The sequence below is a fragment of the Micromonospora sp. CB01531 genome (genome assembly GCF_001905095.1).
In the GTDB taxonomy this organism is placed as follows: Bacteria; Actinomycetota; Actinomycetes; order Mycobacteriales; family Micromonosporaceae; genus Micromonospora.
The window spans coordinates 1-56,691 of the sequence record NZ_LWLS01000069.1 but is presented as its reverse complement, the minus strand read 5'-3'; the positions used below and the strand labels follow the sequence as shown (position 1 = coordinate 56,691).

Here is a 56,691-nt window from a genome sequence, read left to right as displayed (position 1 = left end):
CGCAAGCCGCAGTCCGCCGCATGTCGGCCGGTGGACGGATCATCAACATCGGCAGCAACATGGCCGAGCGGGCGGTCTTCCCGGGCTTTTCGCTGTACGCGATGAGTAAGACCGCGCTGATCGGCCTGACCAAGGCGCTCGGACGTGAACTCGGCGGCAGGGCGATCACCGTGAATCTCGTGAACCCTGGGGCCACGAATACCGAATTGAATCCGGCCGACGGCCCTAACGCCGACACGATCAACGGATTCACCGCCCTCGGCCACTACGCGGCACCAGCCGACGTGGCCGCCGCGGTGGCGTTCCTCGCCGGTCCGGAGGGGCGTTACATCACCGGCGCGACGGTCAACGTCGACGGCGGCTTCACCATCTGATCATCGGCTCACCGCCGTTTGCCCACCCTTGCGCACGGCTGCGGCCCGTCCCTACCAGTATCGGGGACGGGCCGCAGGTCCTTTCCAGTCGCGTGAGCCGGGAGACCTCGGCCGGCGTGTTACTCCGGATGGTTGAGGCTGAGCCAGTGTCGCGGTAAGGAGTCAACGTCAATCAAGTATTTACATCTGTTTAATGATCGACTACGGTGATCAGAACTCGAGTATCCAAAGGGTGGCCACCCCCTTACCCAGCGCGACTGCCGTGCCTGTTGGGCACGAGAGCGCGCTGACGTGACATTGGGAGATTGCCTTGGGTTCCGACGCCTCACATAACTCATCCGGTCGGCGGGAAGCCTCCTCGCACGACACACCGATCCAGCACACACCAAAGCCGCGCTTCCTGCAGCGCATCCGCCCGGTCTCCGTACTGGCGCCCCTGGCTGCGGGCGCCCTGATCCTCGGCATCACGCAGCTGTGGGGGCCAGCCGCCGCGCAGGGGCTTGACGACGCGGCCATGTCCGCGGCCCCCGCCTACGCCGTCGGCCTGCAGCCGCCGCAGGATCCAGGCCCGTTCCCCGGCAGCGTGACGCCCACCTCCGCCACCATCACCATCGCCGGCCAGCGGGACGGAGAGAGCACGTTCAAGGTCGTCAAGTACGACCAGGTGAAGCCGAAAACCCCGGGCCAGATGGACTTCGAGCACTTCCACACCGGCATCGAAATCCAGTGGTGGCTGAAGAAGTGGGCCCACGAGCGCCCAGACATCGTCGACCTGCACATCGTCGGCGAGAGCTACAGCGGGCAGCCGATCTACCAGGTGACCATCACCGACAAGTCCACCGGCGCCGACACCGACAAGCCAGCGGCCTACTTCGAGGGGAACCGCCACTCGGGCGAGGTGTCGTCCGCCGAGAGTTCGCTCTGGCTGGCGCACCACCTCATCACCCAGGCGGGCAAGGACGCGAAGGTCGACAAGCTGCTCGACGAGAAGACGGTGTACATCCGACCGGTCAACAACCCCGACGGCCACGACATGTACCTGTACACCGCCCAGACGAACCGGTCGACGGTGCGGCCGGACGACAGCGACGGGGACGGCAAGCGCGACGAGGACCCGGGCGAGGACCTCAACGACGACGGATACCTGAGCCAGATGCGCCAGTACGTCGGCGCGGGCAAGGGAACCCACGTCGTCGACGAGCGGGACCCGGCCGGGAACGCCATGCTCAGTGTCGGCGCGGGCAAGGGCGACTACCTGATGTTCTCCGAGGGCGTCGACAACGACGGCGACGGCCGCTACAACGAGGACGGCATCGGCGGCCTCGACCTGCACCGCAACTACCCGTACAACTGGCATGTCATGCCGACGGACGACGCGACCGGTCGGAACCTGACTCAGGGCGGGGCCGGCGAGTATCCGTTGTCGGAGCCGGAAACCCGGCATGTGTACACCTGGTTGATGTCGCACACGAACATCGCCGCGGTGAACAGCATGGACACCCGCGTGCCCATGCATCTGCGGGGACCGTCGACCTGCGATCCCGTCGAGTGCATGTATGCGAGCGACCGCAAGCTCTACGAGCACTTCGACAAGGCGGGTGCCTCGTTCACCGGCTACCGGAACACGGGAAGCGTCTACATCGACTACGCCACGCGCAACGGTGGCCAGCCGACTCCCCTGTTCGGGCACGGTCCGGACTTCGGCTACTTCCAGTACGGGGCGGTCTGGTACGGCGACGAGATCTGGAACGGCGGTGACTACATCGACTACGACAAGGACGGCCGGTACGCCGACTGGGAGCGGTCGCGGTGGTGCGCCGAGAACGGCCGCACGAACTGCTTCCTGCCGTGGACCGAGGTGCAACACCCCAAGCTGGGGAAGGTCGAGATCGGCGGGATCAACCCGAAGTTCTGGTCGCAGAACCCGTCGGCTGATCTGATCGGTGAGTGGGCTGCCAACCAGGCTCGGTTCAACCTGTATCTGATCGATTCACTGCCGCAGGTCGGCCTGAGCGAGGTCACCGCCAAGAAGCTCACGGGTACGCAGAGCGACGGCGCGACGCACGAGATCACGGCGACGGTCAACAACACCGGCCGCATTCCGACGGCGCTCGAGCAGGCGAAGGAAGTCAAGATCGTCGCTCCGGACACCGTCAAGGTCGAAGGTGCCCGCACGGTCGGCGCCGCGCCGCAGTTCTACCTGGACGGTGCCGACAAGCAGAAGGTCCGCCTTCGGGTGATCAAGACCGGCAGCGACACCGTCGCGGTGAAGGCCGTGAGCGTTCGCGGCGGTCTCGATACCGCATCCGTACGCCTGAACTGATCCGCTCGGGCGGTCCCCACCCCGTTCAGCGGGGTGGGGACCGCCGGCATTCGGACCCGGGCCGGCCGGAAGCGGCGGTCCAGAACCAAGATCGGCGATGTGCTCGGAGAGTGCCCGGAGTTCAGCCATCCGCAGCTGTGGTGGCGTCGCCGAGCAGGCGCCGTGCTTCGGCGATGACCTTCGCGTCGACATCCTCGGCCACAGTGCTCGCGTACGGCCGCCCTTCCGAGAGGGCGTCAAGGTAGTCGTACGTGTTCTCAAGGTCAATCAGATCCCCTGCCAGGGGCGTTCCGTCGTAGGTGATGAACCCGGACGCCCAGGACGTGAGGTCGCGAGGTGTGATGCTCTTGGCGAGCAGCCGTCGGGCCATGACCCGGAGGCCTTCCTCTTCCCCTTCTCGGCTTCCTGGTCGGTAGTACGCAAGGGAAAGCTCCGCCAGCGCGTCTCGCAGCCAGGGGCACAGCTCGTCACTCTCGCTGCCCTTGACAGGCGAGACGCCGGCAAGGATCCGAAGGGTCGGAGTATCTGCGCCTGCTACCAGGCAGGCGCAGGCGGCATCGATCACGTCAGTTGCGGGGGCGGAACCCACGCTCCACAGGATGGCGGCATCCTGGAGGCTGGCGAGAGCCGCTCCACTGGTCATCGACACATGATCTACCTCCAGGGTGGCAATGTCCCGGAGTTTTCTGGGCAGAGTGGGCCGCTTCGCGGGCGTGGGCAGAGGTGTGGATTAGGAGGGCTATGGGCTCTTCGCTATCCCTTAATGACGGGTCCGAGGTCGTCAGGACTTATCGTCCTCGCCACCTCGCTCAGGTCATTGTCCAGCTGGTGATCGCGCCCGGGCAGCCGGTGCAGCTGCGCCTGGGGGATGGCGCGGGCGTACAGGTCAGCATGCGACGGTGGGGCAGTATCGTCCTGAAGTCCGTGGAACACATGCACCGGCACGCCTTGCGGCAGCCTCGCGCCGAGGTCGTGCGGCAGCTCGAACTCGTCGCCGGGCCAGCCGCCCGCACCGACGAACGGAGCGGCGATCAGCACGATCGCCCCGAGCTTCTCCGGCTCCGGTGGCCGCTCGGCGAGCGCGTTGATGAGGATCGTCCCGCCCACCGAATGGCCGACGACGACCACGCCGTCGTCCAAGGCCGCCATCTCACGCCGGATGGCCGCGCTCCACCTGACGTAGCTCGGGTCGTCCTCGTCGGGCATTCGCGGGTAACGGACCTCGTACCCGTCCCCGAGCTCCCACCTCAAGCTGTCGAACAGCTTGTCGTCCCACTCGTCGTGCGCGCCCGCGCCGCCGCCCTGGATGAACAAGATCTGCCGGATCCCTGCCATGACGATCCTCCTGCGCGCTCGTGACGATCCGGTCCTGGCACCGCCGCTGGCATCGGGAGATCTGGCGCGGCGAGGGTCCGGTGCGAGCTTGGGTCCCTCATGCCGCAAGCGTAGGTGTATGGGCGGCCCAGGACGACGCGCCCCAACCGCACCCACATGCCTTCGAACCAAGGTTCGAGGCCGGCACCGGGGAGCATTAGGATTTGGTGGCTCGGCAACGCCTGTTGCCTTCCTCACCGGACGTCCGGCACCTGCTCGTGGCGAGTAGCAGCTGGGGACGGCTGACCCGGCGTACGGACAGCAGCGCCCGCGAAGTCTGGGCCAATGTGTTCGTGACCCGTCCCAGTCCCGACATGCGTGGCTTGGCGCTCAATTGGGTGTGAGGCTTAGGAAAATCCCAAGCGTGCCCGTTCCGTCCGGGGACTACAGGTGAGGGTAAGGCTGGACGGGCGAACGATCTTGAACCCTTGTTGTGCCCCGTAATGCCGAGTCGCGGGACGGGAAGAAAGACCGGGGTGACAGGGACCGGCCGCTGTGAGGCGGCGGGCCGCGGTCCCGCTCGGGCCGTGGTGAACACCGCTGTCCCTCGGGTAAAGGGGCCTATGGCTCGGACGCCACCGAGCAGTGATGCGTTCGACCGGATCCTGGACGTGGACGCGCTGCGGGGATTCGCGTTGTTCGGCATCCTGCTGGTCAACATCTGGTACTTCGCCTCGGGCTACGCGTTCCACCGCATCCCTGACCCGGCGTACCCCTCCTGGCTTGACCATCGGATCCACGACAGTGTGGCGCTGCTGTTCGAGATGAAGTTCTACCTGCTCTTCTCATTTCTGTTCGGTTACAGCTTCACGCTCCAACTCGACGCGGCGCGGCGCCGGGACACCGCCTTCCGGCCGCGATTCCTGCGCCGGCTGGCCGGCCTGTTCGTGCTTGGCGGACTGCACGCTGTGCTGCTCTTCCACGGCGACATCCTCACCACCTACGCCGTACTCGGGCTGGTTTTGCTCGCCGTGCACCGGATCCGGCCGCGCACGGCGGTGATCCTGACCGGCCTGCTCGTGGGGGTCGTCGTACTCTCCTTCGGCTCGATGGCCCTGGCGGAGGCGCCGTCGGTCGAGCAGTCGGCCGCCCTCAGGGCCGGGGAAAGCGTCACAGCGGCGCTGGCCGGCGGGCCGGCCTCCGTCATCGCCCAGAACGTCCGTTCGATACCGCATATGATCGTCGGGACGGCGAGGCTGCAGGGACCGGTCGCCCTGGCCATGTTCCTTTTGGGGCTCGCCGCCGGCCGTCGCCGGATGCTGGCCGACGTGTCGCCACACGCTCGCGCTCTGCGCCTGATCCAGTGCGTTGGATACCCGGTTGGTCTCGCCGGCGCGTTTGCCGTCGTGGCGCTGGGCGGCCGCACCACGGTCGAGGGCCTTGCCTTGGCCACCCTCACCGGTACGGCGCTGGCGGCCGCGTACGCCGCCACGATGCTGCGGCTGTTCCAGACACGGATGGGGCGTCACATATCGGTCGCACTCGCACCGGCCGGCCGCATGGCGTTGACCAACTACCTGAGCCAGTCCCTGATCTGTGCTCTGATCTTCACGGGGCTCGGTCTCGGGCTGATCGGCCAGGTACCGCCGGCTGGCGTACTGGCGATCGCACTTGGCATCTTCGCCGCACAGGTTGTACTGAGCGCTCGCTGGATGAGGACCCACCGGTACGGCCCGGTCGAGTGGATCCTCCGGGCGGTGACCAACGCCGAGCGGCCGGCGTGGCGCCGATAAGTCCTACGCGGAAGCCACCGTAGTCGAGCCGAACGACGGCTGGCAGCCGATGCGGACCCCTGGTCATGCAGACCGCCAAGATCCTGGCGTTCGGCGCCGTCTCAGGCACCACCGCGGTCGTCATCACCTCCGTACTGGAGACGGCACTTCCCCGCTTCGGCGGGCTTTTGTCCGTTATCGTCATGGAGTGTCCCGCCGACAGTTGCTGGCTGCCGTCCCGGTCCTGATCCTGTCGGCCGGGCTGCTGGCCTGCACCGACCGGGCCCCCAGGGAGACGCTGACCAGCCCGTCCGCCGGCACCTCGGCGGGCGGGTCGTTCGGGCCGCTGGTGCCGGGCATGCCGACCTACCCGACGGCCGGGAACGTCTACGCCGCGGCCGGTCCCGACCAGCTCACCGCGCCGGTGCGCGGGGACCGGCCGCTGGTCTACGTGCCGAACACGAAGAGCAACGACGTGTGGGTGATCGACCCGGCGACCTTCAAGGTGGTGGAGAAGTTCCCCGGCGGGCCGGAGCCGCAGCACGTGGTGCCCTCCTACGACCTGCGCACGCTCTACGTCGCGTCCAGCCAGATCCCCAACGGTGGCCTGGTCCCGATCGACGCGCGCACCGGCGATCCGGGACAGTTCCGGAAGCTCGAAGACGTCTACAACCTCTACTTCACCCCCGACGGCAAGCAGGCGATCGTGGTCGCCGAGGCGTACCAGCGGCTGGACTTCTACGACGTGAAGACCTGGCAGCGGGCGCGGTCGGTCCGGTTCCCCGAGTGCGGCGGCATCAACCACATGGACTACACCGCCGACGGCAAGACCATGCTGTTCAGCTGCGAGTTCGCCAACCGGATGCTGGTCCTGGACACCACCAGCCTCCGCAAGCTACGTGACTTCCGGCTCACCGAGACCTCCGACGGCATGCCCCAGGACACCCGACTCACCCCCGACGGGCAGCACTTCCTGGTCGCCGACATGCGCGCCCACGGCGTGTACGTCTTCGACGGCCAGGCCACCCGCCAGACCGGGTTCATCCGCACCGGCCGGGGCGCCCACGGCATCTACTTCAGCCGCGACGCCAAGCTCGCCTATGTCACCAACCGCGACGAGGGCAGCATCACCGTCCTCGACCTGGCCACCCTGAAACCCACCACCACCTGGCGAATCCCCGGCGGCGGCAGCCCCGACATGGGCGGCCTCTCCGCCGACGGCAAACAACTCTGGCTCTCCGGCCGCTACCACGACGAGGTATACGTGCTGAGCACGGAGACCGGCAAGCTGCTGGCCCGGATCCCGGTCGGCCGGGGCCCGCACGGCCTCACAGTCTGGCCGCAGCCCGGCCGCTACTCCCTCGGCCACACTGGGAACATCCGGTAGGGAGGCCTGCCCCGCGACCGCCGCATGGGCGGCCAGACCGGCCCGCCCGTGTCCGCTGACCAGCGAATATCACTCTGAGTAAACCTGCTGGCCACCTCGGAGCCCTAACCTTCTCCAGCGGCGCGCCATCGTGGGCGAGCTGCCCGAACCATTTCCGAGGAGAACCCCATGAGCCAGGTCCTCGTGGCCGTCGCGGTCAACGTCGTCAGCGCCGCCTTGATCGCGATCATCACCGCCGCCGTCCGCCGGTTCCTCGCCCCGTCCGCTGCCGCCGCCTGACCGGACCGCGCCGAAGACCCGGTCCGTCCGCCCCGGCGGTCCGTCAGCTTCCGGCTGCGGCGGGCGAGGGTCACGTCGGCCGGTACTCGAACTCTGGGCGGCCGGGGGTGCCGTAACGCGGAGCGCGCACGGCGCGATCACTGGTCACCAGGTATTCCAGGTAGCGCCGGGCGGTGACCCGGGAGATCCCGGTCTCCCGGCCGACCTCGGCCGCGGACCGCCCGGTGCCCTCGCCGAGTACGGAGAGCACCCGGTGCAAGGTCTGCTCGTCCAGCCCCTTGGGCAGGGTGTGCCGGGCGGCACCGCGCAGGGTGGCGAACATCTGATCCACCTCGTGCTGGGCGGCCACCTCGCCCTCCGCGAGGGCCTGCCGCCGGTAGTCCGCGTACCGCTCCAGCTTGTCGCGGAAGGCGGCGAAGGTGAACGGCTTGAGCAGGTAGTGGGTCACTCCCAGGGAGACCGCGGTGCGCACCACCGCCAGGTCCCGCGCCGAGGTCACCGCCAGCACGTCGACGCTGCTGCCCGCCGCCCGCAGGGCCCGGCACACGTCCAGGCCGTGCAGGTCGGGCAGGCGGAAGTCGAGCAGCACCAGGTCGATGCCCGCACCGCCCCGCTGCCGCAGCGCCGCCATCGCCTCCCGCGCGGTGTGCGCCACCCCGACCACCACGAAGCCGGGCACCCGCTCGGTGTACGCCTTGTGCGCCTCGGCCAGCAGCGGCTCGTCCTCCACCACCAGCACCCGGATGTCGCTCATGCGTCCGCCTCGCTCCGCTCGCTCATCGGGCCTCCCGCGGGATCGGCAGGCGGACGGTGAACAGGGTGCCGCCGTCGTCGGCTCGGGTCACCTCGGTCCGGCCGCCGTGCCGGTGGACCACCTGCCCGACCAGCGCCAGGCCGAGCCCCCGGCCGGCGCTCTTGGTGGACCAGCCGCGCCGGAACGCGTCCGCCACCCGGTCCGGGTCCAGGCCGGGACCGCTGTCACCGACCCGGACCACGATCTCGTCGTCGGTGGTGCCCACGAACACCCGCACCCGGCGCGGCGGGGGCGTACCGGTCACCGCCTCGAGGGCGTTGTCGACCAGATTCCCGACCACGGTGAGCAGGTCGGTGGGGGGTAGCGGGCTGTCGTCGAGCCGGCAGTCGGGCTCGATCAGCAGGTCCACGCCGCGCTCGCCGGCCCGGGCCGACTTGCCGAGCAGCAGGGCGGCCAGCGCCGGCTCGGTCACCGCCCCGACGACCCGGTCGGTGAGCTGCTGGGCCAGCGCCAGGTCGCGGGTGGCGAGTTGGACCGCCTCGTCGGTGCGGCCCAGCTCCACCAGGGTCAGCACGGTGTGCAGCCGGTTGGCCGACTCGTGGGTCTGGGCCTGCAACGCCTCGGTGAGCGCACGTACCGAGTCCAGCTCGCTGGCCAGGTTGCGCAGCTCGGTCTGGTCGCGCAGGGTCAGCACGGTGCCGAGCACGGTTCCTTCGAAGCGGGTGGTCCGCTGGTTGGCCACCAGCACCCGGTCACCGGCGAGCACCGGCTCGTCGTGCGCGTCCCGCCCGGAGTCGAGCAGTTCGGCCACCGCGGGCGGCAGGGCGATGCCGGCCACCGGCCGGTCGGTCACCGCCGCGTCCTCGGCCAGCCCGAGCAGGCGGCGCCCCTCGTCGTTGACCAGCGCCACCCGACCGTCCCGGGTCAGCACCACCAGCCCCTCGCGTACGGAGTGCAGGACGGCGTCGTAGTACTCGTACATCCGGGTCATCTGGGTCGGGCCGAGGCCGTGGGTCTGCCGGCGCAGCCGCCGGCTGAGCAGCCAGGCGCCGGTGGCCGCGAGGGCCAGCGCCGGGACGGCGGCGCCCAGCAGCACCGGGATCTGGCCGAGCAGCTTCCGGTTGATCGCCTGGGTGGTGATGCCGACCGAGACCAGCCCGACGATCCGCTGGTCGTCGCCGTACACCGGAACGACCGCGCGCACCGACTCGCCGAGGGTGCCGACGTTGGTGGTGGTGAACGGCTCGCCGGCCAGGGCGGGGCCGATGTCGCCGATGAACGGCTGCCCGATGAGGTCCGGGTTGGGGTGGGAGTACCGGGTCCGGTCCGGGGCCATCACGACCACGAAGTCCGTTCCGGTGGCCACCCGGGTGGCTTCGGCGTACGGCTGGAGGGTGGCCGCCGGGTCGGCGGCGGTGAGCGCCGCGCGGACGTCGGGGGACCGGGCGACGGTCTGCGCCACCGCCAGAACCTCGTCCTCCGCCGCCTGGTGGGAGTCGCTGCGGGCCAGCCAGACGGCGCCCCCGGCGCCGGCGAGCACCAGCAGGGTCACCACCAGCGCCTGGAGGGCGAACAACTGCCCTGCGATGCTCCACTGCCGTCGGGCCACGTCCCCCTCCTTCCGCCGCGCGCCGTCCGCAAGTGTGGCGCACCGGTCAGCGGCCCGTTTCGGCCGCGAGTCACAGGGGTGAACAGAATGAACGCAAGGATGCCCTGTGCTGAGACACGCTTCACATTGTGGGAATGGACACCACCTCACCCACCCCCACGGCCGCCCGGCCCGCCCGCAGGGACCGGACCCGCTACCTCTACCTCGCGGTCATCGTGGCCGTGCTGGCCGGCGTCGCGGTCGGTCTCGCCGCCCCCGAGGTCGGCAAGGAGTTGAAGCCGCTCGGCACCGGCTTCGTGAACCTGATCAAGATGATGATCAGCCCGGTCATCTTCTGCACGATCGTGCTCGGCGTCGGATCCGTCCGCCAGGCGGCCAAGGTCGGCAAGGTCGGCGGTCTGGCCCTCGGCTACTTCCTGGTCATGTCGACCGTGGCGCTGGCGATCGGCCTGGTGGTCGGCAACATCATCCACCCCGGTGCCGGCCTGAACCTCGGCCCGGAGGTGGCCGAGGCGGGCAAGGCCGCCGCCGGTGGCGAGAGCGGCGGCACGGTCGACTTCCTGCTCGGCATCATCCCGACCTCGCTGCTCTCCGCGCTGACCGAGGGCGAGGTGCTCCAGACGCTGCTGGTCGCGCTGCTGGTCGGCTTCGGCGTGCAGGCCCTCGGTACGCGGGGCGAGCCGATCCTGCGGGCCGTGGGCGTGATCCAGCGCCTCGTCTTCAAGGTGCTGGCGATGATCATGTGGGTGGCGCCGATCGGCGCGTTCGGCGCGATGGCCGCGGTCGTCGGCGCGACCGGCGTGGACGCGCTGACCAGCCTGGCGCAGATCATGCTCGGGTTCTACGTCACCTGCGTGATCTTCGTGTTCGTGGTGCTGGGTGCGCTGCTGTGGTTCGTCGCCCGGATCTCGATCTTCAAGCTGCTCGGCTACCTGGGCCGGGAGTTCCTGCTGATCCTGTCGACCTCGTCGTCGGAGTCGGCGCTGCCCCGCCTGATCGCGAAGATGGAGCACGTCGGGGTGAGCCGGCCGGTCGTCGGGATCACCGTGCCGACCGGCTACTCGTTCAACCTCGACGGCACGGCGATCTACCTGACCATGGCGTCGCTGTTCGTCGCCGACGCGCTCGGCAAGCCGCTGTCGCTGGGCGAGCAGGTGTCGCTGCTGGTGTTCATGGTCATCGCGTCCAAGGGTGCGGCCGGGGTGACCGGCGCGGGCCTGGCGACCCTGGCCGGCGGGCTGCAGTCGCACCGGCCGGACCTGGTCGACGGCGTCGGGTTGATCGTCGGCATCGACCGGTTCATGTCCGAGGCCCGGGCGCTGACCAACTTCGCCGGCAACGCGGTCGCCACCGTGCTGGTCGGCACCTGGACCAGCCAGTTCGACCGGGAGCAGGCCCAGGCCGTGCTCGGCGGGGAGCGCCCGTTCGACGAGGCGACCATGCTCGACGAGGACGACGCGCACGGGGTGCCGGACGAACCCGCCCCGGCGCGCCGCCCCGCCCCGTTGGCCGACGCGCCGGCCTGAGCCGGCCGCCCGCCCAGCGCCCCGCCCGGGCCGCGCCGGACCGTCGTCCGGCGCGGCCCGGAGCCGTACCCGCCGTCGGGAGACCACGAGGCCGGAATTGGCCGTGCCCGGGCGTCGGCGTCGTCACTAGCGTCGGCGGGGTGAAGCTCGACGACGCACAGAAGTTGTGGCAGCCGCAGCCCGGCTGGCTGAACACCGCCAGCTACGGGCTGCCGCCCGAGCCCGCCTGGGTGGCGTTGCAGGACGCCCTGGCGGACTGGCGGGTGGGACGGATCTCGTGGGAGGGCTGGGGCGAGGCCGCGGAGCAGGCCCGCGCCGGGTTCGCCCGACTGGTCGGGGTGGCGTCGGCGGACGTGGCGATCGGCAGCACGGCGTCGCAGTTGCTCGCCCCGGTGGCAGCCGGGCTGCCGCCCGGCGCGACCGTGGTCGTCCCCGAGGTGGAGTTCACCTCGAACCTGTTCCCCTGGCTGGTGCAGCAGGAGCGGGGCGTCCGGGTCCGCACGGTGCCGCTGGCCGGCCTGGTCGACGCGATCGACGCCGGCACCGACCTGGTCGCGTTCAGCCTGGTGCAGTCGTCCGACGGCACCGTCGCCCCGTACGACGAGATCGTCGCGGCGGCCCGGGCGCACGGCGCCCTCGTCGCGGTGGACGCCACCCAGGCGTGCGGCTGGCTGCCCTTCGACGCGGCTCTTGCCGACGTGGTGGTGGTGTCGGCGTACAAGTGGCTGATGGCGCCGCGCGGCACCGCCTTCGCCTACCTGGCCCCGGCGCTGCGCGAGCGGCTGCGCCCCGACGCCGCCGGCTGGTACGCGGGCCAGGACGTGCACGCCTCCTACTACGGCCCGCCGCTGCGGCTGGCCGACGACGCCCGGCGCTTCGACATCTCCCCGGCGTGGTTCAGCTATGTGGGGGCGGCGCCCGCCCTGGAGTTGCTCGCCGAGATCGGGCTGCCGGCCGTGCGCGATCACGACGTGGCGCTGGCCAACCGGTTCCTGGTCGGGTTGGGCCGGCCGCCCGGCGACAGCGCGATCGTGACGGTCGCCGTGCCCGGCGCGGCGGAGAAGCTGGCCCGGGCCGGGGTACGCGCGGCGGTCCGCGCCGGCCGGGTGCGCGCCTCCTTCCACCTCTACACCACCAAGGAGGACGTCGACCGGGCGCTGGATGCGTTGACGGACTGAGCGGGAGCCGTCGCGGCTCAGGCCAGGTGGGCGCCGATCTTCGTGTACCCGCGCAGCAGGTCCCGGGCGATGATCAGGCGCTGCATCTCGTCGGTGCCCTCGAAGATCCGGTACAGCCGGACCTGCCGGTACCAGCGTTCGATCGGCAGCTCGCGGGTGTAGCCCATGCCGCCGTGGATCTGCAGCACCCGGTCCACCACCCGGTTGACCATGCCGGCGCCGTAGAGCTTGGCCATCGACGAGGCGTGCCGGGGATCCAGGCCCTGGTCGACCGTCCACGCGGCGCGCAGCACCAGCCAACGGGCCGCTTCCAGCTCGGTCTCCGAGTCGGCGATCATCCACTGGATCGCCTGGTTGGTGCCGATCTTGGCGCCGAAGGTCTCCCGGGTGTTGGCCTGGTCGATCGCCATCTGCAACGCCCGCTCGGCGATGCCGAGGGCGTGGGAGGGGATGGTGTAGCGCCCCTTGCCGATCCACTGCATGCCCAGCGCGAAGCCCTGCCCGACCTCGCCGAGGATGTTGCGGTGCGGCACGCGGACGCGGTCGAAGATCAGCGATGCCGGACCGCCCTCGCCCATCGTCTGGATGAACTCCGACCGCCAGCCCATCGCCCGGTCCACCAGGAACGCGGTGGCACCGCCGTTGCGGACGCCCTGCTCGGGGTCGGTCACCGCGATCACGATGGCGAAGTCGGCGTCATCGCCGTTGGTGATGAAGGTCTTCTCGCCGTCGAGGATCCAGTCGTCGCCGTCGCGGCGGGCGCGCAGCCGGATGTTCGCCGCGTCCGAGCCGGCGCCCGGCTCGGTGATCGCGAAGCAGGAGATCCGTTCCCCCTCGATGGTGGGCAGGAGGAACTCTCGCCGCTGCTCCTCGGTGGCGTGGAACAGGATGTTGTCCGCCTCGCCGCCGAACCGGAACGGCACGAAGGTGCGGCCGAGTTCGGTCCAGATCAGCGACTGCATGACGGCCGGCAGGTCCATCCCGCCGTACTGCTCCGGGGTGGCCAGCCCCCAGAAGCCGAACCGCTTCGCCTTGAGCTGCAACTCGCGCAGCTCGGACCGCTCCAGGCCGGGCCGGTGAGCGCGCTCGCGGCGCAGCACCTCCTGCTCCAGCGGCAGCACCTCGCGGGTGATGAACGCGCGGGCCGTGTCGCGGACGGCCCGTTCCTCGTCGGACAGTGCGAAGTCCACCGTGCTCCTCGGCGTCGGTGCGGCGGGTCCCCTCAAACTAGCGGCGTAAGTTTTCGTCCGTCCAGCCCGCTCCTTCCACCGTCGAGGTGAGGCGCGCCCCGGCGGGCTTGACTAGGGTGCGTGAGCAGGCGGTGCCGACGGGGAGAGTGGCGTGGCGGAAATCGGCCGAGGGTGGGCGCAGGGCGGCGGCGACCCGGTACGGGTGGCCTGACGTGCCGCGACCCCGACAGGCGCTGCTCACCCGGGACCGGATCGTCACCACGGCGCTGGCGCTGATCGACGCCGACGGGCTAGGCGCGCTCTCCACCCGGCGGCTGGCCACGGCGCTCGGCGTGCAGGGCCCCTCGCTCTACAACCATTTCGCCACCAAGGGCGCCATCCTCGACGCGGTGGCGGACAGCGTCACCGCCACCGTGGACGTCAGCGCCTTCGGCCGCTGTGACTGGTACGAGGCGCTGCGACGCTGGGCCCGGTCCTACCGGGCGGCGCTCGCCGCGCACCCGAACATCGTCCCGTACCTGGCCCAGGGGCCGGGCCGGCGGCCGGCCGCGCTCGCCATGGCCGACGCGGTCTACGGCGGCCTGGTCGGGGCCGGATGGCCGCCCGCCCGGGCCACCCACATCGGCGCCGCGCTGCGCTACTTCGTTGCCGGCTCCGCGCTCGGCTCGTTCGCGCGGGGCTTCGTCGAGGATCCGGCGCTCTACACCGGACACCCGCACCTGAGCCAGGCACACCGGCTCGCCGGCCACCAGCACAGCGTCGACGAGGGCGCCTTCACCCTCGGCCTGGACGCGCTGCTGCACGGCCTGCACGCCGAGTACGAGCGGACCGTGGCGCCCCTGGAGCGGGCCGCCGCTCCGGAGTAGCGTCAAAACTCCCAGCGCTAGTTTCCTCTCGGGAAGGACGACATGGATCTCGCCGCCGCGCCGCCCGCCCTCCTGGTCCGCCGTCACCTGCACGTCGCCGGCGCGTGGGTCGACCCCGCCGACGGGGAGGCGATCCCGGTCGAGAACCCGGCCACCGGGGAGATCGTCGGGCAGGTGCCGGCCGGCACCCCGGCCGACGTCGACTGGGCCGTCGCCGCCGCCCGCGCCGCCTTCCCCGGCTGGGCGGCCACCGCCCCCGCCGAGCGGGCCGCCCACCTCGACCGGCTGCACGCCGCGCTCGCCGCCCGCGCCGAGGCGATCGCGCACACCGTCGCGCTGGAGTTGGGCACCCCGCTCAAGCTCGCCACCAGGGTGCAGACCGGCCTCCCGCTCACCGTGCTGCGCAGCATGGTCGAGCTCGCCGCCCGCCCGCCGGCCGAGCAGACCGTCGGCAACTCGCTCGTGCTCCGCGAACCCGTCGGCGTGGTCGGCGCGATCACCCCGTGGAACTACCCGCTGCACCAGGTCGTCGCCAAGGTGGCCCCGGCGCTGGCGGCCGGCTGCACCGTGGTGGTCAAGCCCAGCGAACTCACCCCGCTCACCGCGTACCTGCTCTTCGACGCGGTCAGCGAGGCCGGGCTGCCGGCCGGGGTGGTCAACCTGGTGCCCGGCACCGGGCCGGTCGTCGGCGAGGCCCTGGCCGCCCACCCCGACGTCGACATGGTCTCGTTCACCGGCTCCACCGCCACCGGCCGCCGGGTCGCCCACCTCGTCGCCGACCGGATCGCCCGGGCCGCCCTGGAACTCGGCGGCAAGTCCGCCAACCTGATCCTCGCCGACGCCGACCTGCCCACCGCGGTCAAGGTCGGGGTCGGCAACGCCTTCCTCAACTCGGGGCAGACCTGCACGGCCTGGACCCGGATGCTGGTCCATCGGGACCGCTACGCCGAGGCGCTCGCCCTGATCGCGACGGCCGTCGCGGGCTACCGGACGGGTGACCCGTTCGATCCGGCGACCCGGCTCGGCCCGCTGGTCTCCGCCGCCCAGGCCGAGCGGGTCCGCGGCCACGTCGAGCGGGCCCTGGCCGACGGTGCCCGACCCGTCGCCGGCGGCCCGGACGTGCCGCTGCCGCCGCGCGGGCACTTCGTCGCGCCCACCGTCTTCGCCGACGTGCACCCGGACAGCGCGCTCGCCCAGGAGGAGGTCTTCGGCCCGGTGCTCGCGGTCATCCCGTTCGACGACACCGACGAGGCCGTCGCCATCGCCAACAACTCGCGGTACGGGCTGGCCGGCGCCGTCTGGTCCGCCGACGAAAACCAGGCCCTCGCCGTCGCCCGGCGGCTGCGCACCGGCCAGGTCGACGTCAACGGCGGCGCGTTCAACCCGCTCGCGCCGTTCGGCGGGTACAAGCAGTCCGGCCTCGGCCGCGAGCTGGGCCCGGCCGGCGTGGAGGAGTTCACCGAGCTCAAGGCGATCCAGCGGTGAGGGCTCTGGTCGTCCGCGGCCGGGACGCCACGCCCGTCGTCGAGGAGGTACGCCTGCCCGCCCCCGGCGCCGGCGAGCTGCGGGTACGCATCCGCGCCGCCGGGATCTGCCACTCCGACCTGGCCATGGTCAACGGCACGCTCGCGCCCGCGTACCCGCTGGTGCTGGGGCACGAGGCGGCCGGCGTGGTCGCCGAGGCCGGCCCCGGGGCGCGGCTGGCCGTCGGCACGCCGGTGGTGCTCAACTGGGCCCCCGCCTGCCGCGCCTGCTGGCACTGCCGGCACGGCGAACCCTGGCTCTGCGCCGCCAACACCGCCCCGGCGGTGGCCCGGGGCGAGACCGCCGACGGTAGCCGGCTGCACGTCACCCTCGGCCTCGGCGCGCTGGCCGAGGAGGTGGTGGTGCCCGAGCACGCCGCCGTGCCGGTGCCCGCCGGGCTGCCGCCGGAGCCGACCGCGCTGCTCGGCTGCGCGGTGCTCACCGGCAGCGGCGCGGTCCGGAACACCGCCCGGGTGGCCGCCGGCGAGTCCGTCGCCGTGATCGGGCTCGGCGGGGTCGGGCTGGCCGTGCTGACCGCCGCCCGCCGAGCCGGCGCCGCGCCGATCCTCGCCGTCGACGTGGTCGAGGCCAAACGGGACCTCGCCTTCGCCGCCGGGGCCACCGACTTCCTGCGCGCCGGGAACACGCTGGCCAAGGAGGTCCGGGCGCGCACCGAGGGGCGGGGCGTCGACCACGCCTTCGAGTGCGTCGGGAGCGCCGCCACCATCCGCGCCGCCTGGCGGCTGACCCGGCGCGGGGGAGCGGTGACCGTGGTCGGCATGGGCGGTGCGGATGATCTGGTCAGCCTCGCCGCGCTGGACATCTTCCACTCCGCCCGCACCCTGCGCTCCTCGGTGTACGGCTCGTCCGACCCGGACCGCGAGGTGCCGGAGCTGGCCGCCGCGCTCGCCGACGGCAGCCTGGACCTGCGTCCGCTGATCAGCGGGACGGTCGGGCTGGACGAGGCGCCGGCGGCGTTCGACCGGCTCGCCCGGGGCGAGGGCGCCCGCTGGGTGGTCACCTTCCCGGACTGACGGGCGGACGGCCCCGCACCGGCTCAGCCGGCCGGTCGCCCGCCCTCGATCAGCGCGGCGTAGCCGTCCAGCAGGCGGTGCAGGCCGAACTCGAAGACGCTGTCCAGGTCCAGGTCGGCCGCACGTGACGCGGAGCCAGGAGCTGCCGGGCGGCGGGATTGCCGGCTTCCTGCCGGCCGGCCGGGCGGCGATCCGGCTGCGCGACGCGTCCATGCGGGCGATGACCTCCCGCCCGCTGCGCGGGCTCACCAAACGGCTGTTCTTCAGCCGGGCCGACAGCCTGCACCTGCCGGAGTACGCCGTCACCGGGTGAGGTGGCGCCGCCACATGTCGACGCCCGCCGATCGGTGTGTCGGGTCGGTGGAAGGGCCGGATAGGGCCCTCCCTATGGCGAGCGGAGCTGTCCGGCCCCGGCCGAATGTGTGGGGAATCGACATGGTTCGACTCCTGCGGAGCACCGTAGGTTTCCTGAACGCGACGGCCCTGTGACCCCCGTCACCGACCTGGTCGTCGCCTCGCGACCTGCGGAGGGTGTGGCGATGGCCGGGCAAGCGCTCCTGTCGGCCCGCGGGCTGACTCGGGACTTCCGGGGCTTCCGGGCGGTCGACCGCGTCGACCTCGACGTGGCGCCGGAGACCGTGCACGCCCTGGTGGGGCCCAACGGCGCCGGCAAGACCACGCTGTTCAACCTGCTCACCGGCTTCCTGCCGCCCACCGCCGGGCGGATCGAGCTGGCCGGCCGGGACGTCACCGGGCTGCCCCCGGAGCGGGTCGCCCGGCTCGGCGTGGCCCGCTCCTTCCAGATCACCAGTCTCTTTCCCCAGCTCTCCGCGCGGGAGCACGTGGCGTTGGCGCTTCAGTCGCCGAGCGGGCTGGGCTGGCGGTTCTGGCGCTCGGCCAAGCTGATGCACCGCTACCGCGACCGGGCCGACGAGCTGCTGGCCATGGTCGGCCTCGCCGAGCTGGCCGAGGCGCCGGCCGAGGCCCTCGCGTACGGGCGCAAACGGGCCCTGGAACTGGCCATCGCGCTCGCCCTCGACCCGAAGGTGCTGCTGCTCGACGAGCCCACCGCCGGCATGGGGCTGGAGGACGTCGACCGCACCGTGGACCTGATCGGGCGGGTGCGGGCCGGCCGCACCGTCGTCATGGTCGAGCACAACATGAGCGTCGTCGGCCGGCTCGCCGACACCGTCACCGTCCTGCAGGCCGGCAAGGTCCTGGTCGAGGGGCCGTACGAGCAGGTCCGCGCCGACGAGCGGGTCATCACCGCCTACCTGGGAGCTGCCGATGCTGCGCATTGAGAACCTCTCCGCCTGGTACGGCGAGGCGCAGGTGCTGCGGGAGGTGAGCCTGGACGTGGCCGCCGGCGAGGTGGTCACCCTGGTCGGCCGCAACGGCGCCGGCAAGTCCACCCTGCTGCGCTGCGTGATGGGGCTGCACCCCGGCCAGCGCGGCACGGTCACCCTGGACGGCACGGAGCTCACCCGGCTGCCGGCCTACAAACGGGCCCGGCTCGGGCTCGGCTGGGTCCCCGACGACCGCGGCGCGTACGCCACCCTCAGCGTCACCGAGAACCTGACCCTGCCGCCCCGGGTCGGCCCCGACCCGTGGCCGCTGGAGCGGGTGTACGAGGCGTTCCCCGCCCTCTACAGCCGGCGCGACTCGGCGGCCACCATGCTCTCCGGCGGCGAGCAGCAGATGCTCGCCCTTGCCCGGGTGCTGCGCATGGGCGCCCGGCTGCTGCTCTGCGACGAGCCCACCGAGGGGCTGTCGCCGCTGCTCGTGCAGCAGGTCGGTGACCTGCTGCGGGAGGCCAAGAAGCACGGCGTGACCGTGCTGCTGGTCGAACAGAACCTGCATTTCGCCACCGGCGTCGCCGACCGGCACTACCTGCTGGCCGAGGGACGCATCGCGGAGGCGATGGACAACTCCGAGGTGCGCTCGCGGGAGCGCGAGCTTTTGGCGTACCTCGGGATCTGAAACGACGGCTGACCCGCGCGGACCGCGCGGTACGGAAGGGATTGAGATGCGCAGGAGTGTGGGTGTTGCCGCCGCCTCGGCGGCGGTGGCGGCGTTGGTCACCGGCTGCGGCGGCGGTGGTCCGCAGTCCGGCGGCGACCAGAAGCTGACCGGCGACAAGATCGTGCTGGGTGTCCTCAACGACCAGTCGGGGGCCTACTCGGAGCTGTCCGGGAAGAACTCGGTCAAGGCCGTGGAGATGGCCATCGCCGACTTCAAGGCCAAGTACGGCGACAAGGCGATCACCAAGAACATCTCGGTGGAGACCGCAGACCACCAGAACAAGCCCGACGTGGCCAACAGCAAGGCCCAGGAGATGTACGACCGCAAGGGCGTCGACGCCATCCTCGACGTCCCGACCTCCTCGGCCGCCCTGAAGGTCGCCGACGTGGCCAAGGAGAAGAAGAAGCTCTACTTCAACATCGGCGCGGCCACCACCGAGCTGACCGGCAAGAGCTGCAACAAGTACACGTTCCACTACGCGTACGACACGTACATGCTGGCCCACGGCACCGGCACGGTGACCACCCAGCAGGTCGGCAAGAACTGGTACATCCTCTACCCGAACTACGCCTTCGGGCAGGACATGGAGAAGAGCTTCTCCACGGCGATCGGCGCGGCCGGCGGCACCGTGGTCGGCAAAGACGGCGCACCTTTCCCGAACACCAGCGGGGACTACTCGTCGTTCCTGCTCAAGGCCCCGACGCTGAACCCGAAGCCGCAGGTCCTCGGCACCATGCAGGCCGGCGCCGAGCTGGTCAACGTGGTCAAGCAGTACAACGAGTTCAAGCTGCGGGACAAGGGCATCGGGCTGGCCGTGGGCCTGATGTTCATCACCGACATCCACTCGCTCACCCCGGCCGCCCTCGCCGGCACCACCTACACCGACGCCTGGTACTGGAACTTCGACCAGCAGAACCGGGAGTGGGCCGACAAGTTCCAGAAGGAGACCGACACCCGGCCGTCCTTCGCGCACGCGGCCAACTACTCCGCCGCCATGCAGTACCTGGAGGCGGTGCAGGCCGCCGGCACCGACGACGCCGACGCCGTGGTCAAGGGGCTCGAAGGCAAGGAGGTCAACGACGTCTTCCTGCGCAACGGCAAGATCCGCGCCGAGGACCACCGGGTCCTCCACGACGCCTACCTCGCCCAGGTGAAGCCGCAGGCCGAGGTGACCGAGCCGTGGGACTACGTGAAGATCCTCAAGACCATCCCGGCGGCCGAGGCGTTCCGCGCCCCCTCGCCGGACTGCCAGATGTGACGAGCTGATGTCGGGCTTCCTGCAGAACACGTTCAACGGGCTGGTGGGCGGGGCGTTCTACGCCCTGCTCGCCCTCGGGCTCGCGGTCATCTTCGGCATGCTCCGGGTGGTGAACTTCGCCCACGGCGCCTTCTACATGCTCGGCGCGTTCGGGGCGTACGTGCTGCTCGCCGAGGCGGGCGTGCCGTTCTGGGCCGCGCTGGTGATCATGCCGCTGGCCCTCGGCCTGCTCGGCATGGTGCTGGAGCGGGCGGTCATCCACCGGCTGACCCGGCTCGACCCGCTCTACAACTTCCTGCTCACCTTCGGCCTGACGCTGATCCTCCAGGACCTGGTGAAGTCGCGGTACGGCGTGCAGTCCAGCCCGTACGCCACCCCGACCGAGCTGAGCGGGTCGGTCGATTTCGGGCTCTTCGACTTCCCGACGTACCGGGTCTTCATCCTCGGCTTCACCGTGCTGCTCTGCGGGGCCGTGTGGTGGGTGCTCGGGCGGACCCGGATCGGCATGGTGGTCCGCGCGGCCACCGAGCGGCCCGAACTGACCCGGGCCTTCGGCATCGACGTGGGAAAGTGGGTCACCCCGGTCTTCGGCTTCGGCATCGCCCTGGCCGGGCTCGCCGGGGTGCTCGCCGCCCCGATGCGCGCGGTCAACCCGCTGATGGGCGCCGACCTGATCATCGTGGTCTTCGCGGTGGTGGTGATCGGTGGCCTCGGCTCGATCTTCGGCTCGGTCGCCGCCGGCTTCGGCATCGGCCTGATCCAGGCCTGGGGCGAGGCATACCTGTCGGACTTCCCGATCGTGTCGCAGACCGTCGTGTTCGTGGTGATGGCCGCGGTGCTGCTCTGGCGCCCGGCCGGCCTGTTCGGCCGTGAGGAGGCACCGGCATGACCAGCGCCGTCGACACCCCCGCCGACGCGGCCCGCCCGGCACCCCCGTCCGGCCTGGTCGCGGTCGCCCGCGCCCCCGGCTGGGTCCGGTACGCGCTGCTCGCCGTCGGCCTGCTCGTGGCGTTCTGGCTGCCCAACGGGCTCTACCCGGCGGTGGCCGTGGACATCCTCTGCTGGGCGCTCTTCGCCGTCTCGGTGGACCTGCTGCTCGGCTTCACCGGGCTGATGTCCTTCGGGCACGCCGCCTTCTGGGGCACCTCGGCGTACGTCACCGGTCTGGTGGCGATCCACGCCGGCCTGCCCTTCCCGGCGGCGGTGCTGGCCGGGGCGCTGGCCGCGGCGCTGCTCGCGCTGCCGATCGGCTACCTTGCGGTGAAGCGCGCCGGGATCTACTTCGCGATGGTCACCCTGGCCTTCGCGCAGATGGTCTACTACGTGGCCAACGAATGGCGCTCGGTCACCCAGGGCGAGAACGGCCTCCAGGGCGTGCCCCGCTCCTTCTTCGGCGTCGACCTCTCCGACGACTACTACTTCTACTACGCGATCCTGCCGATCGTGCTGCTCGGCCTGCTCGCCGCCTGGCGGATCGTCCACTCGCCCTTCGGCCGGGTGCTGGTCGGCATCCGGGACAACCCGGCCCGGGCCCGCGCGCTGGGCTACCCGGTGCACCGGTACAAGCTGACCGCGTTCGTCCTCTCCGGGTTCCTCGCCGGGCTCGGTGGCGGACTCTTCGCCGTCGGCCACCGGTTCGTCTCCCTCGACGTCCTGCACTGGACCACCTCCGGCAAGGCCGTCATCGTGGTGGTGCTCGGTGGCATCGGCACCCTCTGGGGTGGCGTGCTCGGGGCGGCGCTGGTGGTCCGCCTGGAGGACTGGCTGTCGTTCTCCGGGTTCGAGGCGATCGGGCTGGTCACCGGGGGGATCTTCGTACTGGTCGTGCTGTTGTTCCGGCGAGGGATCTGGGGGAGTGTCGCGGCCCTGGCGTTGCGCTGGCGTCGTCGGAGCTGACCTGCGGTCGTGGCTGGTTGCTTCTGAGGACCGGTTGCTCTTATGACCCGGTTGCTCTTGTGGGCTGGTTGCTTTTGTGAGGTGGTTGCTCTTGTGGGCTGGGGGCGACCGTGCCCGGCTCCGGGCGGTCAGGCTTGGTCGCTGCGCCGGGCACGGTCGCCCCCAGCCCCGTCGTGTGCCTTCGCCGCCCGTGCGTTGCGGTCTTCCTTTCTGGTACGACCCGCTGCCGAGTTGGCCGTGGGCGCTGCTGCGCCAGTGCGCGCTTCGGGATCTTTGACGGTTCCGGTCAGCGCTGACGGGCGGCTGTCCAAGGTTCCGGAAACGGCTGCTGGCCGGCACCCGCGTTCGGGTGCCGGCCAGCGGCTTCTGCGTGTTCTTCAGTTGGTCAGCTGATCAGGTGGGTCAGCTGTTCCAGTGCTGGGCGACCAGGTCAGCGGCCTGCTGCTCCCACTGGGCGTAGGCATCCGGGTAGGCCGACACCTGCACCGTCTGCGCGGCCTTGGTCAGCGGCATGTCCTGCCACCCGTCGACCTGCTTCAGACCCTTCTCAAACGCCAGGGTCGCGTACTCCGGGTCCGTGATCTGCTCCGGCGTACCCCAACCCGAGCTCGGGCGCTGCTGGAACAGGCCCAGCGAGTCATGGTCATTCTTGTCGCCGAGGTGGCCCAGGTTCTCCAACTTCGACTCCTGCAGACTCGTGGCGATCGAGATCACCGCGGCCCGCTCCGGCAGACCAGCCTTCTTCGTCGCGGCGATGATCGCCTTCGCGTTGGCGGTCTGCTCGTCGTTCAGGGTGATCTTCGACTGGGCGCCCTGCACACCATGCGGGATCAGCTTGCCCATGTCCGGCTTGTCGGCCTGCACGGCCGCCACCGGCTTGGCAGTGGTGACCGGGGCATCGGCGTGGGCGGCGATCGGACCGGCGAACACACCACCGGTGAAAGCCAGACCAGCAACACCAAGAACAGTCTTACGCAGCATCGAGTTCATGACGAAAGCTCCATTCGGGGGTTGGCGCACACACCGCCCATGGGGGTGAGCAGGGCGCGCAAGCACCGTCAGGCGCTCAAAAGAGGGGGAAAGTCTTCGACCGGCTAGCTCGCGGGGCAACAGCTGTTCGCCTCTTTGCGGCGCCGGGACCATGTCCAACGACCGGCGGCCCGCCAACATTCCGGGCCCGACCACCCCACCACACGGGGGCATCGGTCGCGTGGTTCATGTGCAACGACCGGCGGCCCACCATCATTCCGGGCCCGACCACCCCGGCTCACCGGGCATCGGTCGCGTGGTTCATGTACAACGACCGGGGCCCGCCATCATTCCGGGCCTGGCCACCCCGGCTCGCGGGGTGCCTTACTCGGCCGTGCACCCGTGTCCAACGACCCCCGGCCGCCGGAGATTCCAGGCAGAGGATGCCGACCGTCACCCGCAAACCGGACATCGCCAGCCACAACGCCCGGGCGGCCGGCAACCCCCGTAGATCCACTCCAGGTACCGCACGAGGCGGTATCCGGCACCCACGACACCCCCACATACCGCACACGGAGTCGATCACCGCCCCGGCGCAACAAACACGGAGTCGATCACCGCCCCGGCACAACGAACGAGGCGACACTTTCGGGGAAAGTGGCCCCTCGGGCCGCCGGAAGGCCTCACTTTCGGCGAAAGTGCGCCACTGGGCGCACGGGTGCGGGATGAGGGCGGGCTAGTCAGGGTGCGGCGCCGGCCCCGTACACGGGGGCGAACCACGGAGGGTGGGCATTCGGACGGCGCCGGACCACGGGGGTGTGGCGCGCCGTGGCCGGCGGAGGGATCAAAGCCTGACCGGGCACGTGACCTGGGGCACAAACGATACGAACCGGTTCCGTATCGAAACTCGCTCGCTTACGCTCGGGCCGTTACGAGTCTGCCCCGTATCGTATTTCGACGCGGGTGAACCGGGGGGAGAACCGGGATGGAACCGCACGAGAACACCGGACACCCGAGGAGGTGGGCGATCCTGGGGGTGCTGGTGATCAGCCTCCTCGTGGTCGTCCTCGACAACACGATTCTCAACGTCGCCCTGCGTACCCTGGCCGACCCGGTGCACGGCCTCGGTGCTAGCCAGGGCGAGCTGGAGTGGGCCATCAACTCCTACACACTGGTGTTCGCCGGTCTGCTCTTCACCTTCGGCGTCCTGGGCGACCGCCTCGGCCGCAAGCGTTTCCTGCTGGTCGGCCTGGCACTGTTCGGCCTGGCGTCGCTGCTGTCGGCGTACGCCCAGGACCCGGCGCAGCTGATCGGCGCCCGCGCCCTGATGGGTGTCGGTGGCGCGGCCATCATGCCGGTGACGCTGTCGATCATCTCCAACGTCTTCGACCCCCGGGAGCGGGCCCGGGCGATCGGTGTCTGGGCCGGTGCGGTCGGCCTCGCCGTGGCGATCGGTCCGGTCCTCGGCGGCGCCCTGCTGGAGCACTACTGGTGGGGCTCGGTCTTCCTGATCAACGTGCCGGTGGTGGTGCTCGGCGTGGTGCTAGTTGCGCTGCTGGTGCCGGAGTCCCGCGACCCGAACCCGGGCCGGGTGGACCTTTTCGGCGTGCTGCTGTCCGTGGTCGGCCTGGTCGCGCTCACCTACGGCATCATCGACGGCGGCGAGCACGGCTTCGACCGACTGCCGGTCTGGGTCGCCATCGTCGGCGGGCTGGCCGTGCTGGCCTGGTTCGTCTCCCACGAGCTGCGTAGCGACCACCCGTCGCTGGACGTCCGGCTGTTCCGGGTGCCCCGGTTCGCCGCCCCGGTGGCGCTGGTCGGGCTGGTGTTCTTCGCCGCGATGGGCGTGATGTTCTTCAACGCGTTCTACCTCCAGCTGGTCCGCGGCTACAGCCCGCTGGAGACCGGTCTGCTCTTCCTGCCGTTCGCCGCGGCGCAGCTGTTCTTCGCGCCGCGCAGCGCGGCGATGGTCCGCCGCTTCGGTGGTCGGGCCGTCGCGCTGGTCGGCCTCGCGTTGACCGCGGTGGCGCTCGGCGCGTTCGTCTTCGTCGACGCGGTCACACCGATCTGGATCGTCCTGGTCCTGACCTTCCTCCAGGGCACCGGGATGGCCAACATCATGCCACCGGCCACGGAGTCGATCATGTCGGCGCTGCCTCGGGAGAAGGCCGGCGTCGGCTCGGCGGTCAGCAACACCGTCCGCCAGGTGGCCGGTGCGCTCGGCGTGGCGGTGCTCGGCTCGGTGCTCTCCGCGGTCTACCGGGGCGACGTCGTCACGGCGCTCGACGGCCTGCCCGCCCCGGCCCGGGCGGCGGCCGAGGAGTCCATCTCCGGCGCGTACGCGGCGGCGGCGCAGCTCGGGCCGGCCGCGCCGCGGCTGATCGCCGCGGCCAACGACTCTTTCGTGTCGGCGATGCACTGGGCGGCGGGGCTCTCCGCGCTGGTGGCCGCGCTCGGCATCGTCATCGTGCTCCGCTGGATGCCGGGCCGCCCGGTGCTCGCTCCGGCCGACGCCCGAGCGGCCGCCGAACCGGAGTTGGCTGGGACCGCGTAGGTTCGGCGACAATGTCTGACATGAGTTCCACCGCCGATGCTCCGCGGTCGCCCGGGCGACCGCGGAGCATCCGCGCGGACGAGGCGATCGTGCAGGCGACCCTGGACCTGCTCGCCGAGGGCAACACGATCGAGACGCTCTCCATCGAGGCGATCGCCGCCCGCGCCGGGGTCGGCAAGGCCACCATCTACCGCCGGTGGCCCGGCAAGGACGCCCTGCTGCTCGACGCGCTGCGCACCCTCAAGGGCACCCCGCCCCAGCCGGCCGGCCACTCCGTCCGGGACGACATGGTGCTCCTGGTCGGCGCGATCGGGCACAACGTCGATCCCCGGGCCGCGAAGATCATGCCCTGCCTGGTGCCCGAGGTGAACCGCAGCCCGGCCCACTACCGGCTCTACCAGACCATGGTCGAACCGCGCCGGAAGCTGATGCGCCAGGTGCTCGAGCGCGGCGTACGCAGCGGGGAACTCCGCGCCGACCTGGACGTCGAGCTGGCGATGGCGTTGCTGAGCGGGCCGATGCTGATGCAGCGGATGCTGCGCTGGCAGCCCGAACTGGACGACCGGATCCTGCCCGAGCGGATCGTCGACGCCGTCCTGGACGGCCTCCGCGCCCGCTGACCGAGGTCGCCTCCGCCGGATGACCCGACACCGGCGCCGCGGCGGTGTCCGGGCCACCCGCTTCCCGCCGGACCGGCGAGCCGGTGGGGCATCCGCCGCACCTGCCGCGGTGGCTCAGCCGGCGGGGGTACGCAGCCGGTGCAGGCGGAGCGCCAACTGCACCTCCAGGGCGCGTTCCGGCTTCTGCCAGTCCGCGCCGAGCAGCTGCCCGACCCGCTCCAGCCGCTGGGTGACCGTGTTGACGTGCACGTGCAGCAGCTCCGCCGCCCGGGCCAGGCTGCCGCCCACCCCGAAGTACGCCTCCAGCGTCTTGACCAGCGCGGTGCCCCGCCGGGCGTCGTAGTCCACCACCGGCCCCACGGTCGCGGTGAGGAACCGGGCGACGTCCCGGTCGCCCGAGTCCCCGACCGCGCCCAGCAGCAGCCCGACGAAGCCCAGCTCGGCCGTGCTCGCGCCCTGCCCGGCGCGGCCCAGCGCGCCCAGCGCGGTCAGGCACCGTTCCGCCTCGGCGAATGTGGTGGCCAGCGACGCCGGCCCGGTGGACGGCCCGCTCGCGCCGGCGGTCACCGGCCGGCCGGTCACCCGGGACAGGTCCCGGGCCACCGCGCGCGCCGCGCCGCCGGCGTCCTTGCCGGGCAGCATCAGCACCACCCGGCCGTCCCGCGCCGCGGCCAGCCCGCCCCGCGTCGAGGCGTACGTGGTGGCCCAGGAGAGCACCCGCTGCCGGGCCGAGCCGGTCGCGGCGATGGCGTCGTCGCCCACGGCCACCAGCACATGCGGGGCGTCCAGGTCCACCCCGAGGCGGCGGGCCCGGCTGCGCAGCGCGTCGGTGTCCCGCAGCGGCCGGGCGATCAGGTCGTCCAGCAGCTCGCCCCGGACCCGGCCCTCGGCCTCGGCCACGGTCCGCCGGAACAGCAGCAGCAGCGCGGTCACCAGCGCCGCCCGCTCGAGGATCCGCTGGTCCGCGTCGACCAGCTCCCCGTCCGGGCGCAGCACCAGCGCGCCCAGGTTCTCCGCGCCGGCCACCACCGCGGCGTACCAGAGCGGGCCGCGGCGCACGCTGCGCCCCTCGGTCCGGGACGCGGCCACCGCCTCCACGATGTCGGCCCGGTCCGGCTCGTCGATCTCGCCCACCCGGGCCAACCGCCGCCCCTCGGCGTCCAGCGCCAGCAACGCCCCGCCGAGCACCTCGGTCACCGCCGCCGCCACGTCCTCCATCCCACCGCCGCGTACCACCAGGGCGGTCATCCGGTCGTGTGCGGCAGCGGCCCGCTCCACCGAGCTGCTGTGCGCCCGGATGGTGCTGTTCGCCGCCGACAGTTCCTCCAGCGCCGAGCGGGTCTCCGCGAGCAGCCGGGCGGTGTCGATCGCCACCGCCGCGTGCGCCGCGAGGGAGACCAGCAGCGACACCTCCTCCCGGGCGAACGGCCGGGCCGACCGGTTGGCCGCGTACAGCACGCCGATCACGCTCGACCCGAGCCGCAGCGGCACCCCGAGGATCGCCACCAGGCCCTCCTCGCCCACCCCGCCGTCGATTTCCCCGGTGTGCTTGAACCGGTCGTCCACCTGGTAGTTGCTGGTGACGTAGGGGGTGCCGGTCTGGGCCACCAGGCCGCCCAGGCCGTCGCCCATCTCCAGTCGCAGCCGCTGGAACCGGGCCGAGATCGAGCCGTCGGTGACCCGCATGTACGTGTCGCCGCGCTCCTCGTCGTTGAGCGTCATGTACGCCACGTCGGTGCCCAGCAGGTTCCGGGCCCGGTGCACGATGGCCCGCAGGACGTCGTCCAGGTCGCGCAGCCCGGCCAGGTCGCTGGCCGTGTCGTACAGGCCGGAGAGCTCGATCTCCCGGCGGCGCCGGCGCTCCAGCAGCGCGCGGACCCGCAGCGCCACCACCTTCGCCTGCTCCAACTCGGCGAGCCGCTCGGCCGGCAGGCCGGCGGCCCGGGCCGCGACCAACGGCCCTTCGAACTCCACCGCGGCGGCCTCCCGGGCCAGCAGCTCGAGAAACTCAACCGGCGACGACATGACCGACATTGTGCGGGGCGCCACTAGTTCGCCGTCCAGCCCCCGTCGAGGGCGATCGAGGCGCCGGTGATGAACGAGGCCGGCGGGGAGCACAGGTACGCCACCAGTTCCGCCACCTCCTCTGGCTCGATCAGCCGCTTGATCGCCGCCCGGGCCAGCATGATCTTCTCGACCACCTCGTCCTCGCCGATGCCGTGGGTGGCCGCCTGGTCGGCGATCTGGCTCTCCACCAGCGCCGTCCGCACGTACGCCGGGTTGATGCAGTTGGCGGTCACCCCGTGCGCGGCGCCCTCCAGGGCGACCACCTTCGACAACCCCTCCAGGGCGTGCTTGGCCGAGACGTACGCCGCCTTGTACGGCGAGGCGCGCAGCCCGTGCACCGAGGAGATGTTGACGATCCGTCCCCAGCCGTTGGCGTACATGTGCGGCAGCGACCGCCGGATCAGCCGGAACGGCGCCTCCACCATCACCCGCTGGATGTACTCGAAGCGCTCGACGGGGAAGTCCTGGACCGGCGCGACGTGCTGCAGGCCGGCGTTGTTGACCACGATGTCCACGTCGACGTCCAGCCGGTCCACCGCGGCCGGGTCGGCTAGGTCGATCCCCTCGGCGCGGCCGGCGGCTTCGGCGGCCACCGCCTTGGCCGCCTCCACGTTGCGGTCGACCACCAGCACCGCCGCGCCGGCCGCCGCCAGGCGCAGGGCGCAGGCCCGTCCGATGCCGCTGCCACCACCGGTCACCAGGGCGCTGCGACCGGAGAGGTCGACGCGTACGACGTGGGGGACCGCCACGGGTTCTGCCGTCATGGCGCATGAAGTTACGAGCTGTGTGGCCGGGCGCACATGGCGTGCGGACACATACTCCGCCCGAGGGGTGTGTGGGCGGACGCGACCCGCGCCGCCCCGGCTGGCCCTGGCGGTCGGCGCCGTCGCCCGGCTCGCCGGCCGGCTGTGTCGGAGGTGCCTGGCAGAGTGACCGGCGGCAGGCATCGGCAGCGGGTGGCGGAGCGCGACGGACGGTGGGACGTGACGGAGACCCGGGCAGGCACCGGACGGGCGGACAGCTCCGAGCCGGCGGCCAGCTTCCCGGCCAGCCTGTTCCGGTGGTCGGGCGCGGGCGGATGGGTCTTCGCCCCGGTGCCGGAGGCGTACGCCCCGTCCGCGGCCGGGCCGTTCGGCCGGGTGCCGGTTGTCGCCACCGTGGACGGCCGCACCTGGTCGACCAGCGTCTGGCGGGATCGGCGGCACGGCTGGCTGCTGCCCGTGCCGGCGCGGATCAGGGCCGGCAAGGACGACGGCGACGTGGTCCGGGTGTCCGTCGCGATCGACGACGCTCGGATGTAGCGGGTGGTGCGTCGCTCGGCGGTTCGCCCCCGACGGCGTGTCCGCCCCGACGGGCATCGGAGTGGATCGGTAGGGTGTCGAACACACGTACTGCTGGCGGTCGGGGAGGAGGCGGCGTGCGGGTGCTCGGCGTCGACCCGGGGCTGACCCGGTGCGGGGTCGGCGTGGTCGAGGGCGTGCCGGGGCGGCCCTGCACGCTGGTCGCCTACTACGTCGTCTACACCGATCCCGAGGACGAACTGCCGCTGCGCCTGCTGCACCTGGACCGCTCGCTCGCCGATCTGATCGCCGAACACCGGCCGGACGCGGTCGCCGTGGAGCGGGTGTTCAGCCAGCACAACGTCCGCACCGTGATGGGCACCGCCCAGGCCAGCGGGATCGCCGTGCTCGCCGGCGCGCGCGTCGGGCTGCCCGTGCAGACCTACACCCCCAGCGAGGTCAAGGCGGCGGTGACCGGTTCCGGTCAGGCCGACAAGGCACAGATGACCGCGATGGTCACCCGGCTGCTGCGGCTGCCCGAGCCGCCCCGGCCCGCCGACGCCGCCGACGCCCTGGCCCTGGCCATCTGCCACATCTGGCGCGGCGGGACCCGATCTAAGCTGGCCGCCGCGGCCGAGCGGGCACGACGAGGAGGAACCCGATGATCGCCAGCGTGCGCGGCACGGTGACCGCGACCGGTCCGGACCACGCGGTGGTGGAGGTGGGCGGCATCGGCCTGGCGGTGCAGTGCGCCCCCGGCACCCTCGCCGAGCTGCGGGTCGGCCAGCCGGCCCGGCTCGCCACCAGCCTGGTCGTCCGGGAGGACTCGCTCACCCTCTACGGCTTCGCCGACGACGACGCCAAGCAGCTCTTCGAGCTGCTGCAAACCGCCAGCGGGGTGGGCCCCCGGCTGGCCCAGGCGGTGCTCGCCGTGCACACCCCGGACGCGGTCCGCAAGGCCATCGCCAACGCCGACACCGCCGCGCTGACCCGGGTGCCGGGCATCGGCAAGAAGGGCGCGGAGCGCCTCGTCCTCGAACTGCGCGACCGGATCGGCCCGGTGCCGGTCGGTCCGGACGGCGCGGCCGGGGTGACCGCGGGCGCCTGGCCGGAGCAGGTGCGCCAGGCCCTGGTCGGGCTCGGTTGGACGGCCGCCCAGGCCGAGCAGGCCGTCGCCGCGGTCGCCGAGACCGTCGACGGGGCGACCCCGCCGGTGCCGGTCCTGCTCAAGCAGGCCATCCGCCTCCTGGGCCGCACCCGATGACGGGGGAGAACCTGGTCTCGGCCTTCGTCAGCGACGCGGAACGGGACGCGGAGGCCAGCGTCCGGCCGAAGCGCCTGGAGGAGTTCATCGCCCAGCACCGGGTCCGCGACCAGCTCGACCTGCTGCTCAAGGGCGCGATGCGGCGCGGCTCCCCGCCCGACCACATCCTCTTGTCGGGGCCGCCTGGCTTGGGTAAGACCACCCTGGCCAACATCGTGGCGGCCGAGTTGGGTTCGGGGATCCGGGTGACCAGCGGGCCGGCCATCGAGCGCTCCGGCGATCTGGCCGCCATCCTGACCAGCCTCGCCGAGGGCGACGTGCTGTTCATCGACGAGATCCACCGGATCGCCAAGCCGGCCGAGGAGCTGCTCTACAGCGCGATGGAGGACTTCCGGGTCGACGTGGTGGTCGGCAAGGGCCCCGGCGCGACCGCGATCCCACTGGACGTGGAGCCGTTCACCCTGGTCGGCGCGACCACCCGCTCCGGCCTGCTCACCGGGCCGATGCGGGACCGGTTCGGCTTCGTCGCCCACCTGGACTTCTACGCCCCGGCCGACCTGGAGTCGCTGCTGCACCGCTCGGCGCGGATTCTCGGCGTGCCGATCACCGACGAGGGCGCCGCCGAGATCGCCGGCCGGTCGCGGGGGACGCCCCGGATCGCCAACCGGCTGCTGCGCCGGGTCCGCGACTTCGCCGAGGTCCGGGCCGACGGCGTGGTCACCCGGGAGACCGCCCAGGCCGCCCTGACCGTGTACGACGTCGACGCGCTCGGGCTGGATCGGCTGGACCGGGCGGTGCTCATCGCGCTGGTCGACTCGTTCCGGGGCGGTCCGGTGGGGCTCTCCACCCTCGCCGTGGCGGTGGGGGAGCAGCCGGACACGGTCGAGGAGGTCTGCGAGCCGTTCCTGGTGCGGGCGGGGCTGCTGGCGCGTACGCCCCGGGGTCGGGTCGCCACCGAGGCTGCCTGGCACCATCTGGGGCGTACGCCGCCGAATGGTACATTTGGCACCGACGCCCCTCCCGTGCCCGATCTGTTCTCCGCGCAGCCTGAAACGCCGTGATCCGAACGTGATCTGGGTCGCATTCGGTGTTCCCAGGTGCAGGGACTAGACTTCGCGCGGTCTACAGGACGTGAGAATCCGCCTCCGCTCCGGCGCCCCTCGTGCCGGTCGGGAGGCCAATGGGAAGGTCAACAACCGTGCTTTACGCAGCAGCGAGTGGCGGGGGAGCCGGCAGTCTGACGCCGATCCTCATGATCGCTCTGCTTTTCGGGGTCATGTACTTCATGATGATCCGCCCCCAGCAGAAGCGGCGTCGCGAGGCTGAGCAGATGCAGTCCGCGCTCGGCCCGGGCGATGAGGTCGTCACCATCGGTGGGCTCCACGGCACGGTCACCGCCGTCGAGGACGAGACGGTCCTGCTGGAGGTCGCCCCGGGCGTGCAGACCCGGTACGCGCGCCCGGCCGTCGCCCGGGTGGTCAAGCAGGCCGAGCGCCCCGAGACGATCGAGCCGGCCGCCGAGGACGTGGAGACCGTCAAGGAGTGACCGCCGGCCCCGGACGGGGCAGCGGATTCACCCGCACAAGTGGATAGTTGGGTCGGCGCCCGGCGCCGACACGCACGGGAATTCCGGCCGGCGCCGCCGCGTCGTAACCGGGAGGCGTGTCGGCCGGCGGCGTCGACCCGTCAGAGCCGTCGGGCGGACACCCCCGGCCCGACATTCGCCGCCGCTGCTCAGCGGCGCGACCGTACAGGGAGACAGGACAGCCGTGGCACCACCTCAGGGACAGATGCGCCCCGGACGGCAGCTCGCCGTGCTCGGGCTCGTCTTCGTCGTCCTCTATCTTTTGGTGTTCTTCTCGGGCGGCGCCAGCGGTGGCTGGAAGGACCGGTTGGAGCCCCGGCTCGGCCTGGACCTGATCGGCGGCACCCGGCTGACGCTGGAGGCCACCAACAGCGTCGACGGCAAGCCCCCGACGGCCGCCAACCTCGAGGAGGCGCGCCAGATCATCGAGAGCCGGGTCAACGCGTACGGCGTGGCCGAGGCCGAGGTGGTCACCGAGGGCAATCGCAACATCGTCATCTCCCTGCCCGGCTCCAACCGGGACCTGACGGACGTCGGTAGCGCGGCCGAGCTGCGCTTCCGCAAGGTCCTCAAGGCCACCGACGGCAGCGGCGCCACCCTCGCCCCGGCTCCGAGCGCCAGCGCCACCCCGGCCCCGTCGGGTAGCGCCAGCCCGGCCCCGTCGGGCAGCGCCGCGCCGCAGGCCACCGCCTCGCCGAGCGCGGGTGGGCAGGGCGGCATGGCCCCGACGGCGAGCGCGAGCGCCGCGCCGACCCCGTCGGCCTCGGCGAGCGCCGCCGCGCCGAGCCCGAGCGCCAGCGCCGCCCCGGTGCCGCAGGGCGTCGAGGAGCAGCGCAAGGCCGTCGAGCAGAAGGTCGGCGCGGCCGCGTGGTCCGCCGCCACCGGCCTGAAGGCCCCGGCCGATGTCACGGCGGATCCGTCGCTGGCCGAGAAGCTCAAGCCGTTCGGCACCCTCTCCCCGCAGGAGATCGCGGTGCTGCCGGTCGAGATGCAGTACAACGTCCCGACCATCACCTGCGCGCAGCTCGACAAGCGGCCGCCGGCGTCGATCAAGGACGAGAACCAGCAGGCGGTCGCCTGCGAGTCCGGCGCCAAGTACCTGCTGGACAAGGCGAAGGTGGTCGGCACCGACGTCAAGAACGCGTCCGCTCAGCTCGACCAGACCAGCTCCTGGGTGGTGAGCCTTAACTTCACCAGCAAGGGCCAGGAGAAGTGGACCGCGCTGACCCGCGAGTCGTTCACCAACGAGGGCCAGGCCTGCGACCAGACCGCGCTCGGCCAGGACGGCAAGTGCCGGGTCGCAGTGGTGCTGGACAACGAGATCGTCTCCTCCCCGGAGATCCAGGGCGTGCTGACCGGCGACTCCCAGATCACCGGCAACTTCGACAGCAAGACCGCCAACCAGCTGGCCAGCCAGCTGCGCTACGGCGCCCTGCCGGTGACCTTCGTGCCGCAGGAGCAGCAGAACGTCACCGCGACCCTGGGTGACAGCCACCTCAAGGCGGGCCTGCTCGCGGCCGGCATCGGCATGCTGCTGGTCATCATCTACTCGTTCTTCTACTACCGGCTGCTCGGCTCGGTCATCTTCCTGAGCCTGGTGCTCTCGGCGCTGCTGGTCTTCGGCGCGCTGGTGGTGCTCGGCCGGTCGATCGGCTTCACCCTCACCCTCGCCGGCATCGCCGGCATGATCGTCTCACTCGGTGTGGCGGCAGACTCGTTCGTCATCTACTTCGAGCGGCTCAAGGACGAGATCCGGGAGGGACGCAGCCCGCGTAGCGCGGTGCCGCGGGCGTGGGTCCGGGCCCGCCGGACGATCATCTCGGCGAACGCCATCACCCTGATGTCGGCCGTGGTGCTCTACCTCGTCTCGGTCGGCGCGGTGAAGGGCTTCGCCTTCGCGCTCGGCCTGGCGACCGTCCTCGACCTGATGGTCGTCTTCCTCTTCCGTCACCCGATCATGACGATGTTCGCCCGGACCCGGGCGTTCCTGTCCCCGCGGGTCAGCGGTCTCGGCCGGGCCCTGCCGGCCCGGTCGGCCGAGCAGGCCACCGCCCGCAACCCGCGCGTCAAGGAGGCCTGAGATGGCTAAGACTGGTCTGGCGTCCCGGCTCTACCGGGGCGAGGCCGATCTCAACATCGTCGGCCGGCGCAAGCTGTGGTTCGGCGTCGCCGGTGTGCTGGTGCTGGTCGCCGTGCTGAGCTTCGCCATCCAGGGCTTCAAACTCGGCATCGAGTTCGCCGGCGGCAACTCGTTCCAGGTGCCGGCCAGCGTCGGCACCCTGGCCCAGGCCGAGGAGAAGGTCACCGCGGCCCTGCACGCCAAGGGCGGCGGCGCCGAGGTGGTCACCGCGCAGCAGGTCGGCAGCACCAGCGGCCAGTACTACGAGCTGCGCACCGGTCAGCTCAGCGCCGACCAGGCCAACGCGGTCAAGACCGAGATGGCGCAGTCGTTCGGCATCCAGCCGGACCAGATCAGCGGCAGCCAGGTCTCCGAGGCGTGGGGCAGCCAGGTCACCTCCCGCGCGGTGCTCGGTCTGCTGATCTTCATCGCGGTGGTGGCGGTCTACCTGATCCTCCGCTTCGAGTGGCGGATGGCGGTCGCGGCGATCGCCTCGCTGCTGACCAACCTGGTCCTCACCGCCGGCATCTACTCGATGGTCGGCTTCGAGGTCACCCCCTCCACGATCATCGGTTTCCTCACCATCCTGGGCTTCGCGCTCTACGACGTGGTGGTGGTCTTCGACAAGGTCCAGGAGAACACCCGAGGCATCACCGCGAACAACAACATGACCTACGGCGAGGCGGCCAACCTGGCGCTCAACCAGAGCCTCATGCGGTCGCTGAACACCTCGGTGGTCGCCCTGCTGCCGGTTGGCGGTCTGTTGTTCATCGGGGCGGGTCTGCTCGGCGCCGGCACGCTCAAGGACCTCGGTCTGGTGCTCTTCGTCGGTATGGCCGTCGCCTTCCTGACCTCGATCCTGCTGGCCACCCCACTGCTGGTGATGATGAAGAACCAGGATCCGCGGATCAGCGCGCACAACAAGCGGGTGCTGGCCCGGCGCGGCGCGATCGCCCGGGGCGAGGTCGCCCCGAAGGGCGCGCCGCGGGCCGTGGCGGCCGGCGACGGCGACGCCATCGACCCGGAGGCGGCGGCCCTCGCCGGCGCCGCGCCGAAGGTGGGCGCCCGGCCGGCGGGCAAGCGTCCCACCGGTGCCCGCGGCGGCCGCTCCGGCGGCGGAGGCAACCGGCCGGGCGGCGCCAAGCGCCGCTGACCGGGCAACCTTCCGGCGGCGCGCCAGCGTCGCCGACCTGCCCGGGACACCCGGTAGGAATCGACCGGACGGCGTCCGTCATGCTGTGCGAGCGGCATGACGGACGCCGTCGTCGTTTCGAAGGGACATGGGACGTACCGTGACGGAGACCCACACCACCGGGGTACGGGGAGACAGCGGCCCCGAGGTCGCCCAGCTGGTCGCCAGCCGGGTGCTGGACGTGCCGGACTTCCCCCAGCCGGGGGTCATGTTCAAGGACTTGATGCCGCTCTTCGCCGACGGTGCCGTCTTCCGCGAGGTGATCGACGGGATCATCGCGTACCACGGGCGGGACTCGTTCGACTCCGTGGCCGGCATCGAGGCGCGTGGGTTCGTGCTCGCCGCGGCCATCGCGTACGCGTCCGGGGTGGGTGTGGTGCCGGTGCGCAAGGCCGGCAAGCTGCCCCGCGCGACGCACGCCGCCTCGTACGCGCTGGAGTACGGCGAGGCGACCCTGGAGGTGCACCAGGACGCCTTCACCGCCGGCCACCGGGTCCTGGTGGTGGACGACGTGCTCGCCACCGGCGGGACGGCCGAGGCCACCCTCGACCTGGTCGAGCGGGCCGGCGGCACGGTCGCCGGCTTCACCGTGCTGCTGGAGCTGGGTTTCCTCAAAGGCCGGGAGCGGCTCGCCCCGCGTCCGGTCCATGCCCTGCTGACCGTTTGACCCCTGGACCGGTCGGGCCGCCCCGGCGCGGTCCGTCCGGCGGAGGGGCGGGGGACCCTGCGTACGGGTAGCATTGCCCTTTGCCGACCGGGCGGGGTGGCGGGTCGGCGCGGAACAACGCCGGCCCCCGGGCCGGTTGTACAGGACGTCGGCCGGACGGTCGGCGCATCCCGGCGAGCGGTGAGGAGGCCGGTGTCCTACGATGTCGTCCCTCCGGTGGAGGGCACGGTGCACCCGACAGGCGACGCGGACGGCTCGGTGACCGAGCGGAGCGGCAACCCGCCGGCCCGGGTGACCGGTTCCGGCGGCGGGCCCGACGCCAGGACGGACGGCGGTGCGTCGTCCGGGGCGGTCGTGGTGCCATTGCGGACCGACGCGGGTGAACCGTCCCCCGGCGGTGGCTTCGCGCTCTCCAACGCCCCGACCGGCCGCCGGGTGCGCGCCCGGCTGGCCCGGTTCAACGCGCCGTGGCAGACCTCGCAGGTCAGCGAGGTGCTGGAACCGCTGATCGCCACCCACCGGGAGAATCACCCGAAGGCCGACGCCCGGCTGCTCCAACGGGCGTTCGACACCGCCGCGCGCTGGCACTCGGGTCAGTACCGCAAGTCCGGCGACCCGTACATCACCCATCCCCTGGCGGTGGCGACGATCCTGGCCAACCTCGGGATGGACACCACCACCCTGGTGGCGGCGCTGCTGCACGACACGATCGAGGACACGGAATACACCCTCGACCAGATGCGGGCCGACTTCGGTCCCGAGGTCACCCTGCTGGTCGACGGCGTCACCAAGCTCGACAAGGTCAAGCTCGGCGACGCGGCCAAGGCGGAGACGATCCGCAAGATGGTCGTCGCCATGGCCAAGGACCCCCGGGTCCTGGTGATCAAGCTGGCCGACCGGCTGCACAACATGCGTACCCTCACCTTCCTGCCCCGGCCCAAGCAGGAGCAGAAGGCGAAGGAGACGCTGGAGATCCTGGCCCCCCTGGCGCACCGCCTCGGTATGAACACCATCAAGTGGGAGCTGGAGGACCTCGCCTTCGGCACGCTGTTCCCGAAGCGGTACGAGGAGATCAACCGCCTCATCGGGGAGCACCAGCCGCAGCGGGAGGCGCTGCTGCGCCAGGTGACCCAGAAGGTCGGCACCGACCTGAAGGCCGCCAAGATCAAGGCGGAGGTCACCGGGCGGCCGAAGCACCTCTACTCGATCTACCAGAAGATGATCGTGCGGGGTCGCGACTTCAACGACATCTACGATCTGGTCGGCGTGCGGATCCTGGTCGACACGGTGCGGGACTGCTACGCGGCGCTGGGGGTCATCCACGCCAACTGGCAGCCGGTGCCGGGCCGGTTCAAGGACTACATCGCCATGCCCAAGTTCAACATGTACCAGTCGTTGCACACGACGGTCATCGGGCCCACCGGCAAGCCGGTGGAGATGCAGATCCGCACGTACGCGATGCACCGCACCGCCGAGTTCGGCATCGCCGCACACTGGAAGTACAAGGAGCACAAGGGCACCCAGATCGTCGGCCCGCCGGCGCACATCGACGAGATGACCTGGCTCCGCCAACTGCTCGACTGGCAGCGGGAGGCGGCCGACCCGAGCGAGTTCCTCGACGCGCTCCGGTTCGACCTGTCCAGCCAGGAGGTGTACGTCTTCACCCCGAAGGGTGACGTCATCCCGTTGCCGACCGGGTCGACGCCGGTGGACTTCGCGTACGCGGTGCACACCGAGGTCGGGCACAAGTGCATCGGCGCCCGGGTCAACGGCAAGCTGGTGCCGCTGGAGTCGACGTTGTCCAACGGCGACGTGATCGAGATCTTCACCTCGAAGTCCGACACGGCCGGCCCGACCCAGGACTGGCTCGGCTTCGTCAAGAGCCCGCGCGCCCGGACCAAGATCCGCCAGTACTTCAACAAGGAGCGGCGCGAGGAGGCGATCGAGGCCGGCAAGGACTCGATCGTCAAGGCGATGCGCAAGCAGGGCATGCCGTTGCAGCGGATGCTCACTTCCGACAACCTGATGGCGATCGCCCGGGACCTGCACCTGGCCGATGTCGCCTCGCTCTACGCCGCGGTCGGCGACAGCCAGGTCTCCGCCCAGTCGGTGGTGCAGAAGCTGATGGCCACGTACGGCGGCGAGGAGGGCGCGGCCGAGGACATCGCCGAGACGGCGGTCGCCACCCGGCCGCCGCGCAGCCGGTCCAGCAGTCACGACCCGGGCGTGGTGGTCCGGGGCGTCAGCGACGTATGGATCAAGCTGGCCCGTTGCTGCACGCCGGTACCGCCGGACGCCGTGTTCGGCTTCGTCACCCGCTCCGGCGGAGTGAGCGTGCACCGCGACGACTGCGCCAACGCCGAGGACCTCAAGGCGCAGAGCGAGCGGGTGGTCGAGGTGAACTGGAAGCTCACCTCCGCCTCGACGTTCCTGGTCGCCATCCAGGTGGAGGCGCTGGACCGGCACAAGCTGCTGGCCGACGTCACCCGGGTGCTCTCCGACGAGCGGGTCAACATCCTCTCCGCCACCGTCACCACCACCCGGGACCGGGTGGCGGTGAGCCGGTTCAGCTTCGAGATGGCCGACCCGAAGCACCTGGGGCACCTGCTGGCCGCGGTCCGCAAGGTCGACGGGGTCTTCGACGCCTACCGGGTGACGTCGGGGGCCTGAGACACCGACACACGAAAGCGCCCGCCGGCGTCAGCCGGCGGGCGCTTTCGTGTGCGTCGTACGGGGTCAGCCGCCCTGGATGTCGCTCATCGCCAGCTTGTTGATGACGACCTCCTTCTTGGGGTGGCCGCCACCGGCCTGCTGGGCGAAGGCGCCGTCGTCGCCGGCCGCCGCGACCTGCTTGACCACGTCCATGCCGCCGGTGATGGTGCCCAGCACCGTGTAGTTCGGGTCGAGCTGGGAGTCGCCGTAGACGATGAAGAACTGGCTGCCGGTGCTGCCCGGCTGGCCGGAGTTGGCCATCGCGATGACGCCGTCGGGGTACGGCGGCCGCTTGTCGGTGGGCAGGTTCTCCTCGGCCAGGTTGTAGCTCGGGCCGCCGGTGCCGTCGGTCTCCCGCCAGCCGTTGCCGGTCGCGCTCGGATCGCCGCACTGGAGCACCTGGATTCCCTGGGTCACCAACCGGTGGCACTTGGTGTTGTCGAAGAAGCCCTTGCTGGCCAGGTGGGTGAAGCTGCCGGCGGTGCAGGGCACCTTGCTCCGGTCGATCTTGGCGGTGATCGCACCCAGGTTGGTGTCGATCGTCATCGTCTGGGTGCCCTTGTTGTCCTGCTGGTTCGAGGGCAGCCCGACGTCCTTGATTTGCTTGGACCGGGCATCCTTGGGCACCTCGGTGTAGGCGCACTCGGCGTAGCCCTCGGTGTTGGCGGCCGTGTTCTGCTTCTTGTCGCCGCCGAGCGAGGTGGCCAGCCAGACGGTGCCGGCGACCACGAGCACCAGCACGGCCGCGGCGCCGATGATGGCCTGCGTCTGCCGGCGCTTGCGGGCCTTACCGGCGCGTTCGGCCATCTCCCGCTCGAGTCGGGCCCGCGCCGCCGCGCGCTGCCGCTCTCTCGTGGACGTCACGGTCACTCCTTACGGTGCTCTTCGTGCGGCGCTGCCGCTGCTGTTCGGGTGGGGCGCCGGGTCAGCCGGCGCTGGGGCTCGCCACCGGTGCGGCGTTCGGCTCGCCGACGGTGAGGCTCTGGATCAACACGTCCGTCTTGGGCTTGACCTTGGCCCCACTCCCATTGTCCACGGTCTCCAGGGCACCGATCTTCTCCACCACGGCGAGCCCACCGGTGACCTTGCCGATGACCGGGTAGGCCGGCTTGTCCGGGTTGAAGTCCTTGAAGAAGATCAGGAACTGGCTGCCGTTGGCGCCCGGCGGGCTGGCGATCATGGCGACCGTGCCCTTCGGGTACGCCGGGGGCTCGTTCGGGGCCGGTGAGGCGGAGGGGCTCGGCTCCGGGGCGGCCGGGACGTTCTCGTCGTAGAACGAGTACGCCGGGCCGCCGATGCCGGTGCCGCTCGGGTCGCCGCAGCGCAGCGCGCCCTCGGCGGTGATCTCGTGGCACTTGGTGTTGTCGTAGAACGTCTTGCCGGCCAGGAAGGAGATGCTCGCCGCCGCGCACGGGGCCGCGGTGAGGTCGAGCTCGGCGGTGATCGGGGCACCCTGGTTGGTGGTGACCGTCATGCTCCGCGTGCCGGCGGTCGGCAGCCCGGTGGTGGCCGGCGTGCCGACGTCCTTGAGGTTGGTGTTGGCGCCGACGTCCTGCGGGGTCCAGACGCAGACGTCCTCGGCGGCCTTCTGCTCCGGCTTCGAGTCGAACGCGCCGAGCGCCCAAGCCGAGCCGACCACGATCAGCGCGAGCACGATCGCGGCGCCGACGCCGGCCTGGATCTGCCGGCGGCGCTTCGCGGCGGCGGCCCGCCGGGCGAGCTGCCGGTCGAGCTTGGCCCGCGCCAGTTTGCGCTGCCGGTCCCTGCTGGAAGCCACCCGTGCTCCCCTTCCTCTACCCTGGTCCTCGCCCGTGGGGCGCCGTCCGGCCGTCCGGCGGAAGGTGCGCCACGCCACACGCCCGCCAGAGTGTACGGGTACCGACTGGGAAAGTGGTGTACGAGGTCGGGGCAGGGGTCTATCAGACGTTTGTCGGTGGGTCCGGCGGGGTCGGTGGGACGAGTGGGTCGACGGAACCCGGTGGCCGGGGCGACTAGGCTGCTGACGGGGACGACGACTCGAACGGAAGGGGAGCGGACGTGCTCGTGGCCGGCTTTCCCGCGGACGCCTTCGGCACCAACTGCTACGTGGTGGCGACCGCGCCGGGGGAGCAGTGCGTGGTGGTCGACCCCGGCATCGGGGTGCTCGACCGGCTCGACGCCGTGCTCGCCGAGCACCGCCTGCACCCGGCCGCCGTGCTGCTCACCCACGGCCACCTCGACCACACCTTCTCCGTGGCGCCGGTCTGCGGCGCGCGGGGCATCCCCGCCTACGTCCACCCGGACGACCGGGAGCTGCTCGCCGACCCGGCCAAGGCGCTCTCCATGGACCTCACCCAGCTCTTCGGCGGTCGGCTGCCGTACGCCGAGCCGGAGGACGTGGCCGAGCTGACCGACGGCGCCACGCTCAGCCTCGCCGGCCTGGAGATCACCGTCGACCACGCGCCCGGCCATACCGGCGGGTCGGTGCTGTTCCGGCTGCCCGGCGCCGGCTCGCCCTGGGAGGCCGAGCAGATCTGCCTCTCCGGTGACGTGCTCTTCGCCGGCTCGATCGGCCGCACCGACCTGCCGGGCGGCAGCATGCCCCGCATGCTGGCCAGCCTCCGGGAGAAGGTCCTCCCGCTGGCCGACGACACCGTCGTGCTGCCCGGCCACGGCCCCGCGACCACCATCGGCCGCGAGCGCGCGACCAACCCGTACCTCATCGAGGTGGCGGGGACCGGCGCCGCGCGCCCGGCCGTGCCCACCCGCGGCCTGTAGCCCCGGCCGCGGCCCACGCCCGCACCGAGCCGTCGGCGCGGATTCAAGGAGTACGCCATGAGCAAGCCCACGCCCATCTCCGGCTTCCCGGAGTGGACGCCCGCCCAGCGGATGGTCGAGCAGTTCGTCCTCGACCGGATCCGGGCCACCTTCGAGCTGTACGGCTTCGCCCCGCTGGAGACCCGCTCGGTCGAGCCACTGGACCAGCTCCTGCGCAAGGGGGAGACCTCCAAGGAGGTCTACGTGCTGCGCCGGCTGCAGGCCGACCCGGAGGGGGCGACCAGCGACGACGCGCTCGGCCTGCACTTCGACCTGACCGTGCCGTTCGCCCGGTACGTGCTGGAGAACGCCGGCAAGCTGCAGTTCCCGTTCCGCCGCTACCAGATCCAGAAGGTGTGGCGGGGGGAGCGGCCGCAGGAGGGGCGCTACCGCGAGTTTCTCCAGGCCGACATCGACATCGTCGACCGGGACACCCTGCCGGCCCACTACGAGGCCGAGATGCCGCTGGTGATCGGTGACGCGCTGCGCTCGCTGCCGATCCCGCCCGTGCGGATCCAGGTCAACAACCGCAAGATCTGCGAGGGCTTCTACCGGGGGATCGGGCTGACCGACCCGGAGGCGGCGCTGCGCGCGGTCGACAAGCTCGACAAGATCGGCCCGACCCGGGTGGTCGAGCTGCTGGCGGAGACCGCCGGGGCGAGTGAGGCACAGGCCAAGGCGGTCCTGGCGCTGGCCGAGATCTCCGCGCCGGACGGCTCGTTCGCCGACGCGGTGCGCGCCCTCGGGGTGAGCGACCCGCTGCTGGACGAGGGCATCGCGGAGCTGGTCGCGGTGGTGGAGACCGCCGCCGCGCACTCGCCCGGCCTCTGCGTCGCCGACCTGCGCATCGCCCGCGGCCTGGACTACTACACCGGCACGGTCTACGAGACGCAGATGATCGGCTACGAGCGGTTCGGTTCGGTCTGCTCCGGCGGCCGGTACGACAACCTGGCCAGCTCGGGCAACGTCCGGTTCCCCGGGGTGGGCATCTCCATCGGGGTGACCCGGCTGCTCGGCCTGCTCTTCGGCGCGGAGGCGCTGTCGGTCTCCCGCAGCGTGCCGACCTGCGTGCTGGTCGCGGTCACCACCGAGGAGGAGCGGCCGGCGAGCAACCGGGTCGCCGAGGCGCTGCGCTCCCGGGGCATCCCCACGGAGGTGTCGCCCAGCGCCGCCAAGTTCGGCAAGCAGATCCGCTACGCCGAGCGGCGCGGCATCCCGTACGTCTGGTTCCCCGGCGCCGAGGGCGACCAGGTGAAGGACATCCGCTCGGGCGAGCAGGTGGCCGCGGCGGCGGGCGAGTGGATGCCGCCCCAGGCGGACCTGAAGCCGCTGGTCGGACCCGCCCCGACTGGCGCCTGACGAGGTTTCGACCTACGGTGGCGTAAGTTACGCCACCGTAGGGAGAACCTCGTGACCGTGCTCAGCCAGACCGCCCTCCTCCACGAACTCGAACCCGTGGTGGAGAAGAACCTCGACCGGCACCTGTCGCTGGCGAAGGAATGGTTCCCGCACGAGTACGTGCCGTGGAGCGAGGGGCGTACCTTCGACGGCCCGCTCGGCGGGGAACCGTGGGCGGAGACGGACTCCACGCTGCCTGAGGTGGCCCGGACCGCGCTGATCGTCAACCTGCTCACCGAGGACAACCTGCCCTCCTACCACCACGAGATCGCCACCCTCTTCGGCCGGGACGGCGCGTGGGGCACCTGGGTGCACCGGTGGACCGCCGAGGAGGGGCGGCACGGCACTGCCATCCGGGACTACCTCACGGTGACCCGGGCGGTCGACCCGGTGGCGCTGGAGCGGGCCCGGATGGTGCACATGTCGGCCGGCTACCGCAACACGCACGACGACGAGGTGCTCCACTCGCTCGCGTACGTCTCGTTCCAGGAGCTGGCCACCCGCATCTCGCACCGCAACACCGGTCGGGCCACCGGTGACCCGACCTGCGAGGCGCTGCTGGCCCGGGTGGCGGCCGACGAGAACCTGCACATGGTCTTCTACCGCAACCTGCTCGGCGCGGCCTTCGAGCTGGCACCGAGCCAGGCCATGCGGGCGGTCGCGGACGTGCTGGCCGACTTCCAGATGCCGGGCGTCGGCATCGACGGCTTCGCCCGCAAGTCGGTGGCGATCGCCCTGGCCGGCATCTACGACCTGCGCCAGCACCGGGACGAGGTGGTCGTTCCGGTGTTGCGGCAGTGGAACCTCTTCGAGGCGACCGGGCTGGACGCCGACGGCGAGGCCGCCCGCGACCAGATCGCCGCCCACCTCGACACCCTGGAGGTCCAGGCGGCCCGCTTCGAGGAGAAGCGCGCCGCCCGCGCCGCCCGTCTCACCCTCGCCCGCTGACCCCACGCCCGCCCGCTGCCCCTTCCCCGCCCGCCTCGCCCTGCCGCCCCGCCTCGCCTCGACGAGGTCGCATTTTCCGGGAAAGAGGGCTCATGCCGAGGGCCATGGCCACCCTTTCCGGGAAAGAGTGGCCATGGCGGCGGCGCGCGCGGGCGAGGCGGCGCGGATGGGTGTGCCCGCCGGGTCAGACGGGGGCGTCGAGCGGGAAGAGCAGGCAGGACGACGTGGCGTGGGCGATGAGGCGGTCCTTCGTGTCGGTCAGGCGCGCCTCGGCCAGGGCGGTACGCCGGCCGCGCTGGAGCACGGTGCCCGCGCAGCGCAGCCGGCCGCTGTCGACCGTGACCGGCCGGAGGAACTTCACGTTCAGGTCGAGCGAGGTGTAGCCGACGCCGGCCGGCAACGTGCTGTGGACGGCACACCCGGCGGCGGTGTCGAGGAGGGTGGAGATGACTCCACCGTGCACGGTGCCGAGCGGGTTGTAGTGGAACTCCTGCGGCACCAGCTCGACGGTGACCCGGCCCTCGTCCGCCGCCATCCGGGCCATGTCGATCAGGTGCATGATCGGCGGCGCAGCCAGCTCCCCGGCGATCATCGCGCGCAGCAGTTCCAGGCCGCTGCGCTGACCGACGTGCGCGGCTCCGGCCAGCGGGTCGGACCAGGAGAAGGTGCGGCTGCGGTCCTGCGTCTGTGTCATGGACCCAGCCTCGCAGCGCGTTGCTGAGTCTGTCAATCAGACCTAGCCTGGTCGGCATGAGACCCGCGGCACTGGACTGGTCGGTGGAGAACTGCACCATCGCCCGCGCGATGGCCATCCTCGGCGAGCGGTGGACGCTGGTCGTCCTCCGCGAGGTCTTCAACGGCGTACGCCGCTTCGACGACATGCGGGTCCGCACCGGCATTCCCCGGCAGGTGCTCACCAACCGGCTCGCCATGCTGGTCGAGCAGGGGGTGCTGCGCCGGGTGCCGTACCGGGAGCCGGGCAGCCGGATGCGGCACGAGTACCGGCTCACCGACAAGGGGCTCGACCTGTGGCCGGTGCTGGTGGCGGTGCTCGGTTGGGGCGACCGCTACCTGGCCGATCCGGACGGTTCGCCGCTGACCGTCACCCATCGGGACTGCGACGCCGAGGTCCGGGTCGCAATGCGTTGCGCCGAGGGACACGAGGTGACTGAACCGCGTGACGTGCTACCCCGCCCCGGGCCGGGGGCGCGCCGCCGGAGCTGAGGCGTGACCCGGCGCGCGGACCACCGGACGGGCCGCGCGCCGGGCCGGGGGAGGGACTACCAGCCGAAGCCGTTGGCGTACGAGACGCTGGCGAGCACCGCCTGCCCGCTGGTGTTCGGGTGGAAGTAGTCCCAGCCGGAGACCTGGCTCAACACGAACGGGTAGTTGAACACGGCGTTGTCGTCGAAGTCGCAGTTCGCCCCGTACGCGGCGCAGGCCTGGGTGAGCTGGGTGTTGTAGTCGATCACCCGCTGCCGAACCCGGGCCCGCCGGTCCACGTCGGCCTGGGCGGTCGAGGTCGGGTTGGCCAGCATGGACTGGCAGATCCCGAAGGCCGACCAGGCGCTGCGGGCGCTGCCGCTGTCCTTGCCGACGTACCAGAGCCGGTGGATGTCCGGGATGCTGAGCACGGCGACCCGGGCGTTCGGCAGGCCGGCCTTGAGCCGGTTGAGGGCGCTGTCGATGTTGGCCCGGAAGGTGGCCACCGGGGTCATGGTGGACTCCGAGCTGGTGCAGGCGTCGTTGGCGCCGATGAGCATGGTGACGTAATCGACGCCCTGACCGACCGCGGTGCCCGCCTGGCCGTACATGTCGGCGGACCTGGCGCCGGTCTTCGCGTCGTTGAGGTTGCGACCCTGGATGGCCGGGTTGACTGCGCGGATCCGCAGGTAGTGGCTGTTCACCCCGGTGTCGTCGCCGGTGCTGAACGACCGTGCGGTGCAGTCGACGTACCAGCCGCAGGCGTTGAAGCCGCGGGTGATCGAGTCGCCCAGGGTGGCCATCGAGTTCGGTGGCGGGGTGGCGGCGGCGACGGGGGTGGCGGCGAGCAGGACGAGGGCGGTGGCGCTGGCGACGGTGGCGCCAGCGCGCGTCGGACGAGGGTCATGGTGGCCTCCGGATCACGGGTGCCGGCGTGCTGCGGTGGCCCGATGGTATAGACGACGCTCTGTGTCCACAATGTTGCGTACTGGTTGCTTTTTGGGCGGGCCAATTCGGGCAAAGTGCCACCTTGCGCAGGATCTTAAATATGTGAATACTTTGGTCACTCGGCCGGTTCCCCCAGGTCGGCCGGGTTGTCCTCGGGCGCGTCCGTATGACGGCGTCCGTCACCCCTCCTTGGAGGTTGTTACATGCGACCCACGAGGTCCTCGCTCCTTCGCGCCGCTGCCGTCGCCGTGGCCGGCACCCTGGTCACGGGCTCGCTCCTCGGCGCACCCGCCCAGGCCGCCCCCGCCACGCCCGCGTCCCCGGACGCCGCCGCCGCGCTCGTCGCCAAGCTCGGCGACCACGCCGCCGGCACGTACGCCGACGGCAGCGGCAAGATGGTCATCGCGGTGACCGACGCCGCGGCCGCGCGCCAGGTCCGCGCCGCCGGCGCCACCCCGAAGCTCGTCACCCGCGGCGCCGACAAGCTCAAGGCGGCCACCGCCGAGCTGGAGCGGTCCGCCAAGATCCCGGGCACCGCCTGGTGGGTCGACGCGGCCACCAACCAGGTCGTCGTCTCGGTCGACAGCACCGTCACCGGCGCCAAGCTGGAGCGGGTCAAGGCCGCCGCCGCGCGTACCGGCGGGACGGTCCGGATCGAGGCCGAGCCCGGCGTGCTGAGCACCCGGATCTCCGGCGGTCAGGCGATCTACGCCGCCGGCGGCGGCCGCTGCTCGCTCGGCTTCAACGTCCGCAGCAGCTCCGGCACCACCTACTTCCTGACCGCCGGCCACTGCACCAACATCGCCTCGACCTGGTACTCGAACTCCGGCCAGACCACCGTCCTCGGCACCCGCGCGGGCACCAGCTTCCCGGGCAACGACTACGGCATCGTCCGGCACAGCAACTCTGCCAACGCGGCCGGCAACGTCTACCTGTGGAACGGCACCTACCGGGACGTCACCGGCGCCGCCAACGCGTACGTCGGCATGAGCGTGACCCGCTCCGGCAGCACCACCGGCCTGTGGGGCGGCAGCGTCCAGGCGACGAACGCCACCGTCAACTACGCCGAGGGCAGCGTTTCCGGCCTGATCCGCACCAACGTCTGCGCCGAGCCCGGCGACAGCGGCGGCTCGCTGTTCAGCGGCAGCAGCGCCGTCGGTCTCACCTCCGGTGGCAGCGGCAACTGCCGCACCGGCGGCACGACCTACTTCCAGCCGGTCACCGAGCCGATGAGCGTCTACGGCGTCAGCATCATCTGACCCTGACGGACACCGCGCAGAGCGGGTCGCCGGCCTCCGGCGGCCCGCTCTCCGCGTCTCGGGTCGGGGCGTGCGGGGCGGGCACCCGCGTCGGGAAAGGGCCCTTCCCCGGCCCGCAACCGCGCCCGGTGGCGGTGGGGGGCGGGGCGCCCTGACAGAATGCGGGGAGCAGACGTGTACCGCAGATGAGGAGACGCAAGCCGTGATCCGTACCCACAACGCCGGAAGCCTGCGCGCCGCGGACGCCGGCTCGACGGTGACGCTCGCCGGGTGGGTGGCCCGCCGGCGCGACCACGGTGGTGTCATCTTCGTCGACCTGCGCGACGGCTCCGGCGTGGTCCAGGTGGTCTTCCGGGAGGAGGACGCGCACGCGCTGCGCAACGAGTTCTGCGTGAAGGTCACCGGCGAGGTGACCCGCCGCCCCGCGGGCAACGAGAACCCGGACCTGCCCACCGGCGAGGTCGAGGTGACCGCGAGCGAGCTGGAGGTGCTCTCCGAGGCCGCCCCGCTGCCGCTGCCGGTGGACGACCAGATCGAGGCCGGCGACGACATCCGGCTCAAGTACCGCTACCTGGACCTGCGCCGCAGCGGCCCGGCCAGGGCGATGCGGCTGCGCTCGCGGGCCAACCAGCTCGCCCGCAGCGTGCTGAACGAGCGGGACTTCCTGGAGATCGAGACCCCCACCCTGACCCGCTCCACCCCCGAGGGCGCCCGCGACTTCCTGGTCCCCGTCCGCCTCCAGCCCGGCAGCTGGTACGCGCTGCCGCAGTCACCGCAGCTGTTCAAGCAGCTGCTCATGGTCGGCGGGATGGAGCGGTACTACCAGATCGCCCGCTGCTACCGGGACGAGGACTTCCGCGCCGACCGGCAGCCGGAGTTCACCCAGCTCGACATCGAGATGTCCTTCGTCACCGAGGACGACGTCATCGAGCTCGGCGAGGCGATCGTCTCGGCGCTCTGGTCGGACCTGGCCGGCCACGAGATCTCCCGGCCCATCCCGCGGATCACCTGGCACGACGCCATGTCCCGGTACGGCTCGGACAAGCCGGACCTGCGCTACGGCGTCGAGCTGACCGAGCTGACCGACTACCTGCGCGGCACCGAGTTCCGGGTGTTCGCCGGCGCCATCGACGCGGGCGGCTACGTCGGCGCGGTGGTGATGCCGGGCGGTGCGGCGCAGAGCCGCAAGGAGCTGGACGGCTGGCAGGACTGGGCCAAGGCGCGCGGCGCCCGCGGCCTCGCGTACGTGGTGCTCGACGCGGAGACCGGCGAGGCGCGCGGCCCGGTGGCCAAGAACCTCTCCGAGGCGCACCTGGCCGGGCTGGCCGACGCGGTCGGCGCCAAGCCGGGCGACGCCGTCTTCTTCGCCGCCAGCACCAACACCCGCGAGGCGCAGGAGCTGCTGGGTGCCGCCCGGATCGAGATCGCCAAGCGGGCCAACCTGATCGACGAGACCGCCTGGGCGTTCTGCTGGGTGGTCGACGCGCCGATGTTCGAGCGCACCGACGAGGGCGGCTGGACAGCCGTGCACCACCCGTTCACCTCGCCGAACGCCGACTGGGTGGACCGGTTCGAGGAGGCGCCCGACCGGGCCTTGGCCTACGCGTACGACATCGTCTGCAACGGCAACGAGATCGGCGGCGGCTCCGTCCGTATCCACCGGGGCGACGTGCAGCAGCGGGTCTTCGACCTGCTCGGCATCTCCCCGGAGGAGGCGCAGGACAAGTTCGGCTTCCTGCTGGAGGCGTTCAAGTACGGCCCGCCGCCGCACGGCGGCATCGCCTTCGGCTGGGACCGGATCTGCATGCTGCTGGCCGGCGCCGACTCGATCCGCGAGGTCATCGCCTTCCCGAAGACCCGGGGTGGCTTCGACCCGCTGACCGGCGCGCCCACGCCGATCACCGGGCAGCAGCGCGCCGAGGCGGGCGTCGACGCCAAGCCGAAGGCCGCCACCGGCCCGCACGCCGGCACCGCCGGCCCGGTGGCGCCGGTCGCCGACCCGACCTGATCCTGATGCTTCGCGCCGTTGATCATGAGGTTGGCGGGCGCCGCTTCGGGGTGTCGCCCCGCTAGCCTCATGATCGACGAGTCGGAGAGGTGGGCGGCGTGACGCTGCTCGTGGTGGGGGCCAGCGGTTTCCTCGGCGCCGAGGTGTGCCGGCAGGCGGTGGCGGCGGGACAGCGGGTGGTCGGCACCTGGCACTCGGCCGCCGTCGCGGTGCCGGGCGTGGCCGCCCGCCGGCTCGACGTCACCGACCGGTCCGCCGTCCGCGCGCTGCTGACCGAGGTGCGCCCCGACGCCGTCGTCGCCACCCCCTATCGCTACGACGACTGGACGGTCACCGCCGACGGGGCGGCCCACGTCGCGGCCGCGGCGGCCGAGGTGGGCGCCCGGCTCGTGCACCTGTCCAGTGACGCGCTGCACGGCGGGCGCCCGACGCCGTACCGCGACGACGACGTGCCCACGCCGGTGAACGCGTACGGGGCCGCGAAGGCGGCCGCGGAAACCGCGGTGCGGGCGCTCGACCCGGGCGCGGTGCTGGTGCGTACCTCGCTGATCGTGGGGGAGGGGAGCAAGCAGATCCAGCTCTGCCGGGACGCGCTCGCCGGCCGGGCGGCCCTCTTCACCGACGAGCTCCGCTGCCCGGTGGACGTGGTCGACCTCGCCGCCGCCGTGCTGGAGCTGGTGCCCTCCGGGTATGCCGGCCTGCTCAACGTGGCCGGGCCGGACCCGGTCAGCCGGGCCGAGCTGGGCCTTCTGGTGGCCCGGCGCCTCGGCCTCGACCCGGCCGGCCTGAAGACCACGACCAGCCTCGCCACCGGCCGGCAGCACCCCACCGAGGTACGCCTCGACTCCTCCCGCGCCGCCAGCCTGCTCCGTACCCGCCTGCGGGGCGTTACCGAACTCTTCGCCTGACGCCTGTCCCGGGCACCTGTCGGATCGTGCACACTTTCTATGCACAACTCTTGTGCATAGAAAGTGTGCACAGATATTGTGCATCCATGGGGAACGACAGGAAGCCGGCACCGCGCGAGGTGCGGCTCGATCACCGGCAGGTGCGGGTGCTGGCGCACCCGCTGCGGACCCGACTGCTCGGTGCGCTACGGGTGAAGGGGCCCGCCACCGCCACGCGCCTCGCCGAGCTGCTCGGCACCAACACCGGGGCGACCAGCTACCACCTGCGCCAGCTCGCCGAGGTCGGGCTGGTCGCCGAGGACCCGGACCTCGGCACCGGCCGGCAGCGGTTCTGGCGGGCCGCGCACGACGTCACCAACTGGGAGCCGACCGACTTCGACGACGACCCGGACGCCCGCGCCGCCGTCGAGTGGATCGAGGACTACCAGGTGCGGCACCTGGTCGAGCACGCCGAGCGGTGGTCCGCGGTCCGCCACCAGTGGTCATCGGCCTGGCGCGACGCGTTCGGCATGAGTGACATCTTCATGACCATTCCGTCGGCCCGGCTCGAGACGCTCAAGGCCGAGGTGTGGCAGCTCCTCGACCGCTACCGCAACCAAGCCGACCCCGACGAGCCCGGCGCGGAGCAGGTGCAGATCTTCCTCACCGCCCTGCCGCTGCTCGCGGACCTGCGGCTGGCCAACCCGTCGTCCGAGGAGGAGCGATGAGCGCGCTTTCCGTCCGCCAGGTCCGGTTCCGCTACCTCACCCTCTACGGGCTGCGCTGGCTGCCCAGCGGCCTGCTGATCCCCGTGATGATCCTGCTCATGCAGGAGCGCGGCCTGTCGCTCGCCCAGATGGGTATGGCGGCCACCGCGCAGGGCCTGGTCGTGCTCGCGCTGGAGCTGCCCACCGGCGGGTTCGCCGACGCGCTCGGCCGCAAGCCGGTGCTCGTCACCGCCTGGGTGATCAGCCTGATCTCGCTGGCCCTCTTCGCGGTGGCCGACTCGTTCTGGCTCTTCTTCCTGGTCTGGGCGTTGCAGGGCGTCTACCGGGCGCTGGACAGCGGCCCCCTGGAGTCCTGGTACGTCGACGCCGCCCTGGCCGCCGACCCGGAGGCCGAGTACGAGCGCGGCCTCGGCTACGCCGGCACCGTCAGCGGCCTGGCCATCGGCGCCGGCGCGCTGCTCAGCGGTGGCCTGATCGCGCTCGGCCCGATCGGCTCGGTCAGCGCGCTGACCGTGCCCGTGCTGGTGGCCCTCGTCCTGCAGGGCGTGTCGCTGGTCGCGCTGCTGGTCCTGCTGGTGGAGACCCGACCGGCCAAGGGCGCTGCCGCACTCCGCGCCTCGGTGGTCGAGGCACCCCGGATGGTCGGGCAGGCGATCGGCCTGCTGCGCCGATCCCGGGTGCTGCTCGCCCTGGTCGCCGTCGAGCTGTTCTGGAGCTTCGGCATGGTCACCTTCGAGTCGCTGCTGCCGGTCCGCCTCGCCGAGGTGGTCGGGAACGTCGACCGGGCGGCCACTCTGCTCGGCCCGGCCAGCTCGGCGGCCTGGCTGGCCAACGCGGCCGGCGCCGCGCTCACCCCGTTCCTGCTGCGCCGGCTGGGCGCCGCCCCCGCTGCCGCCCTCATGCGGGTGCTCCAGGGCGCGACCGTGGTCGGGATGGGCCTGCTCGCCGGCCCGGTCGGGGTGCTCGTCGCCTACCTGGCCTGCTACACCGTGCACGGGGCGTCCAACCCGCTGCACATGGGCCTGCTGCACCGGCAGGTCGACGGGCCGTACCGGACCAGCGTCATCTCGCTGAACTCGATGATGGGGCAACCGGGCTTCGCGCTCGGCGCGGTCATCCTGACCGCGCTGGCCGACCGCAGCAGCGTCAGCCTCGCCATGCTGGTCGGCGCCGTGATGCTGGCGCTGGCCGCCCCGCTCTACCTGCCGGCCTGGCGTGCCAGCCGGTCCGCCCGCAGCGCGGCGGAGGAGACCGCCTCCGGCGCGGACGATCCCGCCTCCGACCCGGGCGATCCCGCCTCCGGCCCGGGCCTCCCGGGCGCCGGCCCGGTGCCGGCGGTGCCCGTCGGCGACGCGCCGGTCGCCCCGACGGCTGGCACGGTCCGGGCGGGCTGACGTGCCCGAGGCCGCCCGGTCGGGACACCGCCAGGTCGCTGACCTGGCGGTGTCCGGCGTGCCCGACCGCCGCCAACTCGGCGAACTGCCGGCGTCGGGCGGGCCGGGACGCCAGGTCGGCGAGGTGGCGGTATCGAGTGGGCGGGTACGCCCCGGGCCGGCGACCGGGCGGTGCCCGGGGGGCCGGGACGGCGCGTGGCGGCGCCCGCGCAGGCAGGTCCCGCGGCCGGCCTCAGCCGAGCTGGACGGAGCTGCGGGGTTCGGTGCCGGTGTAGCCGAGGCGCCGGTAGAGCCGGATCGCGCCGATGTTGTCCGTGTAGACGCCGAGCGCCACGTGGTCGTACCGGGCGAAGAGGGCGCGGGTCATTCCGGTGGTGAGCGCCGCGCCGAGGCCACTGCCCCGGCGGTCGGGAGCCACGGTCAGCCCGGCGAGGAAACCGATGTCGCCCCGGCTGCGGTCGGCACCGCAGGCCACCAGGCGGTCACCGTCGCGGATGCCGTACCAGTCGACGACCCGCGGGTCGCCGGGACGGGTGGTGGTGGTGGGGAAGGACGACTCGACCAGCGCGGCCAGGGCCGGGTGGTCGGCCTCGGTGAGGCGGACCACCCGGTCCTCCTCCGCCTGTGGGGGCGGCGGGGTGGCGGTCCAGAGGAAGTCCCAGTTGTTGAGGCGGGCCACGGACAGCCGGCCGGCCAGCTCCTCCGGTGACGTGCGGGGCAGGTGCAGCCACTGGCCGGCCTGCAGGGACCCGTCCGCCACCAGGCCGGCGCAGGCGTCGAGCGCCGGACCCAACGCCCCGAGCGCCTCAGCGACCGGGCCCCGGCCCGGCGGCAGCAGCCAGCCCACCGCACCGTCCCGCCGCCAGCCGCGCGCCTCATGGTCCCGCCACAGGGCGTGCCGGGCGTACGGGTGGTGGCCGGCGGCGGCGAGCAGCGCGTCCCGACCCACCAGGAGTTGGTCGGCAGTGATCATGCGACCAGCCTACGAGAGGAGACCTCATGCCCGGCATCCGCTCCGCACACCCGGTACGCCTGCCCGGCCGCCGCTGCCTGCTGCGCGAGTGGGACGACGGTGACCTGGTCGCGATGCACGCGCTGTACAGCGACCCGCAGGTCGTCGAGCGGGTGCTGGACGAGTCGCCGCCGTCGCCGGACGAAGTCCAGGCGGCCATGCCGGCGTGGCGCCGGGCGGCGCGGGAGGTACCGCGCCTGTCGTACCGGCTGGCCGCCGCGTCGGCCGACCGGCTGGTCGGGCTGGGCACCCTCACCGTGACGAGCCCCGAGCACCGCCGCGGGGAGATCGGGTACGTGATCCACCCGGACCACTGGGGGCGGGGCCTCGGCACCGAGGTCGCCGGCCTGCTGCTGCGCCTCGCGTTCGAGCAGGTGGGCCTGCACCGGGTGGAGGCCACCACCCGCCCCGACCACACCGCCTCGTGGCGTGTGCTGGAGAAGGTCGGGCTGCGGCGGGAGGGGATCAGTCGCGACCACTTCTTCGTTCGGGGCGCCTGGTGGGACTCCGTGCGCTACGCCGTCCTCGCCACCGACCGGTGGTCGGCCGGCTGAGCGGGGCCCCGTCCAGGGTGGAGATTGCCGAACAGACCGATCGGGTACATGCGTGGTCGACCCACTGGGACCCCCCACCGGAGGAACGACCATGCTCGCCATTCTCGCGGCCATCGTGTTCGGCTTCGCGTTGCTGCTCGACTTCCTGAACACCAACCTCGGCGCGCCCGACCTGTTCAACGCGCAGACCCTCAGCCTGATCGGCTTCCTGCTGCTCTCCCTCTACCTGGCCGGGGTGGGCTCCGGCGCGCGCGGCGGCCGTTGGTACCGGGGCCGGCGGCCGGGTCGCGGCTGACCGGAACCGATCAACCCGGGCCGGGCCAGCGGCGCGATTCCAGCGTCGTCGGGCCGGCCCGGTACTGTTCTCGTGATGGAGTCCGACGCTCTCTTCACCCTCGGCGAACCCGCCGGAGCGCCCAGCGCACCCGCGGGCTCCGGCGGCGTCGACGGGTTCACCACCGTCGGGGCGGACTCCCCCCTGCCCGTTCGGATGCGGCCGGCCAGCATCGACGAACTCGTCGGGCAGGAGCACCTGCTCGCCCCGGGCGCGCCGCTGCGCCAGCTGGTCGAGGGCGCGGCGCCGATGTCGGTGATCCTCTGGGGGCCGCCGGGCAGCGGCAAGACCACGATCGCCCATCTGGTGGCCCGGGTCACCGACCGGCGCTTCGTCGCCATGTCCGCGCTGACGGCCGGCGTGAAGGACGTCCGCGCGGTGATCGAGGCCGCCCGCCGGCAGCGCCGCTCCGGCGGGCCACAGACGGTGCTCTTCATCGACGAGGTGCACCGGTTCAGCAAGACCCAGCAGGATTCGCTGCTCGCCGCGGTGGAGGACCGGACGGTCACCCTGCTCGCGGCGACCACGGAGAACCCGTACTTCTCGGTCATCTCACCACTGCTGTCCCGCTGCGTCCTGCTGACCCTCCAGCCGTTGGACGACGACGCCGTGCGTGGCCTGCTGCGCCGCGCGGTCGCCGACGAGCGCGGCCTGGCCGGTGCGCTCACCCTGGAGACCGGGGCCGAGGACCATCTGGTCCGCCTCGCCGGCGGCGACGTACGCAAGGCGCTCACCGCGCTGGAGGCGGCGGCCGCCACCGCCACCGCGCTCGGCACCGGGCGGATCGACCTGGCCACCGCCGAGCAGGCCGTCGACGTCGCCGCCGTCCGGTACGACCGCGACGGCGACGCCCACTACGACGTGACCAGCGCGTTCATCAAGAGCATGCGCGGCTCGGACGTGGACGCGGCGCTGCACTGGCTGGCCCGGATGCTGGTGGCCGGCGAGGACGCCCGGTTCATCGCCCGGCGGATGGTCATCTTCGCCAGCGAGGACGTCGGCATGGCCGACCCCACGGCGCTGACCGTCGCCACCGCCGCGGCGCACGCCGTCGAGTACGTCGGGCTGCCCGAGGCGCAGCTCAACCTGGCTCAGGCGGTGATCCATCTGGCCACCGCACCGAAGTCCAACTCGGCCACCACGGCGATCGGCGCGGCCATCGCCGACGTCCGCGCCGGCCGTGGTGGACCGGTGCCCCGCGGGCTGCGCGACGCCCACTACTCCGGTGCCCGGGGGCTCGGGCACGGCGCCGGCTACCGCTATCCGCACGACGACCACCGTGGGGTGGTCACCCAGCAGTACGCTCCGGACGATCTCGTCGGGACCGACTACTACCGGCCCAGCGGGCACGGCGCGGAGCGCGCGGTGGCCGGCCGGCTGCCGCTGCTCCGCCGGATCGTCCGCGGGCTGCCGGCGCCGGCGGCGCGGGTGGAGGCCGCCGTCAACGGTGGTCGCCCGCCCGGCGCCGAGCAGGTCAACGTGGCGAATGAGGGCGGCAGTGACGCCGTCGGAGAGGGTCAGCAGTGATGGCGCGTGGTCCGGAGCGGCCGGAGGACGGCCCCGACGAGCGGCGCGACCCTCGTGCCAAGGGCCGCCGGTGGGGGCGCGGCAAGGCCGACCCCGAGCCGGACGCGGCGACCGCCGGCGAGGAGTTCGGCTGGATCGACGACCTGCGTACGGCGAAGCAGCAGCGGGCCGACCTCGGCCCGGACGGGGACGATAGCGGTGCCCGCCCCGGCGCGGTGCCGCCTCCGCGTGGCGGGATGCCGCCGGCGGCCCCCGGCCCCCGGCCCGGCGGGCCGTCGCCCGAGCCGACCGACGGTCCCCGTCCCGGTGCGGTGCCGCCGCCCGGCGCCGGCCGACCCGGGCCCGACGGCCCGCCCGCCC

At 72.1% G+C, this 56,691-nt stretch carries 52 protein-coding genes and 1 pseudogene (1 of these 53 only partly in view); 40 read left to right on the top strand and 13 right to left on the bottom strand.

Translation table 11 applies throughout. From position 1 onward, the window contains the following. Together A6A27_RS17935 and A6A27_RS17930 are read left to right on the top strand one after the other, a co-directional pair. Positions 1-374 carry the 3' portion of an SDR family NAD(P)-dependent oxidoreductase gene (locus A6A27_RS17935; RefSeq protein WP_073835764.1) on the top strand. It extends 370 nt beyond the left edge of the window, so the window shows 374 of its 744 coding nt (coding positions 371-744); its start codon lies beyond the left edge, outside the window; the stop codon is at positions 372-374. A 514-nt stretch (positions 375-888) separates the two neighbouring features. Next, complete coding sequence (locus A6A27_RS17930; protein ID WP_198940350.1) at positions 889-2,697, top strand: M14 family metallopeptidase; 1,809 nt, start codon at positions 889-891, stop codon at positions 2,695-2,697. A 121-nt stretch (positions 2,698-2,818) separates the two neighbouring features. On the opposite strand, the gene A6A27_RS17925 is transcribed toward A6A27_RS17930, so the two are convergent. Together A6A27_RS17925 and A6A27_RS17920 are read right to left on the bottom strand one after the other, a co-directional pair. Continuing rightward, positions 2,819-3,340, bottom strand: coding sequence for a hypothetical protein (locus A6A27_RS17925; protein WP_143194048.1), 522 nt, complete (start codon positions 3,338-3,340; stop codon positions 2,819-2,821). 110 nt (positions 3,341-3,450) lie between these two features. Continuing rightward, a complete protein-coding gene (locus A6A27_RS17920; protein WP_073835762.1) occupies positions 3,451-4,032 on the bottom strand; it encodes an alpha/beta fold hydrolase in 582 nt (193 codons plus the stop codon). 602 nt (positions 4,033-4,634) lie between these two features. Between A6A27_RS17920 and A6A27_RS17915 the strand changes: the two genes are divergently transcribed. The 3 genes from A6A27_RS17915 to A6A27_RS17910 all read left to right on the top strand — a co-directional run bounded on the left by A6A27_RS17915 (position 4,635) and on the right by A6A27_RS17910 (position 7,170). Next, on the top strand, positions 4,635-5,804 hold the full coding sequence (locus A6A27_RS17915) for a DUF418 domain-containing protein (protein WP_073835761.1): 1,170 nt from the start codon (positions 4,635-4,637) through the stop codon (positions 5,802-5,804). Positions 5,805-5,869: 65 nt separating this feature from the next. Then, positions 5,870-6,031: a hypothetical protein gene (locus A6A27_RS45970; RefSeq protein ID WP_241825316.1), complete on the top strand. Its 162-nt coding sequence runs from the start codon at positions 5,870-5,872 to the stop codon at positions 6,029-6,031. Beyond that, complete coding sequence (locus tag A6A27_RS17910) at positions 5,992-7,170, top strand: YncE family protein (protein WP_073835760.1); 1,179 nt, start codon at positions 5,992-5,994, stop codon at positions 7,168-7,170. The genes A6A27_RS45970 and A6A27_RS17910 overlap by 40 nt, the downstream gene beginning before the upstream one ends. Positions 7,171-7,519: 349 nt before the next feature. Here the strand turns inward: A6A27_RS17910 and A6A27_RS17905 are convergent, their stop codons facing one another. Together A6A27_RS17905 and A6A27_RS17900 are read right to left on the bottom strand one after the other, a co-directional pair. Then, the gene (locus A6A27_RS17905) at positions 7,520-8,203 is read right to left on the bottom strand and encodes a response regulator (protein WP_073835759.1); all 684 of its coding nucleotides are present in this window, start codon (positions 8,201-8,203) and stop codon (positions 7,520-7,522) included. A 22-nt stretch (positions 8,204-8,225) separates the two neighbouring features. After that, complete coding sequence (locus tag A6A27_RS17900; protein ID WP_073835758.1) at positions 8,226-9,812, bottom strand: ATP-binding protein; 1,587 nt, start codon at positions 9,810-9,812, stop codon at positions 8,226-8,228. A 134-nt stretch (positions 9,813-9,946) separates the two neighbouring features. On the opposite strand from A6A27_RS17900, the gene A6A27_RS17895 reads away from it, so the two are divergent. Beyond that, positions 9,947-11,338, top strand: a complete 1,392-nt coding sequence (locus tag A6A27_RS17895) for a cation:dicarboxylate symporter family transporter (RefSeq protein WP_073835757.1) — start codon at positions 9,947-9,949, stop codon at positions 11,336-11,338. A gap of 140 nt (positions 11,339-11,478) precedes the next feature. After that, a complete protein-coding gene (locus A6A27_RS17890) occupies positions 11,479-12,516 on the top strand; it encodes an aminotransferase class V-fold PLP-dependent enzyme (RefSeq protein ID WP_073835756.1) in 1,038 nt (345 codons plus the stop codon). Positions 12,517-12,533: 17 nt separating this feature from the next. Here A6A27_RS17890 and A6A27_RS17885 read toward each other — a convergent pair whose 3' ends face one another. Next, positions 12,534-13,706, bottom strand: coding sequence for an acyl-CoA dehydrogenase family protein (locus tag A6A27_RS17885; RefSeq protein WP_073835755.1), 1,173 nt, complete (start codon positions 13,704-13,706; stop codon positions 12,534-12,536). A gap of 212 nt (positions 13,707-13,918) precedes the next feature. Between A6A27_RS17885 and A6A27_RS17880 the strand changes: the two genes are divergently transcribed. The 9 genes from A6A27_RS17880 to A6A27_RS17840 all read left to right on the top strand — a co-directional run bounded on the left by A6A27_RS17880 (position 13,919) and on the right by A6A27_RS17840 (position 22,306). Next, positions 13,919-14,572: a TetR/AcrR family transcriptional regulator C-terminal domain-containing protein gene (locus A6A27_RS17880; RefSeq protein WP_073835754.1), complete on the top strand. Its 654-nt coding sequence runs from the start codon at positions 13,919-13,921 to the stop codon at positions 14,570-14,572. A 42-nt stretch (positions 14,573-14,614) separates the two neighbouring features. Beyond that, positions 14,615-16,057, top strand: coding sequence for an aldehyde dehydrogenase family protein (locus A6A27_RS17875; protein WP_073835753.1), 1,443 nt, complete (start codon positions 14,615-14,617; stop codon positions 16,055-16,057). Then, positions 16,054-17,130, top strand: a complete 1,077-nt coding sequence (locus A6A27_RS17870) for an alcohol dehydrogenase catalytic domain-containing protein (protein ID WP_073835752.1) — start codon at positions 16,054-16,056, stop codon at positions 17,128-17,130. Before A6A27_RS17875 ends, A6A27_RS17870 begins: the two co-directional genes overlap by 4 nt. Before the next feature lie 124 nt (positions 17,131-17,254). After that, complete coding sequence (locus A6A27_RS17865) at positions 17,255-17,443, top strand: hypothetical protein (protein WP_073835751.1); 189 nt, start codon at positions 17,255-17,257, stop codon at positions 17,441-17,443. A 226-nt stretch (positions 17,444-17,669) separates the two neighbouring features. Next, positions 17,670-18,431 (top strand): ABC transporter ATP-binding protein, encoded by a 762-nt coding sequence (locus A6A27_RS17860; protein WP_073835846.1) that lies wholly within the window; start codon positions 17,670-17,672, stop codon positions 18,429-18,431. Continuing rightward, positions 18,418-19,110, top strand: coding sequence for an ABC transporter ATP-binding protein (locus tag A6A27_RS17855; protein WP_073835750.1), 693 nt, complete (start codon positions 18,418-18,420; stop codon positions 19,108-19,110). Before A6A27_RS17860 ends, A6A27_RS17855 begins: the two co-directional genes overlap by 14 nt. A 46-nt stretch (positions 19,111-19,156) precedes the next feature. Next, positions 19,157-20,410: an ABC transporter substrate-binding protein gene (locus A6A27_RS17850; RefSeq protein ID WP_198940349.1), complete on the top strand. Its 1,254-nt coding sequence runs from the start codon at positions 19,157-19,159 to the stop codon at positions 20,408-20,410. A gap of 7 nt (positions 20,411-20,417) precedes the next feature. Continuing rightward, positions 20,418-21,299, top strand: coding sequence for a branched-chain amino acid ABC transporter permease (locus A6A27_RS17845; RefSeq protein ID WP_073835748.1), 882 nt, complete (start codon positions 20,418-20,420; stop codon positions 21,297-21,299). Next, a complete protein-coding gene (locus tag A6A27_RS17840; RefSeq protein WP_073835747.1) occupies positions 21,296-22,306 on the top strand; it encodes a branched-chain amino acid ABC transporter permease in 1,011 nt (336 codons plus the stop codon). The genes A6A27_RS17845 and A6A27_RS17840 overlap by 4 nt, the downstream gene beginning before the upstream one ends. A gap of 402 nt (positions 22,307-22,708) precedes the next feature. Here the strand turns inward: A6A27_RS17840 and A6A27_RS17835 are convergent, their stop codons facing one another. Beyond that, positions 22,709-23,296: a hypothetical protein gene (locus tag A6A27_RS17835; RefSeq protein ID WP_073835746.1), complete on the bottom strand. Its 588-nt coding sequence runs from the start codon at positions 23,294-23,296 to the stop codon at positions 22,709-22,711. A 964-nt stretch (positions 23,297-24,260) separates the two neighbouring features. On the opposite strand from A6A27_RS17835, the gene A6A27_RS17830 reads away from it, so the two are divergent. Both A6A27_RS17830 and A6A27_RS17825 read left to right on the top strand, forming a co-directional pair. Next, positions 24,261-25,829 carry an MFS transporter gene (locus A6A27_RS17830; RefSeq protein WP_073835745.1) on the top strand — a complete coding sequence of 523 codons (1,569 nt, stop codon included), beginning with the start codon at positions 24,261-24,263 and terminating at the stop codon, positions 25,827-25,829. 11 nt (positions 25,830-25,840) lie between these two features. After that, positions 25,841-26,449 carry a TetR/AcrR family transcriptional regulator gene (locus A6A27_RS17825; protein WP_073835744.1) on the top strand — a complete coding sequence of 203 codons (609 nt, stop codon included), beginning with the start codon at positions 25,841-25,843 and terminating at the stop codon, positions 26,447-26,449. 114 nt (positions 26,450-26,563) lie between these two features. Here A6A27_RS17825 and A6A27_RS17820 read toward each other — a convergent pair whose 3' ends face one another. Together A6A27_RS17820 and A6A27_RS17815 are read right to left on the bottom strand one after the other, a co-directional pair. Next, the gene (locus tag A6A27_RS17820; protein WP_073835743.1) at positions 26,564-28,483 is read right to left on the bottom strand and encodes a helix-turn-helix domain-containing protein; all 1,920 of its coding nucleotides are present in this window, start codon (positions 28,481-28,483) and stop codon (positions 26,564-26,566) included. A 14-nt stretch (positions 28,484-28,497) separates the two neighbouring features. After that, positions 28,498-29,280, bottom strand: coding sequence for a 3-hydroxybutyrate dehydrogenase (locus tag A6A27_RS17815; protein ID WP_073835742.1), 783 nt, complete (start codon positions 29,278-29,280; stop codon positions 28,498-28,500). Between the two features lie 165 nt (positions 29,281-29,445). On the opposite strand from A6A27_RS17815, the gene A6A27_RS42235 reads away from it, so the two are divergent. The 9 genes from A6A27_RS42235 to A6A27_RS17770 all read left to right on the top strand — a co-directional run bounded on the left by A6A27_RS42235 (position 29,446) and on the right by A6A27_RS17770 (position 39,293). After that, the gene (locus A6A27_RS42235) at positions 29,446-29,817 is read left to right on the top strand and encodes a DUF1905 domain-containing protein (RefSeq protein WP_158074002.1); all 372 of its coding nucleotides are present in this window, start codon (positions 29,446-29,448) and stop codon (positions 29,815-29,817) included. A 116-nt stretch (positions 29,818-29,933) separates the two neighbouring features. After that, positions 29,934-30,461, top strand: coding sequence for a crossover junction endodeoxyribonuclease RuvC (ruvC, locus tag A6A27_RS17805; RefSeq protein WP_073835741.1), 528 nt, complete (start codon positions 29,934-29,936; stop codon positions 30,459-30,461). Next, positions 30,458-31,060, top strand: coding sequence for a Holliday junction branch migration protein RuvA (ruvA, locus tag A6A27_RS17800; RefSeq protein WP_073835740.1), 603 nt, complete (start codon positions 30,458-30,460; stop codon positions 31,058-31,060). Before ruvC ends, ruvA begins: the two co-directional genes overlap by 4 nt. Beyond that, on the top strand, positions 31,057-32,121 hold the full coding sequence (ruvB, locus tag A6A27_RS17795) for a Holliday junction branch migration DNA helicase RuvB (protein WP_073835739.1): 1,065 nt from the start codon (positions 31,057-31,059) through the stop codon (positions 32,119-32,121). Before ruvA ends, ruvB begins: the two co-directional genes overlap by 4 nt. Positions 32,122-32,258: 137 nt before the next feature. Next, positions 32,259-32,606 (top strand): preprotein translocase subunit YajC, encoded by a 348-nt coding sequence (gene yajC / locus A6A27_RS17790; RefSeq protein ID WP_198940348.1) that lies wholly within the window; start codon positions 32,259-32,261, stop codon positions 32,604-32,606. 223 nt (positions 32,607-32,829) lie between these two features. Continuing rightward, positions 32,830-34,725 carry a protein translocase subunit SecD gene (gene secD / locus A6A27_RS17785; protein ID WP_198940347.1) on the top strand — a complete coding sequence of 632 codons (1,896 nt, stop codon included), beginning with the start codon at positions 32,830-32,832 and terminating at the stop codon, positions 34,723-34,725. A gap of 1 nt (position 34,726) precedes the next feature. After that, complete coding sequence (gene secF, locus A6A27_RS17780) at positions 34,727-35,917, top strand: protein translocase subunit SecF (RefSeq protein ID WP_073835737.1); 1,191 nt, start codon at positions 34,727-34,729, stop codon at positions 35,915-35,917. A gap of 139 nt (positions 35,918-36,056) precedes the next feature. After that, positions 36,057-36,623, top strand: coding sequence for an adenine phosphoribosyltransferase (locus A6A27_RS17775; RefSeq protein WP_073835843.1), 567 nt, complete (start codon positions 36,057-36,059; stop codon positions 36,621-36,623). A gap of 216 nt (positions 36,624-36,839) precedes the next feature. After that, positions 36,840-39,293, top strand: a complete 2,454-nt coding sequence (locus A6A27_RS17770) for a RelA/SpoT family protein (RefSeq protein WP_198940355.1) — start codon at positions 36,840-36,842, stop codon at positions 39,291-39,293. Between the two features lie 66 nt (positions 39,294-39,359). On the opposite strand, the gene A6A27_RS17765 is transcribed toward A6A27_RS17770, so the two are convergent. Together A6A27_RS17765 and A6A27_RS17760 are read right to left on the bottom strand one after the other, a co-directional pair. Then, positions 39,360-40,199 (bottom strand): peptidylprolyl isomerase, encoded by an 840-nt coding sequence (locus A6A27_RS17765; RefSeq protein ID WP_073835735.1) that lies wholly within the window; start codon positions 40,197-40,199, stop codon positions 39,360-39,362. Between the two features lie 61 nt (positions 40,200-40,260). Beyond that, positions 40,261-41,112, bottom strand: a complete 852-nt coding sequence (locus tag A6A27_RS17760; protein WP_073835734.1) for a peptidylprolyl isomerase — start codon at positions 41,110-41,112, stop codon at positions 40,261-40,263. Between the two features lie 260 nt (positions 41,113-41,372). Between A6A27_RS17760 and A6A27_RS17755 the strand changes: the two genes are divergently transcribed. The 3 genes from A6A27_RS17755 to A6A27_RS17745 are packed head-to-tail and all read left to right on the top strand — an operon-like array spanning position 41,373 to position 44,477. Beyond that, on the top strand, positions 41,373-42,092 hold the full coding sequence (locus tag A6A27_RS17755) for an MBL fold metallo-hydrolase (RefSeq protein ID WP_073835733.1): 720 nt from the start codon (positions 41,373-41,375) through the stop codon (positions 42,090-42,092). Between the two features lie 57 nt (positions 42,093-42,149). Beyond that, complete coding sequence (gene hisS, locus A6A27_RS17750) at positions 42,150-43,490, top strand: histidine--tRNA ligase (RefSeq protein ID WP_073835732.1); 1,341 nt, start codon at positions 42,150-42,152, stop codon at positions 43,488-43,490. Positions 43,491-43,541: 51 nt separating this feature from the next. Continuing rightward, positions 43,542-44,477 (top strand): acyl-ACP desaturase, encoded by a 936-nt coding sequence (locus A6A27_RS17745; protein ID WP_073835731.1) that lies wholly within the window; start codon positions 43,542-43,544, stop codon positions 44,475-44,477. A 184-nt stretch (positions 44,478-44,661) separates the two neighbouring features. On the opposite strand, the gene A6A27_RS17740 is transcribed toward A6A27_RS17745, so the two are convergent. Beyond that, the gene (locus A6A27_RS17740) at positions 44,662-45,171 is read right to left on the bottom strand and encodes a PaaI family thioesterase (protein WP_073835730.1); all 510 of its coding nucleotides are present in this window, start codon (positions 45,169-45,171) and stop codon (positions 44,662-44,664) included. A gap of 56 nt (positions 45,172-45,227) precedes the next feature. On the opposite strand from A6A27_RS17740, the gene A6A27_RS17735 reads away from it, so the two are divergent. Beyond that, a complete protein-coding gene (locus A6A27_RS17735; protein ID WP_073835729.1) occupies positions 45,228-45,701 on the top strand; it encodes a winged helix-turn-helix transcriptional regulator in 474 nt (157 codons plus the stop codon). Positions 45,702-45,757: 56 nt separating this feature from the next. Here the strand turns inward: A6A27_RS17735 and A6A27_RS17730 are convergent, their stop codons facing one another. Then, positions 45,758-46,483 carry an SGNH/GDSL hydrolase family protein gene (locus tag A6A27_RS17730; RefSeq protein ID WP_241825315.1) on the bottom strand — a complete coding sequence of 242 codons (726 nt, stop codon included), beginning with the start codon at positions 46,481-46,483 and terminating at the stop codon, positions 45,758-45,760. 348 nt (positions 46,484-46,831) lie between these two features. On the opposite strand from A6A27_RS17730, the gene A6A27_RS17725 reads away from it, so the two are divergent. The 5 genes from A6A27_RS17725 (at position 46,832) to A6A27_RS17705 (ending at position 52,904) form a co-directional block, all read left to right on the top strand. Continuing rightward, entirely contained in the window at positions 46,832-47,887 is a 1,056-nt protein-coding gene (locus tag A6A27_RS17725; protein WP_073835727.1) for a S1 family peptidase, read from the top strand. A 202-nt stretch (positions 47,888-48,089) separates the two neighbouring features. Continuing rightward, a complete protein-coding gene (gene aspS / locus A6A27_RS17720) occupies positions 48,090-49,895 on the top strand; it encodes an aspartate--tRNA ligase (RefSeq protein ID WP_073835726.1) in 1,806 nt (601 codons plus the stop codon). Between the two features lie 98 nt (positions 49,896-49,993). Continuing rightward, the gene (locus A6A27_RS17715) at positions 49,994-50,803 is read left to right on the top strand and encodes a sugar nucleotide-binding protein (RefSeq protein WP_073835842.1); all 810 of its coding nucleotides are present in this window, start codon (positions 49,994-49,996) and stop codon (positions 50,801-50,803) included. An 86-nt stretch (positions 50,804-50,889) separates the two neighbouring features. Further along, positions 50,890-51,510 (top strand): ArsR/SmtB family transcription factor, encoded by a 621-nt coding sequence (locus tag A6A27_RS17710; protein ID WP_073835725.1) that lies wholly within the window; start codon positions 50,890-50,892, stop codon positions 51,508-51,510. After that, positions 51,507-52,904, top strand: coding sequence for an MFS transporter (locus A6A27_RS17705; RefSeq protein ID WP_073835724.1), 1,398 nt, complete (start codon positions 51,507-51,509; stop codon positions 52,902-52,904). Before A6A27_RS17710 ends, A6A27_RS17705 begins: the two co-directional genes overlap by 4 nt. A gap of 232 nt (positions 52,905-53,136) precedes the next feature. Here A6A27_RS17705 and A6A27_RS17700 read toward each other — a convergent pair whose 3' ends face one another. After that, positions 53,137-53,877 (bottom strand): GNAT family N-acetyltransferase, encoded by a 741-nt coding sequence (locus tag A6A27_RS17700; protein WP_073835723.1) that lies wholly within the window; start codon positions 53,875-53,877, stop codon positions 53,137-53,139. 26 nt (positions 53,878-53,903) lie between these two features. On the opposite strand from A6A27_RS17700, the gene A6A27_RS17695 reads away from it, so the two are divergent. The 4 genes and pseudogenes from A6A27_RS17695 to A6A27_RS46830 all read left to right on the top strand — a co-directional run. After that, positions 53,904-54,470: a GNAT family N-acetyltransferase gene (locus A6A27_RS17695; RefSeq protein WP_073835722.1), complete on the top strand. Its 567-nt coding sequence runs from the start codon at positions 53,904-53,906 to the stop codon at positions 54,468-54,470. A 91-nt stretch (positions 54,471-54,561) separates the two neighbouring features. Then, positions 54,562-54,765, top strand: coding sequence for a hypothetical protein (locus A6A27_RS17690; protein ID WP_073835721.1), 204 nt, complete (start codon positions 54,562-54,564; stop codon positions 54,763-54,765). A 75-nt stretch (positions 54,766-54,840) separates the two neighbouring features. Then, on the top strand, positions 54,841-56,331 hold the full coding sequence (locus tag A6A27_RS17685; protein WP_073835720.1) for a replication-associated recombination protein A: 1,491 nt from the start codon (positions 54,841-54,843) through the stop codon (positions 56,329-56,331). Then, positions 56,331-56,691 (top strand): annotated as a pseudogene (locus A6A27_RS46830) (hypothetical protein); the annotation flags it as partial. The gene A6A27_RS17685 and the pseudogene A6A27_RS46830, both read left to right, overlap by 1 nt.

Bases quoted from the DNA above. Each gene is read 5' to 3' on its own strand.
- A6A27_RS17895 (WP_073835757.1), top strand. From the start codon at position 9,947: ATGGACACCACCTCACCCACCCCCACGGCCGCCCGGCCCGCCCGCAGG.
- A6A27_RS17710 (WP_073835725.1), top strand. From the start codon at position 50,890: ATGGGGAACGACAGGAAGCCGGCACCGCGCGAGGTGCGGCTCGATCAC.
- A6A27_RS17700 (WP_073835723.1), bottom strand. From the start codon at position 53,877: ATGATCACTGCCGACCAACTCCTGGTGGGTCGGGACGCGCTGCTCGCC.
- A6A27_RS17860 (WP_073835846.1), top strand. From the start codon at position 17,670: ATGGCCGGGCAAGCGCTCCTGTCGGCCCGCGGGCTGACTCGGGACTTC.
- A6A27_RS17725 (WP_073835727.1), top strand. From the start codon at position 46,832: ATGCGACCCACGAGGTCCTCGCTCCTTCGCGCCGCTGCCGTCGCCGTG.
- A6A27_RS17695 (WP_073835722.1), top strand. From the start codon at position 53,904: ATGCCCGGCATCCGCTCCGCACACCCGGTACGCCTGCCCGGCCGCCGC.
- A6A27_RS17740 (WP_073835730.1), bottom strand. From the start codon at position 45,171: ATGACACAGACGCAGGACCGCAGCCGCACCTTCTCCTGGTCCGACCCG.
- A6A27_RS17850 (WP_198940349.1), top strand. From the start codon at position 19,157: ATGCGCAGGAGTGTGGGTGTTGCCGCCGCCTCGGCGGCGGTGGCGGCG.
- A6A27_RS17925 (WP_143194048.1), bottom strand. From the start codon at position 3,340: ATGACCAGTGGAGCGGCTCTCGCCAGCCTCCAGGATGCCGCCATCCTG.
- A6A27_RS17840 (WP_073835747.1), top strand. From the start codon at position 21,296: ATGACCAGCGCCGTCGACACCCCCGCCGACGCGGCCCGCCCGGCACCC.
- A6A27_RS17690 (WP_073835721.1), top strand. From the start codon at position 54,562: ATGCTCGCCATTCTCGCGGCCATCGTGTTCGGCTTCGCGTTGCTGCTC.
- A6A27_RS17845 (WP_073835748.1), top strand. From the start codon at position 20,418: ATGTCGGGCTTCCTGCAGAACACGTTCAACGGGCTGGTGGGCGGGGCG.
- A6A27_RS17820 (WP_073835743.1), bottom strand. From the start codon at position 28,483: ATGTCGGTCATGTCGTCGCCGGTTGAGTTTCTCGAGCTGCTGGCCCGG.
- A6A27_RS17905 (WP_073835759.1), bottom strand. From the start codon at position 8,203: ATGAGCGACATCCGGGTGCTGGTGGTGGAGGACGAGCCGCTGCTGGCC.
- A6A27_RS17920 (WP_073835762.1), bottom strand. From the start codon at position 4,032: ATGGCAGGGATCCGGCAGATCTTGTTCATCCAGGGCGGCGGCGCGGGC.
- A6A27_RS17875 (WP_073835753.1), top strand. From the start codon at position 14,615: ATGGATCTCGCCGCCGCGCCGCCCGCCCTCCTGGTCCGCCGTCACCTG.
- A6A27_RS17815 (WP_073835742.1), bottom strand. From the start codon at position 29,280: ATGACGGCAGAACCCGTGGCGGTCCCCCACGTCGTACGCGTCGACCTC.
- ruvA (WP_073835740.1), top strand. From the start codon at position 30,458: ATGATCGCCAGCGTGCGCGGCACGGTGACCGCGACCGGTCCGGACCAC.
- hisS (WP_073835732.1), top strand. From the start codon at position 42,150: ATGAGCAAGCCCACGCCCATCTCCGGCTTCCCGGAGTGGACGCCCGCC.
- A6A27_RS17930 (WP_198940350.1), top strand. From the start codon at position 889: ATGTCCGCGGCCCCCGCCTACGCCGTCGGCCTGCAGCCGCCGCAGGAT.
- A6A27_RS17830 (WP_073835745.1), top strand. From the start codon at position 24,261: ATGGAACCGCACGAGAACACCGGACACCCGAGGAGGTGGGCGATCCTG.
- A6A27_RS45970 (WP_241825316.1), top strand. From the start codon at position 5,870: ATGCAGACCGCCAAGATCCTGGCGTTCGGCGCCGTCTCAGGCACCACC.
- A6A27_RS17730 (WP_241825315.1), bottom strand. From the start codon at position 46,483: ATGGCCACCCTGGGCGACTCGATCACCCGCGGCTTCAACGCCTGCGGC.
- A6A27_RS17825 (WP_073835744.1), top strand. From the start codon at position 25,841: ATGTCTGACATGAGTTCCACCGCCGATGCTCCGCGGTCGCCCGGGCGA.
- A6A27_RS17735 (WP_073835729.1), top strand. From the start codon at position 45,228: ATGAGACCCGCGGCACTGGACTGGTCGGTGGAGAACTGCACCATCGCC.
- A6A27_RS17835 (WP_073835746.1), bottom strand. From the start codon at position 23,296: ATGAACTCGATGCTGCGTAAGACTGTTCTTGGTGTTGCTGGTCTGGCT.
- A6A27_RS17855 (WP_073835750.1), top strand. From the start codon at position 18,418: ATGCTGCGCATTGAGAACCTCTCCGCCTGGTACGGCGAGGCGCAGGTG.
- secF (WP_073835737.1), top strand. From the start codon at position 34,727: ATGGCTAAGACTGGTCTGGCGTCCCGGCTCTACCGGGGCGAGGCCGAT.
- A6A27_RS17705 (WP_073835724.1), top strand. From the start codon at position 51,507: ATGAGCGCGCTTTCCGTCCGCCAGGTCCGGTTCCGCTACCTCACCCTC.
- A6A27_RS17685 (WP_073835720.1), top strand. From the start codon at position 54,841: ATGGAGTCCGACGCTCTCTTCACCCTCGGCGAACCCGCCGGAGCGCCC.
- ruvB (WP_073835739.1), top strand. From the start codon at position 31,057: ATGACGGGGGAGAACCTGGTCTCGGCCTTCGTCAGCGACGCGGAACGG.
- A6A27_RS17915 (WP_073835761.1), top strand. From the start codon at position 4,635: ATGGCTCGGACGCCACCGAGCAGTGATGCGTTCGACCGGATCCTGGAC.